This is a genomic window from Mesorhizobium sophorae (genome assembly GCF_002270415.1).
Classification (GTDB): Bacteria; Pseudomonadota; Alphaproteobacteria; order Rhizobiales; family Rhizobiaceae; genus Mesorhizobium; species Mesorhizobium sophorae.
Window position 1 is genome coordinate 113,920 of sequence record NZ_NNRI01000012.1, and the last position, 55,961, is coordinate 169,880.

Consider the following 55,961-nt stretch of genomic DNA (forward strand, 5'->3'; position numbering starts at 1 on the left):
GTGCGAGGTGGCCAGCACCAAGCCGCCGAGGCCGGCACCGGCGCTGGCGCCGGCCGAATTGGTCACGCCCTTGACGGCAAGGGCCGCCGCTTCCGCCGCAAGTGCCGCTTCCTTCATTTGATCGGCCGACACCTCGGTGGCGTCGAACAGGTCGAGATCGCGCGTCTGTTTCACCAGCAATGCCGGGTCGGCCAACCCTTGATAGGGGTCCTGTGGCGACACTTTCGCCATCGCCACGGCACGCTCGGCCAGGGTTGCAGGATCGGATGCCGCGGTTGCCGAGACGCTGGCCACACGCCCATCGACGAAGACGCGTAGCGAGACATCCTCGCTCTCGGCCGATTCGGTGCCCTCGACCTTGCCGAGCCGCACCGACACACCGGTCGAGCGGCTGCGCACGGCCACCGCATCGGCGGCGTCGGCGCCAGCCTTCCTGGCAGCTTCGACCAAAGCCGCGACACGGTCGGTCAATTTTGCTGCATCTGTGATATCGGTCATGCGCGTGATCCTGCTGGCGCGGCGAGCTTTGGCCGCAGCCACCATCTATTGTTCCGGTCCGGCTTGTGCAATGGCATAGGCTTCAATCAAAATGCATCGGTTCACGGTTCAGATCTCGAACCGAGGCATGGCAACCCGGTCCGCAGCCCCCTCGGAGCATTTTCGATGACGCCTTTCCATCTCGCCTTCCCGGTCCGTGATCTCGATGAAACTCGCTTTTTCTATGGCGAGGTGCTGGGTTGTGCGATCGGCCGCTCATCGGCGACCTGGGTCGATTTCGATCTTTACGGCCACCAGATGTCGGCGCATCTGCGGCCACAGTCCACGCCAGCCGCCAGCGACGGCAAGGTCGACGGCATCGTCGTGCCGATCCCGCATTTCGGCGCCGTGCTGTTGATGGATGACTGGCAGCGGCTGGCGACGCGGCTGGAGGCGCGCGGCGACATTGACTGGCTGGAACGGCCAATGGTCCGCTTCAAGGGCGAGCCCGGCGAACAGGCAACGCTGTTCATCCGCGATCCCTCGGGCAATGCGCTGGAATTCAAGGGCTTTCGCTCACTGGAGCAGGTTTTCGCGCACTAACGGGAACGAGCGGCCGGATTCTGATCCAGTCGATCAGCGACCGAAACGATCCACCGCAAAGGGTGCGAGACGTGCCGGGTCACTGCGTCCGCCGATCAACTCAGCGACCAGCCGCGCCGTGATCGGGGCGAGCGTCAGGCCGAGATGGCCATGGCCGAAAGCATGGATCACGCGTGGGCTGCTGCGCGAAGGGCCGATTACCGGCCGGGAATCGGGCAGAGACGGGCGGAAGCCGAGCCATTCCGATGAAGGTGAGCCAAGCTTGGGAAAGAATTGCCTGACGCCGCGATCGAGCAGAGCCAGCCGGCGCGGATTTGGTGGCGCGACAAGTCCGCCGAGTTCGACGGTTCCGGCGATCCGCAGCCGGCCGGCCATCGGCGTCATGTAGAAACCGAGATCGACGGGACAGACAGGCCGGGTCAGCAACTGTGCGTCGGTCCGGAATTCCAAGTGATAGCCACGCTCGGTCTCGAGCGGGACATCGTTGCCCGCCAGGGCGGCCAGGGCGCGCGACCGTGCTCCGGCGGCGATCACCACGGTACCCGCCTTGACGCTGAAGCCGGCACCGTTGAGCCGGACAGCACCGGTTTCGACGTGCAAACCAGTAATTGTCGCTTGTGTTACCGATGCACCGCGGGCGATTGCTGCACCGAGCAGCCGCTGCATCACCGCCTTCGGATCGGTGACGTTCGTGGAATCCGGGAAGAACAAGCCTCGCGTCCCGCTCGCCGGCAGGCCGGGCTCAAGTGCCGCCACCTCATCTGGCGTCAGAATCTCCTGGTGGACACCAAATCCGGCGCGCATTGCCCGGCCGCCAGCCCCAGCGGCAAAATCGCTTTCGCGGCGATAGAGGTAAAGGCAGCCATTGCGGCGCAAGAGGTCCTGCAGACCGGCCTCCGTCACCATTTCCTCCCAAGCCGGCAAGGCGTCGGCCAACAATCCGGCGAGCGCCTGCGCATTGGCACGGGTGGCCGCCGGCAGCGATTGTCTGACAAAGCTGACCAGCCATGGTGCCAGTTGCAACAGCGCCGGCCAGCGCAGCGAAAACGGGCTGTCGGGGTCGAGCAGCAGTTTCGGCAGCGCGCGCAGCACGGCCGGATTGCCAACCGGCATGCAGGCGTATTCGGCGATCGTGCCGGCATTGCCGAACGAGGCGCCGGAACCGGGCTCGTTGGGATCAATGAGCAGGACTTCGCGCCCCTCGGCGGCAAGACGGAGCGCCGTCGCCAGCCCGACCACACCAGCGCCGACGATGGCGATTTCGACCGTCTCGGAAGAAGCTGACAATCTAGGGTTCCTAAACAAAGCCTGGCAGTTGCAAATGGCCGGCCGCGAGCAGATCGGCCATCGTGGTCAGCGCGGTGCGCAGATCGTCCAGCGAACGGGCGGCGCCGACATTGATGCGCACCCCGTGCTGCACCGGTTCGCGGCCGACCGCGAAGGCATCGCCCGGAAGGACGGCCACGCCGCGCTCCAGACAGGTGCGGGCGAAACCGGCACCGCGCCAGGGCTCGGGAAGGCGCAGCCAGGTATGGGTCGAGGTGGCGTGGCTCTGGACATCGTAGTGGCTGAGGATTTCGCTCAGCACCGCCTGGCGCTGGCGCAGTTCCTGCTTCTGGGCCTCGATGATGCGGGCGGCCGTGCCCTCTTCGATCAGCCGCGTGCCGATCAGCGCCGTCAACGGACTGATGCTCCAGCAATTGATGCGCAAGGCCGCCGCGACCTGGCCGGCTATGGTGCGCGGCGCTATTACGAAGCCTAGGCGCAGACCTGGCGCCAGGCATTTCGACAAGGCGCCGATATGGACGGTCAGTTCGGGCTCGATGCTGGCCAGCGATGGGGGCGGATTGTCCGCCAGCGGGCGATAGACGTCATCCTCGATGATGAGGACGTTGTGACGCCGGGCGACCGCCACCAGTTCGTGCCGGCGCTGTTCGCTGAGGGTGATCGTGGTCGGATTGTGCAGCGTCGGCACCAGGAACACGGCGCGCGGGCGCAGTTGCGCGCAGGCCGCCTCGAATGCGTCGGGCCGCATGCCGCCGCGATCCATGCCGACGCCCCTGAGATCCAGTCCATGCACGCGGCACAGCGCGTTGATACCCTGATAAGTGACCTCGTCGGCGAGCACGACCTCACCCTGCCTGGTCACCGCGCCGAGCACGCAGTCCAGCCCATGCTGGGCGCCCGCCGCCAGCACCACGCGGCCGGGATCGCCGTCACCGGCCACCGGACGCATCCATTCGGCAATCGCCGCCCTCGCCCACAACGGTCCCTCGGGCGGATGGTAGTCCTGCAGCGTCGCGTAATGGCGATCCTTCGACAGGCGCGGCAGAAGCAGCGCCAACGCGTCGAGATAGGCGGAGGTTGCCGGCCGGTTGACGGAAAGGTCGATGACGCCAGTGTCGTCGCTCGGCGCCGAGACGAAGCCCGGCCTCTCGCCGGCGTCGCGGGCGGCGACCGTGGTGCCGCGTCCGGGCCGCGCTTCGAGCAGGCCGCGCTGCTGCAGCGTCGACAGCGCGCGCGTCACCGTGGTGACGTTGATGCCCAGCGCCCGTGCGATCTCGCGCTGCGGCGGCAGCCGGTCGCCGACCGCGAGCGTGCCGGCAGCAATGCGTTCGGCAATCGCATCGGCAAGGCGGCGATAGACCGGACCTTCATCCGAGGCGAGCTGGAGGTCTTGGAGCATGCGGCTTTCGGTGGGTTGATACGATCTGGCTACCGGCGCATCTAGCATAAGACAATGCTCCGGACAATAGCACTTGTCTGGCCTCAGTTTCAAAACATGACTGCTTAAAACTCACACAATCACGTAAAATGCCGCTTGACGGGCAAACTTGTCTGCATCTATGGTCAGTCAGACATAGATTGTGTGAGCATACAAGTTCGGATGGCCGCCTTTGCGCGGCCAGCGCGATGCGAGACCCGACATGCACGACAAGCAACAGCTCCTTTCGACTCACAGCCCCTGTAGCCGTATAGGGGAAACCTGCCGGTGATGACCAAGGCGGCACCCTTGTCGGCCGAAAGCGCGGGGCCTGGCGCCGATACAGGCCGCCAGGGTTTCGTTGAGTTCGTCGACGTCGAGAAATCCTATGACGGCCGCGCCTTCGCGGTGACGCGGCTGAACCTCAGTGTCGCCCGCGGCGAGTTCCTCACCCTGCTCGGCCCCTCCGGCTCCGGCAAGACGACGACGCTCAACATGCTTGCCGGTTTCGAGCGGCCGACCAACGGCGTCATCACGCTGGAGGGCCGCTCGGTTGACCGGCTGCCGCCCTATGAGCGCAACATCGGCATGGTGTTCCAGAACTACGCGCTGTTCCCGCACATGAGCGTGGAAGAGAACGTCGCCTTCCCGCTCTCGGTGCGCAAGATCGACAAGCCGGACATCGCCTCCCGCGTCAGCCGCGCGCTGGACATGGTGCGGCTCAAGCAGTTCGGCGACCGGCGGCCGGCGCAGCTTTCCGGTGGCCAGCAGCAGCGCGTGGCGCTGGCGCGCGCGCTGGTGTTCGAGCCGAGCCTGGTGCTGATGGACGAGCCGCTCGGCGCGCTCGACAAGAAGCTGCGCGAACACATGCAGCTCGAGATCAAGCAGCTGCACACGATGCTCGGCGTCACCATCGTCTATGTCACGCACGACCAGAGCGAGGCGCTGACCATGTCGGACCGCGTCGCCGTCTTCAACAATGGCGGCATCGCCCAGCTCGGCTCGCCTGATGATCTCTACAACACGCCGCAGAGTTCGTTCGTGGCGAGCTTCATCGGCGAGAACAACACGCTGGCTGGCAAGGTCGAGAGGGTGATCGGCAAGGAATGCCGCATCGCACTGGACGGCGGCGGCGCAATCACTGCGCAAGCCATCGGCGTCGCGGATGGCGCTGCCTGCCATGTCGCCATCCGCCCCGAGCGGCTCAGCCTCGCAGCCGGCGGACACGCGGAAAACAGGCTGGCGGCGACGGTCGATGGCCGCATCTATCTCGGCGACCACCAAAGGCTGCTGGCCAGGCTCGAAAATGGACAAGTGCTGACCGTCAAGGTCGGCCCGGAAGCGACCATGGCGAATGGAGAGCCCGTGATGGTTTCCTGCGCGCTCGGTGATTGCCGCGCCTTTCCGGCCGATGCCGGAACGGGCGGATCGAAGTCAAAAACAACAGGGGAGTAAGACCAGATGAAAACCACGAAGACCCGGCTACTCGCGCTCGCGGCGGCCACCGCCTGGATGGCGATAGGGCATGCCGCTGTCGCCGACGAGCTGTCGATCATGGCCAGCGGCGGCGCGTGGCAGGACGCGCAACGCAAGGCATGGTTCGAACCGTTCAGCAAGGAAACCGGCACCAAGATCGTCGAGCAGGAATATCTGGGCGATCTCGGCAAGGTCAAAGCCATGGTCGAGACCGGCAACGTGCCGATCGACCTCGTGACGGTGGAGACGGCGACCGTGCTCCAGGGCTGTGATGCAGGCATTCTCGAGCGTCTCGACTATTCCAAGATCGCGCCGCGCGAAAAATTCATCGAAGGGTCGGCGCTCGACTGCGGTGTAGGCCTCGACGCCTATGGCGACATCCTGGCGTACGACCCGACCGTGCTGAAGGAGGCGCCGACCTCGGTGCTCGACCTGTTCGACACGAAGAAGTTTCCGGGCAAGCGCGCCATGCGCAAATTCCCGGCGCAGAATCTCGAATGGGCGCTGATGGCCGATGGCGTCGCACCGGCCGATGTCTACAAGGTGCTGGGCACGCCCGAAGGCGTCGACCGCGCCTTCAAGAAGCTCGACACGATCAAGAAGGACATCGTCTGGTGGGATGCCGGCGCGCAGCCGGCACAGCTTCTCGCCTCGCAGGAAGTGGTGATGACGACGGCCTGGAACGGCCGCATCCAGAACGCCATCGACACAGACAAGAAGCCGTTCAAGATCGTCTGGAACAACCAGATCCTCGAATACGACATGATCGCCATTCCCAAGGGCGCCAAGAGCCCGGATCTGGCCTACAAATATCTGGCCTACATCAGCCAGCCGGAAAACAACGCCAAGCTTGCCAGCTACATCACCTACGGGCCGGTGCGGACCGATGCGGCGTCCTTCGTCGCGGCCGATGCCTTGCCGAAATTGCCGAACGCGCCCGACCATCTGGCCGGCGCCTACCTCGTCGCCGACACCGAGTTCTGGGGCGATTATGGCGAGGACCTGGTCAAGCGCTTCAACGCTTGGCTCGCGCAGTAACGATGTCGGCGCTCCAGCCCAGCGAACTCGACCGGCCTCCGCTGGCCCGTGGCCGGTCAGCTGCCGACGCCGACTTCAAGTCGGCGTCGGCGGTGCTTCGCCGGGCAGATTTCGGCGACCGGCTTCGCTCGCTGGCGCTGGCCGCTCCGCTGCTGGTGCTTCTGGCGCTGAGCTTCGGCATTCCGATCGTCCTGCTTTTGTCGCGTGCCGTCTACGACCCGACGATTGCCAATGCCTTGCCGCAGACGACCCAGGCGCTCAGCGGCTGGAACGGCCAGGGCCTGCCCGACGACGCGGCCTTCGCAGCGCTGGCGGCGGACCTCAGGGGCAGTCAGGCCAAGGGCACGGCCTATGAACTTGCCAAGAGCCTGAACGCCCGCCTGCCCGGCGCGCGCAGCCAGGTGCTGAAGACCGTGCGCCAATTGGAAGCCGCCGGTGACAAGCCGCCGCTCGACGTGATGAAATCCGTGCCGTTCTGGTCGCAGCCCGGCACCTGGCCGGCGATTGCCAACGGCACCCACAGCATCACCTCGTTCTATCTCATGAGCGCGCTTGACCTGCGCTGGAACAATGATGGCGGCATCGAGCGCGTGCCGCCCGAACAGGCGATCTTCCTGCAGGTGTTCATGCGGACATTCTTCGTCGCCGCCGCGGTGACGCTGGCGACGCTGATCCTGGGCTTTCCGCTGGCCTATCTCATCGCCAGCGTGCCGAAGGGCCTCGCCGCCATCCTCATCGTCGCGGTGCTGCTGCCCTTCTGGACGTCGATCCTCGTGCGCACCGCCGCCTGGACGGTGCTCTTGCAGAAGTTCGGCCTGGTCAACGACCTTCTGTTATGGCTCGGTGTCGCCGAGGTCCGGCTTGACCTGATGTACAGCCGCATCGGCCTGATCATCGCCATGACCCACATCCAGCTGCCGTTCACGCTGCTGCCGATCTACAGTGTCATGCGCACCATCCAGCCGTCGCAGATGAAGGCGGCCTATTCGCTCGGCGCAAAACCCGTCACCGCGTTCCGCCGCGTCTACCTGCCGCAGGTCTTTCCCGGCGTCATGGCCGGCTGTCTGCTCACCTTCATCCTTTGCCTCGGCTATTACATCACGCCGGCGCTGATCGGCGGCGCCAGCGACCAGCTGATCAGCAACTTCATCGCCAACTACGTCAATGTCGAGCTGAACTGGGAGATGGCGGCGGCGCTCAGCTTCATCCTGCTCGTCTTAACGCTGGCGTTGTTCGGCATCTTCGCCCGTATCCTCGGCCTCGACCGCCTCAAGCTGGTGTAGCCATGCTCCTGTCTCCCTACCCAACGCTTGGAGAACGCATCCGCATCGCGCTGCTGTGGCTGTGGTGCGGCCTGGTCATCCTGTTCCTGATCGTGCCGATCCTGATCCCCGTGCCGCTGTCGTTCAACAGCGGCACCTTCTTCATCTTTCCGCTGGAGGGGGTTTCGACGCGCTGGTACGAGGTCGTGCTCGGCACCCAGCGCTGGCAGGCGGCAATCGGCAACAGTCTGATCGTCGCCTTCGGCACGACGCTGATCGCAACGGCGCTGGGCACGCTCACCGCAATCGCGCTGTCCGATGACAAATTCCCTGGGCGCCGCATCGTCATGCCGCTCTTGTTGTCGCCGCTGATCGTGCCGGTGGTGATCACCGCCGTCGGCTCCTATCTGTTCTACGCCCGCGTCGGCCTCGCCAGCACATATGCCGGCATCATCCTGGCGCATACCGCCCTTGCCAGCCCCTTCGTCGTCGTCACAGTGGGCGCGAGCCTGACCGGCTTCGACCGGAATCTGATGCGCGCCGCCGCCATCTCCGGGGCGAAACCGGTGACTTCGTTCTTCCGGGTGATGCTGCCGCTGATCCTGCCCGGCGTGCTTTCGGGTGCTGCGTTTGCCTTCGTCACCTCGTTCGACGAAGTGGTGGTGGTGCAGTTCCTGGCCAGCGCCAACCAGCGCACCATGCCGCTCGAAATGTTCATAGGACTGCGCGAAAAACTGTCCCCGGCGATCACCGCCGCGGCGACCTTGATGATGGGGCTTTCCATCGTGCTTTTGGTCGTCGCCAATCTTCTGGCCCGGCGCAGCCAGCGCCGGCCGAATGCTGGCGCTTAGTCCTGAACCGAGACGGGCGTCCAGATGACATCATCGACTTTCTGCGCGCCCGTCGCCAGCATCACCAGGCGGTCGAAGCCGAGCGCGATGCCGCTGGCCTGCGGCATGATGGCAAGGGCGGCGAGAAAATCCTCATCCAATGGATAGCGCTCGCCATAGATGCGCTCTTTCTCATCCATCTCGATGATGAAGCGCCGGCGTTGCTCGTCGGCATCGGTCAGCTCGCCAAAGCCGTTGGCGAGCTCGACGCCGCAGCAATAGAGTTCGAAGCGCTCGGCAACGCGCGCATCCCTGGGGCTTGGCCGTGCCAATGCCGCCTCGGCCAGCGGATATTCGCACAGGATGGTCGCCCGCCCCTGGCCGAGCAACGGCTCGATCTTTTCCACCATCACCCGGCTGAACAAATCGGACCAGCTGTCGTCAGGTGCGGTGCGCAGGCCGGCCTGGGTCAAGGCGGCATAAAGCGCGTCCCGGTCGGTGGCGCCGTCGGCGGCGACCGTGGCCAAGAGATCGATGCCGGCATAGCGGGTGAAGGCATCCGCGACCGTCAGCCGTTCCGGCTCGGCAATCGGATCGCAGTCGCGGCCCCGGAAGGAAAATCGCGTCGCCCCTGCCCTTGTCGCGGCCAACGCCAACATGGCCGCGCAATCCTGCATCAGGCTCTCATAGGCCTCGCCCACCCGGTACCATTCGAGCATGGTGAATTCGGGATGGTGCAAGGGGCCGCGCTCGCGGTTGCGGTAGACCGGACCGAGGCTGAAAATGCGCTGTTCGCCGGCGGCAAGCAGTTTCTTGCAGGCGAATTCCGGCGAGGTGTGCAGATAAAGCGGCGACCGCGTGCCGTCCGGTCCGATCGCTTGCGTGGTGAAAGCCGCCAGGTGTGCCTCGTTGCCGGGCGAGACCTGCAGGGCCGCCGCTTCCACCTCGACGAAATCTTCGGCGGCGAACCAGTCGCGCAGGCTGGCGGCGATGGCGTTGCGTAGCATCAGCCGCGGGCGGCGGTCGGCGTGGACATGCGGCGTCCACCAGGGCGAGGCATCGGGCGACGTATCGTTCATGGGGTTCAGATCATATGGAATGGGGCTGGCGGTTGCGGCCAAGATGCGCTAGTTCGCAGCGGACGGCTGCTGAGGCCGATTTGTACCAATCAACCATTTCAGGATTGTAAGCCGTGGTGAAAGTCATCGCCAGTTCGCTCCGTAAAGGCAATGTCGTCGACAAGGACGGCAAGCTTTATGTGATCCTCTTTGCCGAAAACATCCACCCAGGCAAGGGCACGCCGGTGACCCAGCTCGACATGCGCCGCATCGGCGACGGGGTGAAGGTTTCGGAGCGCTACCGCACCACCGAGCAGGTGGAGCGCGCCTATGTGGAAGAGCGCGAGCACACCTTCCTCTACGCCGACGGCGAAGGCTATCATTTCATGAATCCGGAAAGCTACGACCAGGTAGCGGTGTCGGAAGCCGTGGTCGGCGACATGGCGCCTTACCTGTTGGAAGGCATGGCCGTGCAGCTGTCACAGTTCAATGGCATTGCCATTTCACTGGTGCTGCCGCAGCGCGCCACCTTCGAAGTCGTCGAAACCGAGCCAACGACCAAAGGACAGACGGCCTCGTCGTCCTACAAGCCGGCCGTGCTCTCCAACGGCGTGCGCACGCTGGTGCCGCCGCACATCGCCCCCGGCACCCGTGTGGTGGTAATGACCGCGGACGGGGCTTATGTGGAGCGCGCGAAGGACTGAGGGCGGCGCCTTCGCTCATAAGCCCTCTCGGCTATATCACTGCTTAAAGCAGTTCTCGCGGTGCCATTGCAGGAAATGGGGATGCGGGCGTTCGAGCTGTCGACGAGGCGGAAGCGCGCGGCGCGACTTGTTTATGAATCCATGCACGCTGTCGGGGTCGTTGACCTGTCGTGAGATCAGGATTTCCAGATCATCGGACAGGCTGATTAATCCGCGATCGAACATCCAATGCGCAGTACCGGACAGTGCGATCCCATTGTTGACGACATCAGGTCCGTTCGCCTCGACCGGTCGAATGTGTGCGGCAGAAACCTCCGCCCGGCCGCCGCCATTTATCAGCTTAAGACCCGTGATCGCGCAGCGCTCATCATAGGCGCGTAAGACGATACGACGGAAAATGCGGTCGCGCACGATTCGCGACCCGATGTAACTCACACGATCGCGGTTCTGCTCGAACCGAAACGGAGCCTGCTCATCCTGAAAGCCGCCGACAGATGCGCCAATCTCATCGACGCGCGGGAGCAACGAGCCGCTCGTGCCTAGACCCAAATCGACAATGCGGTTGAAGTCGCTTCGGCTGAGTGGACGGACTGCGGATTGGGCGCGACCGGAAATCCGCCCTTGGTCGTTGAGTAGACCGCGCTCAACGAGACCGTCCACCCCACCAAACGGAACATGATTGGCGAAATCGAGATAGGATCCGGGCTCAATCAACGCGAGGTACATGCCAGGCGCCACAGGGTCTGAAATAACCTGCCGGACTTTGGCTATGGCAAAATAGCCGCGGGTGTCATCTACCTTGCTAGGTTCGTAGTAGATGATCCAATCGCCAACACATGCTTCCACACGACGCAGATATTGGCTCGGAAACTGATATTGCTCGGCGGGGCTGTCATCATAGATCGAATCCGAGCGGTGGATGAAGACCCCAAATCCCATGATCTTCCTGCAATGCGTTCTTGGGAATAACTGCTTGCGATGTACCACCAAAATCCGATCTTGGGGGTTTAGTCCAGGCCGATCGAACTTCTCCCGTGGAATCGGTCTTTCGTAAGCTCGCGCTGAAAGCTGCCCTTCGACTAAGCACCGCGATATTTTTCACGCAGCGTGTCGCAGAAGGCCCGCATGGTTCGTCCTCTGATGGAAGAAGGAGAGCGCCATGCGAAAACTTATCGTCACCGAATTCATCAGCGTCGATGGCATTGCCGAGGTCGAGAAGCTGCCCAGCGTGACCTGGAACGACGAGATGAACAGGTTCAAGGAGGATGAGCTTGCCGACAGCGGCGCCATGCTTTTGGGGCGCACGACCTATGAGATCTTTGCCGGTTCGTGGCCCAAGGAAACCGGAGATTTCGCCGACCGGTTCAACGCGTTGCCGAAATATGTCGCGTCGACCAGCCTGAAGGCGCTCGACTGGAAGCCGGCCGAATTACTGAAGGGGCCTCTGTCGGAAGCGGTCAGGGCGCTGAAGCAGGGCGGCGGCGGCAACATCTATGTGCATGGCAGCCTCAGCGTCGCGCAGGAATTGCTGCGCCACGGCCTGGTCGACCGCGTCAGGCTGCTCAGCTACCCCGGCGCCGTCGGTCAGGGCAAGCCGCTGTTCCCCGTCGGCGAGCCAGTGGCGCTCAAGCTGATTTCGGCGACGCCGTTCAGCAACGGTGTGGTGGCGCTGGAATATGTGCCGGTGGCGAAGTCGTAGTTGGCTTCGTGGATGACAACAGCGCCCGACTTTAAGTCCTTGTTTTCATGCATGTCGTTGTCCCAAAACCGGACCACTTTTGGGCGACATGGATTAGACGATCAATTGCCGACGTCGCGCGCCTTCACCCAGCCTTCTTCCTCCGCCTCCCCTTGACGGCAGCGCCATTCCTAGCCTCCACCACCCGCTCGACCTCTCGCTTCAGCTGATCCTTGATATCAGCCGTCTCGTTCATCAGAGCGTCGATCTTTAGGAAATCAAGCACGCGGTACTTTGATACTGCCGGGCGGACCAGGATGTCGGGGCTGCACTGCTTCAGCTTGTTGGCGATGATCGACTGCATCATCAATTGCGTGGCGCCGAACATCAGGTCGACGGAGGTCGGGTGCTTGCGGTCGGCTTCTTCCGGCGCGCCGACCACGTCGACGCCGATGATAATGTCGGCATCGTTCTCGATCAGGTCGAACGGCACGGGGTTGTAGATGCCGCCGTCGATCAGCAGCCTTCCGTCGCGCGTCACCGGGCGGAACACGGCGGGTATGGCCGCCGAGGCGGCCAGTGCCGAGTGCAGGTCGCCATCGTCGAACACGGCGAGCTTGTGGCCGAAATAGTCGGTCGCGGTCACCTTGAGCGGGATCTTGAGCTCGGCGAAGGTCTCGGGGATAGCCTCGGGCAAAAAGGCCTTCAGGATGCGCTCGACGTTGAACTGGCTGACGCGGATGCCATTCTGCATGGCTTCGGCGATGGTGCCCGGCCGCGCCCGCCACATGCGGCTCGCCACTTCGGCGCGGCGGCCGAGGATCGAGCGGGCGTAGTCGTGGATGTCCTTGCCGGTCATGCCGGCGGCCATGCCGGCTCCCATGATAGCGCCGATCGACGAGCCGGCAATGGCCACCGGCCTGATGCCCAGTTCGTCCAGCGCCTCGATGACGTGGATATGCGCCAGCCCGCGCGCGCCGCCGCCGCCAAAGGCGATGCCGAAGGTCGGGCTCGTCATTGGGCTCATCCCTTGTCGGCCCCGGCCAGTTTCGGTCCGATGACCATGATGGTCGGCTCAGTCGACAGCAGCTTTTTCGCCGCCGCCTTGACCTGATCAAGCGTCACCGCGTTGATATAGCCAGCGCGGCGCTGCATGTAGTCGATCCCGAGATCGTCGAGCTGCAGTTCGACCAGCGTCGAGGCAATGGAACTCGAAGAGTCCAGATTGTTGATGGCGTAAGCGCCGATCATGTATTTCTTGGTCGCCGCCAGCTCAGCCTCGGTCGGGCCTTCCTCGGCCAGTTGCTTGACCACGTCGCGGACGATGCCCAGCGTCTCGGCCGCCCGGTCCGACCGGGTCCCGGTGCTGACGACCAGTGCGTCGGCGTGATCCTGGTTGATCAGCGAGGAGTTGACGCTGTAGGCCAGCCCGCGCTTTTCGCGCACCTCCTGGAACAGGCGCGAGGTGAAGGTGCCACCGCCGAGGATCTCGTTCATCAGCACGGCGGCAAAGAAATCCGGCGCCTTGCGCTTCACGCCGGGATAGGCGAGCTGCAGCGAGGTCTGTGGCAGGTCGTAGTCGACCTCGACATGCTGCGCCAGCTTCGGGTCGATATCGGCCACCAGCCTCAGCGCCTGGTTCTGCGGCAGGTCGCCGAACACCATGTCGAGCTTCTTCTTCAGCGTCTCGGGGTCGATGGCGCCGACCACGGCGACATGCAGGCCGCCGCGCGCGAACACCGCCTTGTGCAAGGCCTTCAAATCATCCGGCGTGATGGTGGCGATGCTCTGCCTGGTGCCTTGGTCGGAGCGGGAATAGGGATGATCGCCATAGAGTGCGCGCGCCCATTTGTCCTGCGCGACCGTATCGGGATCGTTCTCGCCGGCGATGATGCCGGACAGGATCTGGGCGCGGATACGGTCGATCGGCAGCTGGTCGAAGCGCGGCTGGTTGACCGCCAGCCGCAACAGGTCGAACGCCTCGTCGCGCTGCTCGGCCAGCATGCGCATCGAGCCGTAGATGCCGTCGCGGCTTTCGTCGAAGCTCATCTCGGCGCCGGCGTCGTCGAGCTTGATCTGGAAGGCTTCTGAGTCGAGCGTGCCGGCGCCTTCGTCGAACAGGCCGGTCATCAGATTGGCCAGGCCCTCTTTGCCAACCGGATCCTGCGTCGAGCCGCCGCCGAAGACGAAGCGGATGGCGACGACCGGCACCGAATAATCCTCGACCAGCCAGGCGGTGATGCCCTTTGGCGAGGTGACGGACTGGATGTCCATGGCGCGAGCGGTGAGTGCCGGCAGGATCAGGAAGAGGATGGAGAGGAAAAGGGTTGCAAGCGCTGCGGCAGCGCGCCGGGCTTTTCCTTCTCCCCTTGCGGGAGACGGTGGATCGGCGCGTAGCGCCGAGACGGTTGAGGGGTGTTGGACGGAGTACGGACGGTGCCAAGCGGGAGCACCCCTCATCCGACCGAGCTGCGCTCGCACACCGCCCTGGGGCGAGCCACGGGTCTCGCCCCGTCCTTCGGACCCCACAAGGGGAGAAGGGAAAGCGTGGCGGTGCTGGTTCGTCATCAAATCAGTTCTCCGCCTTGACTTGCGGCAGCAAATAGCCGGTCGTCGACCGGTCGAGCACCAGATAGCGCGCGGCGACGGCCTTGATCTCGTCTGCTGTCACCTTGCGGATGCGCTCCGGCCATTGCTGGACGTCTTGCACGTTGCCGCCGGTGGCCAGCGTCGAGCCATATATGTTGGCCATGGACTCCTGCTTGTCGCGGGCAAAGATCATCGAGCGCACATAACGGTCCTTGGCCTTTTCCAGCTCCGACGGCGTGACGCCGTCCCTGGCGATGCGCGCCACCTCGGCATCAACAGCCGCTTCGACATCGGCGAGCTTGGCATCGCCGCGCGGGGCGCCATAGACGGTGAAATTGGTGTCGTCCAGCATGGTGCCCTGGAAATAGGCGCCGGCGTTGGACGCGATGCCTTGCTGGACGACGAGTGCCTGGTAGAGCCGGCTGCGGGTGCCGCCACCGAGGATCTCGGCCAGCAGGTCGAGAGCTTCGGCCTCGCCCGGCTTGCCCGAGTGATAGGACGGCACCACCCACTGCGCAGAGAAACTCGGCACGCTGACGCGGGCGTCGGAGAGCGTGACCGTGCGCTTGGTGTTCTGCTCGGGTTCAACCGGGCGGATGCGCGGGGGCAGATCGGGGCCGCGCGCCACCTTGCCATAGGTTTTCTCGGCCAGCGCCCTCACCGTGTCCGGTTCGACATCGCCGGCCACGATCAGCACGGCGTTGTTGGGCCGGTAATATTTGTCATAGAAGGCGGTGGCATCGGTGCGGTTCAGCTGCTCCATCTCCTGCATCCAGCCGATGACCGGGATGCGGTAAGGCTGGTTCTGCCACAGCGTGGCGTCGACTTCCTCGTCCAGCACCGCCTCGGGATTGTTGTCGATGCGCGAGCGGCGCTCCTCCAGGATGACGTCGCGTTCGGTCTTGATGACGTCGTCGGTGAGGATGAGGTTGCGCATGCGGTCGGCCTCGAAACTCATCATCAGCTCAAGCGCCGACGGCGCCACCGTCTCGTGGAAGGCAGTGTAGTCGTAGGAGGTGAAGGCGTTGTTGGAGCCGCCGATGTCGGAGATGGCGTGGTCGAACTCGCCGGCCACATGGTGGGTCGTCGCCTTGAACATCAGGTGCTCGAAGAAATGGGCGATGCCGGATTTTCCGGGCGGCTCGTCGGCGCTGCCGATCTTGTACCACACCATGTGGGTGACGATCGGCGCACGGTGGTCGGGGATGACGACCACCTCCATGCCGTTGTCGAGCAGGAAATCCGTCACCTTGAACGCGTCCGGTGTCGCGTTGGCCAACACGGTGCTGTCGGCCAGGACTGGGCCGGTCATGGTGATAGCCAGCGATGTCGCCAGCAGTGTTGCGCGCAGCCATTCAATCCTAGATGTCATCAATGGCTCCGATTTCCAGGCAGGACGATAGGCAAGGCGCTGGCGACAGCAAAGTGAATTGTTGGTCATGTTGCCGGCAAAGGCGGCGGCAAAGAGGCCGGCATCGATGCAAGGCGCATCACGCAACCTCGATAAACCGGATCACCGTCTCGCCGTAGTTGCGCTCATCCAGCACGGAAAAGCCGGGACCCGGCTCGAAGGGCGCCACAGCCGCCTCCTCGACCACGCATAGCGCGCCGGGACGAAGCCAGCCGCCGGCCCTGGCCGACTGCAAGGCGCGCTCGCCGAGGCCCTTGCCGTAGGGCGGATCGGCGAAGACGAGGCCGAATGGAGCGAGCGTGCCGGCTTCGCCAAGGCCGGTGGCATCACGGCGAAAGATCTTGGTGCGGCCCGTCAGGCCGAAGGCCTCGACATTGTCGCGGATCAGGCCACGGCCTTCCGCCGATTCCTCGATGAAGACGCCGTAGGAGGCACCGCGCGACAGCGCTTCGAGGCCGAGCGCGCCGGTGCCGGCGAACAGGTCGAGCACGCGCGCCCCGTCCAATTGCTCCGCAAAACGATGCGCCAACACGTTGAAGACGGCCTCGCGGGTGCGATCGGTCGTCGGGCGGATAGCGCTGCTGCGGGGCGTCGCCAGGGGACGCCCGCGAAACTCACCGCCGACGATTCTCATCTTGCGCTGGGCCTCATTCCAATCCGGGCCTCATTTCGTCCTGGGACCCTTGGGGCCGCTGCGCGGCCGTTCGCCGCCACCGGCGCCGCCCGGACGCTCGCCACGCGGCTTGCCGAACGGCTTGGCGCCGCCCGGTTTGCCATAGGACGGCTTGAACGATGCCTTGCGCGCCTTTGCGTCGGCCGCCTTGGCGGCGTCGGCCTCAGCCCTGCCCTTGCCGATCGGCCGCGCGCCCGGTGCCATCCAGACATTGGCCTTGCGCTGGCCGGGCGGCTCGATAGGCCGCTGCTCGCGCTCGGATTTCTTGCCACCGCCCGGCTTGCCACCAAAACCACCGCGCGGCTTGTCACCAAAGCCGCCACGGGGCTTGTCGCCAAAGCTGCGTTCGGGTCGCGGACCGCGCTCGCCATAGCTCTTTTCCGGCCCGGCGCCTCGGTCGGGACTTGTCGACAGCTTGCCCAGTGCCTCGTCGCGGCTGCCTTCGCGGCGCTTGCGGTTCTTGATCAGCCCGCCCTCGCCGATCGGCCGGCGCTCGCCGTCTCTGGTGAACTTCGGCCGCTCCGGCTCCGGCTCGCGGATCTCGGTGCGCCGCACCGGCTTGTTGGAAAACGGCTTTGAAATCTCGGCATCGAAATTGGCGCCGGATTCCTCGACCAGACGCTCGCCAAGCTGGTCGCGCAGCACCCGGCCCTTGATCTCCAGCACATGGCCCTCGGCGAGGTCATCGAGCTGGAACGGTCCGTAGGAAATGCGGATCAGCCGCGTCACATCCAGGCCAAGCGAACCGAGGATGTTCCTGACTTCGCGGTTCTTGCCCTCGCGCAGGCCGATCGTCAGCCAGGCATTGGTGCCTTGCTCGCGGTCGAGCGTCGCTTCGATGGCGCCGTAAAAGACTCCGTCGACGGCAATCCCTTCACGCAGGCCGGCGAGCGCGCTTTCCTCGACCTTGCCGTGGACGCGCACGCGGTAGCGGCGCAGCCAGCCGGTGGCCGGCAGTTCGAGCACGCGCGACAGGCCGCCATCATTGGTGAGCAGCAGCAGGCCTTCGGTGTTGATGTCGAGGCGGCCGATGGTCATCAGCCGCGGCAATTCGGCCGGCAGCACGTCGAAGACGGTCTTGCGGCCCTCGGGATCGCGGTTGGTGGTGACGACACCGGCAGGCTTGTGGAACAGAAACAAGCGCGTGCGCTCGATCGGCGGGATTTCCATGCCGTCGAGGTGGATGATGTCGTCGGGCATGACGTTGAAGGCCGGCGAGGTCAGCGCCCGGCCATTGACCTTGACGCGGCCGGCGGCGATCAGTTCCTCGGCATCGCGGCGCGAAGCAAGGCCGGCGCGCGCCAGCCGCTTGGCGATGCGCTCGCCTGCCTCTTCCGTCACTTCCGCCGAACGCGGACGCGGTTTGAAGCCAGCACCCGATGCCCCTTGCGGCCGATCACTGAAGTCGCGCTTGGGACGGTCGCCACCGAAGTCACGCTTGGGGCGGTCAGCGAAATCACGCTTCGGACGATCGCCGGCGTCGCGCGACACGCGATGGCTGAAATCCCGCTTGGGACGGTCGAAGCGCCTTTCGCCGCCCTCCGCCGCCGCAGCAGGACGATCGCCGCGTGGTGCATAAGGCTTGCTAGGTCCTTCGCGCTTTTCATACGGCCTGCGCTCGCCTTCGGCCGCCATCGGACGGTCGCCACGTGGCGCATAAAGCTTGCGCGGTCCTTCGCGCTTTTCATACGGCTTGCGCTCGCCTTCGGCCGCCATCGGGCGGTCGCCACGCGGTGCGTAAGGCTTGCGTGGTCCCTCGCGCTTTTCATACGGCTTGCGCTCGCCCTCGGCCGTCATCGGGCGGTCGCCACGCGGTGCGTAGGGCTTGCGTGGTCCCTCGCGCTTCTCAAAAGGCTTGCCTTCGGGACGCGGCCCCTTGCTGAATGGCTTGTCGCCGCCCTTGAAGTCGCGCTTCGGCCGCTCGCCTTCGGCCGCCATCGGCCGATCGCCGCGCGGGGCGTAAGGTTTCTTGGTGCCAAAGGACGGCTTGCCACCTTTGCCGGCGGCGCCATCGCGGCTGCGCGGTCCCGCAGCTTTCGAGCCGCTCCTGACCGGACCCTTTTTGGGCCGGAATTTCTTGTCGTTGTCGTCCATGTGGCCTTTGTCCGTTTGCGCTGCTACAGCGTGGCGCATCCTTTTGGGCGCGCAACGAACGCTGTAGCACTTTTGATTTGGCGCATGATCATTTCCGAAAACCGAGTCCGATTTTCGGGGTTATGCGCTCAATAACAGGATCACCAGAGTTTGTCAGGGAAAAGTGGAGACCGGCTTTTTCCGAAAAGACAAACGAAAATCAAAAGCCTGGAGCAAGTGCGGTTCATTCGGAAGCGGACTTGCTCCAGCGAGTGGCGAGGAGATAATCGGAATGGAGATCGCGTGAAGCGGCCGGATTTCATGGCGCTGGCGCTGAAAGAGGCTGAGGCCGCCGCCTTGCGCGGCGAAGTGCCGGTCGGCGCCGTGATCGCCAGCGGCGGCACAGTGATTGCCAGCGCCGGCAACCGCACCCGCGAGCTTGCCGACCCGACGGCGCACGCCGAGATGCTGGTCATCCGTGAGGCGTGCCGCAAACTCTCAAGCGAGCGGCTCACCGGCCATGATCTCTATGTGACGCTGGAGCCTTGTGCCATGTGCGCCGGCGCCATTTCCTTCGCCCGGCTGCGCCGGCTCTATTTCGGCGCCGCCGACGACAAGGGCGGCGCGGTGATCAATGGCGCGCGCTTCTTCGCCTCGACGACCTGCCACCACGCGCCCGACATCTATCCGGGCATGGGCGAGACCGAAGCGGCCCTGCTGCTCAAAGGATTTTTTCGGGAGCGGCGCGACTGACCCGGGCACAGCGCCCGGCAACGCAACGGCAGCGAAGCGTGGCCCGTCTTTACAGCGACGGCAGCCAGTCGAACCAGCCGCTGCCCTTCTTGCCTTCCGCCTCTTTCTTCAGGCGGCGTTCCTTCTTGTACTCGTCTTCGCCGAGTTCGTTCTGCGGCGCGGCGTCGGAGGCGACGCGATATTGCACCGGCGGCTCGCTCAAATATTTACGGGTGTTCGGATCGCCCTGCTTGCTTTCGGCAAGGCGGCGCTGGATCTCGGCGGCACGACCCTTGTCCGAATCCGCAGGGCTCCACGCCGGCGGGTGGCTCGAGCCTGAATCCGCCATTGCCTTCTTGATCGATGCTGGATCGGTCTGCACATCGTCGACGATCTCCGACTGATAAGCGGGATCGTTCTGATGGGCGGTCGCGTCGGCGCGCAGGCGGGCGCGGCGCTGCTCCGGCGATTCGGGCCATTCGGCGCTCGCCGTCTCGATGCTGTCCTGCGGCGCCGGCAGCGCTTCCTTCTGGCCTGGCGTCGGCTTGACCAGAGTCGGACGCGGCTTGTAGTCGATCCGTTCCTTTTGCTTCGGTGCGAACGAAAAGGCGCCGGAAATATCGCCGGCCAGCTGTTCGCCGGCGGTCTTGTCGGTGCCATAGGTCGGAGAGCTCATGCAGCCGGACAGAGCGAGGCCCGATGCGACAAGCGGCGCGAGCAGCGCCAGGCGCGCGTTATATCTCTCGGTCATGCCAAAAAGTCCCACTCTAGACAGCCTCTCGATTGCCACCGGCCCTGTGTCCGGTCCCCATCGTCCAAGCACTTGCGACGGAAATCCGGCGACAATTTGTCTTCCGGAGTTTCGCGTGTTTACCTCAACCAGTCGTTAAGGGCAACGCGCGGGCGGTTTTCGCCCGCCCGGCGTGGCATTTGTGCACCGATCGGGCGTTCTGATCGGCCGGCCTCTCAAAGCCGGCCGAGCGCCTTCAACTCGTGCAACACCGCCGCATCCCTGGCCGAAACGTCGGGAAACGCGGCGTCCTGCCCGACATCGGCGGTATAGCGCCACGAACGCGCGCATTTCACCAGGTCGCGGTCCTCGGCCTTCTCCACCACGACGGCGACACCCCTGACGTCGTCGAGCGTGAAGGCGCCAGCCGGCACGTCGCCATGCGCGATGACCAGATCGCTGGTGATCGCCATCTCGGCCATGTCGACATCGGATATCGCCGCTTCGAGCGCTGCATCGTCGATGGTGACGACCGGCACCGCTTCCAGCGACGAACCGATCACCTTCTGTGCGCGCGCGATCTCCAGCGCGCCGGTGACGACGCGTCGCACCTGCCGCACCTTGCGCCACTTTTCCGCCAGCGCCTCGTTCTTCCAGTCCGCCGGGATTTGAGGAAACTGGTCGAGATGCACCGAGACGGCGTCCGCATGACGGTCGAGCCAAGCTTCTTCCATGGTGAAAGGCAGCATCGGCGCCAGCCATTTGACCAGACAATCGAAGAGATGACGCACCACTTGCACCGAGGCCTTGCGCTTAACGCTCGACGGCGCGTCGCAGTACAGCGCGTCCTTGCGGATGTCGAAATAGAAGGCCGACAGTTCCACCACCATGAAATCAAGCAGCATGCGCGTGATGCGCTTGAATTCGAAGGCGTCGTAGCCCGATCGCACCACCTCATCCAGCTCGGCCAGCCGATGCAGCATCAGCCGTTCCAGCTCCGGCATCTTGTCGAGCGGCACCTCCTCGCCATCGTCATGAGCAAGCGTGCCCAGCATCCAGCGGATGGTGTTGCGCAGCTTGCGATAGGCGTCGATGTTGGTCTGCAGCACATTCTTGCCGAGACGCTGGTCTTCCCAATAGTCGGTCGTCACCACCCACAGGCGAAGGATGTCGGCGCCCGACTGCTTGATGACGTCCTGCGGCACGACGGTGTTGCCGAGCGACTTCGACATCTTGCGGCCGTCTTCATCCATGGTGAAGCCGTGGGTGACGACGGTGTCGTAAGGCGCCCTGCCCCTGGTGCCGCAGCTTTCCAGCAGCGACGAGTGGAACCAGCCGCGATGCTGGTCGGAGCCTTCGAGATAGACATCGGCCGGCCATTTCAAATCCGGGCGATCCTCCAGCGTGAAAGCATGCGTCGAGCCTGAATCGAACCAGACGTCGAGGATGTCCATCACCTGCTTCCACTTGGATGCATCGTGGTTGCCAAGGAAACGCTCCTTGGCACCGGCGGCGAACCAGGCGTCGGCGCCTTCCAGCTCGAAGGCGTCCATGATGCGCTGGTTGACAGCCTCGTCCTTCAGCACATTGCCGTCGGCATCGGCGAAGACGGCGATCGGCACGCCCCAGGCGCGCTGGCGCGACAGCACCCAGTCAGGGCGCTCCTCGATCATGGCGCGGATGCGGTTCTGGCCGGCGGCGGGCACGAAACGGGTGTCGTCGATCGCCTTCAGCGCGCGGCTGCGCAACGTCGAGCCATCGCCGAGGTCCTTGTCCATATAGACAAACCATTGCGGCGTGTTGCGGAAGATGATCGGTTTCTTGGACCGCCAGGAATGCGGATAGGAGTGCTTCAGCCGGCCGCGTGCGAACAGTGCGTTGCGCTTGATCAGCTCATCGATGACTGCCTGGTTGGCGTTGCCCTTCTTACCATTGTCGTCGATGACGCGCGCGGCTCCGCCCTCGCGGTCCGGGCCAAATCCCGGCGCGTCCTTGGTGAAGAAGCCGCCATCGTCGACGGTGAACGGAATGGCGCTGTCGATGCCGCGCGCGCGCAAATCCGCCGCGGCATCCATCCAGGCGTCAAAGTCCTCGCGGCCATGGCCGGGCGCGGTGTGGACGAAGCCGGTGCCGGCATCGTCGGTGACATGGTCGCCGGCGAGCATCGGCACCGGAAACTCATAGCCGCCGCCAAAACCCTTGAACGGATGGGAAAGCGTAAGCCTTCCAAACTCTTGCGGCGAAACACCGCGAAGCCGATTCAAGGTGACCTTGGCCTTGGCAGCGGACTCGTCGGCCAGCGCGTCGGCGAAGATCAGCTTTTCGCCCGGCTGGGGGCCGAACGCATTCTCGGCCGCTGTTACCTCGTAGAGGCCATAGCTGATGCGAGGCGAGTAGTTAACGGCGCGGTTGCCCGGGATCGTCCATGGCGTCGTCGTCCAGATGACGACGTGGGCCTGCAACAGATCCAGCGCCCCTTCCGTCAGTTTGGTCACGCCGTCATCGACCGGCTGAACCAGGCTGACGACTGGGAACTTCACCCAGATCGTGTCGGACTCGTAATCCTGGTACTCGACCTCGGCCTCGGCAAGTGCCGTGCGTTCGACCACACTCCACATCACCGGCTTGGAGCCGCGATAGAGTTGGCCCGACATGGCGAACTTCAGCAGCTCGCCGGCGATGCGTGACTCGGCATGGAAGGCCATCGTCGTATAGGGGTTCTTGAAGTCGCCGATAACGCCGAGCCGCTGGAACTCGCCGCCCTGCACCGTGATCCAGTGCGCCGCGAACTCGCGGCACTCCTGGCGGAACTCGTTGACCGGAACCTCGTCCTTGTTCTTGCCCTTGGCGCGATACTGCTCCTCGATCTTCCATTCGATCGGCAGGCCATGGCAGTCCCAGCCCGGCACGAAGTTCGAGTCATAGCCACGCATCTGGAACGAGCGGGTGATGACGTCCTTGAGGATCTTGTTCAGCGCGTGACCGATATGGATGTTGCCGTTGGCGTAGGGCGGACCGTCATGCAGCACGTATTTGGTCCGGCCGGCCGCGCTCTCACGCAGCTTGCGGTAGAGGTCCATGTCCTGCCAGCGCTGGACCAGCAGCGGCTCCTTTTCGGGCAAGCCGGCGCGCATCGGGAAATCCGTCTGCGGCAAATAGAGCGTCTTGGAATAGTCGATTGTTGAATTATTGGACGTTTTGTCGGTCATTGGTCTGCCATCTACATTACCCGGCCGCGAAGGGCTCGGGCGTGAGGTCGTTGCTTTGACGCATATCGTTTTCCCAAAACCGAAGCCACTTTTGGGCGATATGCGTTGATGATCTGGAAAAAGCGCGAGAGGCCGCGCGCAAAATTCCCGGCGGCTCCGGCGACCCCTCAGGCCGCCCGGAACACCGGGCCGGTAATTCGTATGGTCAGCGCGTGAAGGCGCGAAAAGCTCGTCATCGGTGGGCTTTTAGCGGAGATAGGCGCAGGAATAAAGTGTCTCTCGCTCGATTCCGTTACATCGTAAAATCGAAGCGGTAGCTGGTCGACACGCCGATCATGAACTGATTGCGGTCGCCGCGTTCCCTGACCAGGCTGGAATCGGCCGCCGGTCCCATCAGGCGCGAATATTCGCCGAACAGGCTGGCGGTCATCGGCTCCGTCACCTTCCAGGTTATCGCGCCACCGAGGCCGGTCGACTTCAGGCCACCGCCGGGATGATATTCGCTGAGCCCGGAGGCCACGGCCTCCTGTGCGTCGACGCCATAATAGGCATCGAAATATTTTTCTGAGGCAAAGGACACACGCGGTCCCCCAGAAATCCGGACAGTTGGGGTGACATCATAAAAAGCGTCGGCGGCGATATCGGCGACAAAGCCATTATGGGCGCGGATGCCGTGGCGCAGCTCGGCGCGTGCGCGCAGCCAGTCGGTCGGATAGAATTCGAAGAAGCCGCCGACCTCGCCGCCCCAGCGCACCGGATCGAGGCCCTTCAGTTCATCGGCATTGTCGTCATCACGGGAAAACAGGAACTTGCCGGTCAGGCCGGCGCGAACGCCGCCATCGTCGATCAAGGCCAGCGAGATGTTGTCGTTGCGCGACGTGAAGCGGGCCGCCGGTCCGGCCTTGCCCAGCGAGATGATCGGCGAGGCGCTGAGCAGGTATTTCTTGCCGCCCTCGAAGTTCGGCGCGATCATGCCGGTCGCGCCAACGGTCAGATACCAGTCGCCGGACAGCCAGCTGCCCTCGCCTGCATTGGCGGCGCCCGCGCCACCCAGCAGCGCAGCGGCCAACACCACAGAGATTCTTCCGAACGGACTCATGGCCACTCCACTAACACAACGCGCACTGTTTACCGATGACAGCTTTTGAAGGCCGTTTGGTAAAATTTGATTTAAATGCGAGACGTCCGATCACTGATTGCGGCGCTGCAGCTTTCGGCCATCGACTGGACGTTGGCAAGCGCCGGGATTAACCTCCGCCTGGCAGTATCCCGCAGCCCCAGATGGAGACCGCGACAATGACCCTGCATGGCGACGCCTTGAGAACCGCGATGGAACAGACACGGACAAAATGGGGGTGGTTCGTCGCGCTTGGCGTGCTGCTGCTCATCTTCGGCGGCATTGCCTTCGGCAATCTGTTCATCGCCACCGTGGCTTCGGTCTATGTCGTGGGTTGGCTGATGCTGATGGCCGGCGTGATCGAGATCGTGCATGCCTTCGGCGTCAAGACCTGGAGCCGGTTCTTCTACTGGCTGCTCAGCGGACTGCTCTATGCCATCGCCGGATTTTTCGCCTTCGACAATCCGCTGCTCGCTTCAGCGGTATTGACGTTCCTGCTGGCGATCGCGCTGATCGCTTCCGGGGTGCTCCGGGCCTGGGTCGGCTACAGCCACAGGCCGGAATCCGGCTGGGGCTGGATCGTCGCGGCCGGCATCATCAGCGCGCTTGCCGGCCTGATCATCGCCATGGGCTGGCCCGTCAACAGCCTGTGGGTGCTCGGGCTGTTTCTGGCGATCGACCTGATCTTCCAGGGCTGGACCTTCATCGCCGTCGGCCTGGCACTGAAAAAGTAAATTTGCCTGGGCATGATCTTGCCCGAAAACCGGTTCCCACTTTTCGGGACCATGCCTAGAAGGCCATGGCCGCGTCGAGCACGGAGAGCGGCCTGACGCCGGCAAGCAGCGCGCGCGCCTCGGCTTCATCGCGCTTCATCTGCGCGACCAGCGCGTCGAGCCCTTCGAACTTCAACTCCGGGCGAAGGAAACCGAAGAAGGAAACCTGGCAGACCTCGCCGTAGAGGTCGCCTGAGAAATCAAAGACGAAGGTTTCCAGCAGCGGCGCGCCGTTGTCGTCGACGGTCGGGCGGCGGCCGAAGCTGGCGACACCGTCGTGAAGCGTGCCATCGGCGCGACGAAAGCGGACGGCGTAGATGCCCTCTTTGAGCGCGGCTTCCGTGGAAAGCCTCATATTCGCGGTTGGAAAGCCAAGCGTGCGGCCGAGCTGCTGGCCGCCCACAACCTCGCTTTCGACGGTGAAGCGATAGCCGAGCAGTCCGGCCGCCTCGGCCACCGCGCCCTCGCTCAGCAAGCCGCGGATGCGGCTCGACGACACCACCTCGTGGCCCTCGTCACGAAAGGCGTCGACGAGCGTGACGCCGAAGCCATGACGCTCGCCGGCCGCCATCAGGTAGGCCGGGCCGCCTTGACGGTCCTTGCCGAAATGGAAATCGAACCCGGTCACGACGTGGGTAATGCCAAGGTTCCTTTCCAGCACGTCGGTCACGAATGCTTCCGCCGACAGCGAGGCGAAGTCGCGCGTGAACGGCTGCTCGACAAGCGCGGCAAAACCCAGCAACGACAGGAGCCTCGCCTTCATCGGCGGCGGCGTCAGTACGAACAACGGCATGTCAGGCTTGAAGACCTTGCGCGGATGCGGCTCGAAAGTCAGCACCAGGGCCGGCACCTGGCGCCGCCCGGCCTCGGCCAGGGCTCGCTCGAGCACCGTCTGATGGCCGCGGTGGACACCGTCGAAATTGCCGATCGCCACCACGCCGCCACGCAAATCGGCGGGCAGCGGCGCGGTTGACAAAATGTGCTGGAAGGCCGCCATCGTCACCTACCGCAGTCTGGGAATGACAGCCACCGGACGATACCCATGCTTTTCCAGGAAGGTCGCCAGCCTTGCTGGATCGGGTTGCAATGCATCGCCATAGTCGCGCGCATGGATGCCGCCGGACACATAGAGAACGTCGAAACCATTGTCGACCGCGCCCTTCACGTCGGTCATCATGCCGTCGCCGATGGCCAGCACCTGCGAACGCTCGATCGGCCGGCCAAGAATCTCGGCAACCTCCTTCATCGCGACGTTATAGATCGGCGCGTAAGGTTTTCCGGCGATCAAGGTGCGGCCGCCGAGCTGGGCATAGTCGCGTGCCAGCGCACCGGCACACCAGATGATGCGTTCGCCGCGCTCGACCACGATATCGGGATTTGCACAGATGAAGGGCAGGTTCCTGGCGCGCAGCCGCCGCAGAAGCTCCGTATAGTCCTCGGGCTTCTCGACCTCGTCATCGAACAGGCCGGTGCAGACGACGCCGGACGCCTCGAATTCCTCGACAAGCTCAACGTCGAGACCGTCATAGAGGGTGAAATCGCGGTCGGCGCCAATATGAAAGATCTTTCGGGGGCCTTCGGCGATCAGGTCGCGGGTGACGTCGCCTGACGTGACGACACGGTCGTAGGCTGACGGCGGGACGCCGATCGCGTTCATCTGCGCCACGACATCGGCACTTCTGCGCGGCGAATTCGTGATCAGGACGATGGGGATTTCTGCCTCGCGAGCCCTCGCCAGCGCCGAAGCTGCGACAGGAAAGTGCGTCTCGCCATTGTGCACCACGCCCCAGACATCGCACAGGATTGCCGAATAGGGCTTCGACACGTCTTCGAGCGAGCCGATGATTTCAGGCGAATCCGCCATGCCGTTTCCTTCAGTCATGATCATTGCGAGCGCCGCGGCCGACGGTTCGCCGCAGCCGGTTCCGATTAACCGAACCGCCCCGGCCTGTCACCAGCTTTCGCCCGGATGCCGGATTGGTTAGCGGTTGGTGAAGCGCGGACCAAGCAATCGAGCGGTTTCCCAAACCCGTCCTTCAGCGTTTTGTGGAAAGTTGGCGCCTGATCAAGAATCCGCCGGCGGGGGCCGCAGCAAGACATGCATGAACTCTGGCGTCGGTTCTGCCGCGACAAACGCGGCAACTATGCTCTTATGACGGTCGTTGCGCTGGTCCCGCTGATGGGCGGCCTGGCGATGGCGGTCGACTACACCGAGATGAACCGTGAAAAGCAGACGGTGTTGAATGCGCTCGATGCCGCCAACTTCGCCACGGCGCGACGGCTGACGGAAGGTGCGACCGACGACCAGTTGAGAGCCTATGCGCTCGACTTCTTCAACGCCAACCTCAACAGCGTCGATCCCGCCAACGCGACGCTCAACGTCACCTTGCCGAGCAACACCAGCGGCGGCGGCTTGCTCAAGATGAGCGCGCGTCTTGACTACCAGCCCTATTTCTTTCCTGCCTTCGGCCAGCTCATCGGCAAATCCCAAACCGACGCGAACCAGAAAATCAGCTTCAACGTCTCCTCGGAAGTGCGTCTGAAGAACACGCTGGAAGTTGCCCTGGTGCTCGACAATTCCGGATCGATGACCACGACCGGAACCGGCTCGGGGCAAAGGCGCATCGATCTTCTCAAAACTGCTGCCAAGCAGCTGGTCGACACGCTGGCCCTGCAAGCGGCAATGATCAAGCAGGTGGACAGGCCGGTGCAATTCGGCCTCGTGCCCTTTGCTGCCTCGGTCAATGTCGGTGCCAGCAACGGCAACGCATCGTGGATGGACACCGAAGGCCTGTCGCCGGTATCGAACGAGAACTTCGACTGGTCGACGCTGAACACGGCCAACAAATACGCCCAGCAGACCAGCGGCATATGGTACAAGCGCGGCTCCGGATGGGGTGCCGATGAAGGCCAGATGCTGACCCGGTTTTCGCTCTACCGCGACATGAAGGTCGTCACCAACCACGAGCGCGTCACCAACAGCAAACGCGTGGTGTGCGACGAGTACAACTCGAACAACACCTGCAAACGAAGCCACGACGAGTATGACTACATCGATTCCTATGGCCCGTTCGCCAGTTGGCAAGGCTGCGTCGAAGCCCGGCCCTACCCCTACAATGTCAACGACGCGCCGCCGTCCGGCGGCTCGTCGAACACCGGCATAGGGGTCGGCGATCCGGCGACGATGTTCGTGCCGATGTTCGCCCCGGACGAACCAGGCAATCATTGGAAGCTCACCCAGGATCCCGATGAGGCCATGCCGACGACCTATGGGGCCGTGAACAGCTGGTGGAATGACGACCCGACGAGCAGCACCGGCCAATCCCGGCTGCGCAACATGGCCAAATATTTCCAGCCGCGGCCGATCGATGCGCCGGCGCTGCCGGCCGGAAACGGCCCGAACTACAGCTGCACCACCAACCCGATCACACCGCTGACCGATGTCAGCGTCACCGACGGACTCACCTCGATCAAGGCCGCGATCGACCTGATGCAGCCGAATGGCGGCACCAGCGTTCCTGAGGGCATGGCCTGGGGCTGGCGGGTGGTCTCGAGCGGCGAGCCGTTCACGCAAGGACGCCCGGCAACAGAAAGAGGCAACGACAAGGTCGTGATCGTGCTGACCGACGGCGCCAACACCTACTACACGCCTGCGTCGCTCGGCTATTCCGATCCCGCCGATTCGAAGTCGACCTACGCGTCCTACGGCTATCTCAACCCCGGCTACAACGGTACCTCGGTCGGCCGCATGTTTCTGGGGACATCGAGCGCCATTGGCCAGTTCGACTATTCGAACGGCAATTACACGAGCGCGCTCAACGAGCAGATGGCGACGCTTTGCAACAACGCCAAGGCAGCCAACATCATGGTGATGACGGTGGCGCTCGACTTGTCCACGACCAAAACCAGCGACCAGGCGGCGATCGCGGCGCTGAAATCCTGCTCGTCGAACTCGCGCTTCCGCAAGGACCCGACGGATCCGAGCAAGCCGGCCAAGCTGTTCTGGAACGCCACCGGCGCCACCTTGTCGAACGATTTCAAGGAAATCGGCAACGAATTGTCGAACCTGCGCGTCGTCAGCTGATCCGGGCACTGGCAGCCATCTGGCGCAACGGCTGGCGGCGCCATGCCCTTGCGGACACTTGCCGCTGCGGGCAGATATTGTCCGCTCGCTGCCGCACCGGCGTGCGCAGTGGAACCAACAGATGCCTGAAACCGCCAACCATCTCGCCTTTGCGCTGGTCTGCCTCGGCATGGTGCTGACGCCGGGCCCCAACATGATCTACCTGATCTCGCGTTCCCTGTCGCAAGGGCCAAAGGCGGGGCTGATCTCACTTGGCGGCGTCGCGCTCGGCTTTGTCTTCTATGTGCTGGCGGCGGCATTCGGCATCACCGCGCTATTGCTTGCCGTGCCCTATGCCTATGACGCGCTGCGCTTTGCCGGCGTGCTCTATCTCCTGTGGCTGGCCTGGCAAGCGGTGAAGCCGGGCGGACGCTCGCCGTTCCAGGTGCGCGAGCTGCCGCGGGACCGGCCGCGCAAGCTGTTCGCCATGGGCCTGATGACCAATCTGCTCAATCCGAAGGTGGCCGTGCTCTATCTGTCGCTGCTGCCGCAGTTCATCAGCCTGGACAAAGGCCATGTCCTGTCGCAGCTGCTGGTGCTCGGTGCGACGCAGATATCGATCAGCCTCAGCGTCAATGCCATCATCGCGGTGACAGCGGGCTCGATAGCCACCTTCCTCGCCGGCCGGCCGCTATGGCTGGTCATCCAGCGCTGGATGATGGGCACCGTGCTGATGGCACTCGCGCTGAAGATGGCGACAGACGCACAGCGCTGAGAGTGGAAGTACAAGCGGCGATCGCCGCCGTCAGCAACCGAAGACTTCCTTCAGAAAAGCCCGAGAAACGCGCTTTCGAGTTGCACCGGGCTGGTCGGCGTTTGCCAGCGCAATATTGATATTGCCAGCAATGCCAAAGCAGATCAGCCAGACGATCTTCTTGAGCACTCGCGACAGTTTCCACGCCATGGGTCAGTCTCGTCACCTGGCCACAGCGGGCGCCGACAAGCCAAACATATCAGGCTTTGTCAGGCGCTCTTTGTTTGGCGTTCCGGCGTCGTCACATCGGCCGTCGGATTTGCTGCGCCCGTTCCGGCTCGACCACCTTGCGGTAGAGATGCCAGGTGGCGTGGCCGAGCACCGGCATGACCACGGCGAGCCCGGCAAACAGCGGGATCGAGCCGATCACCAGCAGCACGGCGACCATCAACCCCCACAGCGCCATTTGCAGCGGGTTTGCCATCACCGCTCGCGCCGAGGTCTCGATGGCCGAAACAGCGCCGACATCTCGGTCGAGCAACAGCGGGAAGGCAACCACAGTGGTGGCGAGCACGACAACGGCGAAGACAAAACCGGCTGCGTTGCCGGCGAGAATCAGAGTCCAGCCCTTGCCGGTCGTCAGCACCTCGCGGACAAAGTCACCGATCGATGCCGGCGGCTGGTCGCCGAACAGGCCGGTGTAGATCGACTGCGCGGTGTAGAGCCACAACAGGAACAGCGCCACCAGCATGATACCGATCGCCGCGATCGACGGTATTGCTGGCGAGCGACGCACATCGAGGGCATGCCGCCAGGAGGTGTTCATGCCGAGTTCGCGGCGACGGCTGATCTCGTAAAGACCGATGGCGGCAAACGGGCCGACCAGCGCGAAGCCCGACATCAGGGGATAGATGAGCTGGATGGCATTGGCGCCGGACGTCCATCGCGTCAGAATCAGGCCGACAACGGGGTAGATCAGGCACAGGAACACGTAGTGCGATGGTTTTGCCCAGAAGTCCTCGGCGCCGAGGCGCAGCGCATCCCTGAGATCCGCCGTGGTGATGCTGCGCACCGTGGGCTGTACGTGCGCCCCGTGTGCGTCCGCCATGACATGAAAGCCGGCCATAACCTTCCTCCCGTGTGTCGGGGACGGTCACCGCCCGGATGGCCGCCCGCAGCTGCCACTAGTAGATGTAGCACCATAGCCGATTTGCCAGGGGTTGTCGCCGCGTCAATAGCTTGAAGCTGCTCCTCGTGCTCATCTCTCGCTGTCACCTCTCATATGGCCGTGCGTTGGCAGGCTTTCGTTTTGGTCGGCCATCTTGCTGCATTTAAGCATTACAAATTTTAGTAATTACTGAAATAGCGCGTAGAGACCCCCTGGCGTATCACTTGGGCTTTACAGGTTTTGGCGAGGGGCGATGTTCGTATTGAAGAGCTTCTGGTCTTCGGAGCGCGGCAACTTTGCCATGGCGACCGCCATAGCAATGTTGCCGATAATGCTTGTCGTGGCCGGTACTATCGATCTGACTGGCACCAGCGACGACGCCGCGCAATTACAGAATTCGCTGGACGCGGCTGGGCTTGCCGTCGGGACAAAGTACCTACCCAGCATGACCGCGAGTGATGTGCAGGAGCTTGGGCTGGCATTCTTTACGGCCAATATGAGCGTCGCCGACCAGCAGGAGTATACGGGCAGCGTCTCCGCCTTTTCGGCAAGCGCCAGCGGCGACCCGAGTGCCTATTACATCTCGGTTTCGTCCAGCATCAGCCGTCCGAGCTTCATCAATGGCGCGGCCCCCTGGCCAGCCCACCGCTCGGCCACGGTCAAGATGCACCCCGGCGCGCAGGCCTGTGTGCTGGCGCTCGATTCACATGCGTCGGCCGCCGTGAGCCTGCAGGGCTCGACCGATGTCTCTATGAGCAGTTGCGTGATCGCGGCAAACTCGGATGCGTCCGATGCTGTCAGCAGAGGCGGTTCGGCGCAGGTGTCGGCAGGCTGCGTCTCGACCGCCGGCGGCACTTCCGGGCTTTCGCCTCCCAACGCCAATCTTACCTGCGGTGCGCCGCTCGAACATCAATATGCGTCTTTCGACCCACTGGCGGACATCGTCCCACCTCCCTACACATTGTGCCTGCCCGTGCCGAACGGCAAGACTTACACGCTGTCGCCAGGCACGTATTGCGACAAGACCTTGTCGGGAAACATCACGCTCAATCCGGGCGTCTACATCCTGCGCGGCACCACCATAAAGCCGGGCGGCAACGGCAGCCTGAACGGCCAAGGCGTGACCATATTCCTCATGGAGGACGCACAGATCTACATAAATGCAAATGAAATGGTGAACCTGTCCCCTCCCACCAGCGGTCCCTACGCTGGCATTACCATTTTCGAGAGCCACGGCAACACTTCGGCCTTGACGCTGAACGGCGGTGCAAATTCCGTGATCAGCGGGTTCGTCTATGCGCCTGACGCGCCCATTTCCTTTGCTGGCAACTCAGATATGAGCGGTCAAGGCGACTGCCTGAGGCTTGTTGGCCTGACCGTACTGATGACCGGCAACTCATCCATCAAGACCGACTGCACAGCCGTGTTTGGAAATCGCGAGATGTATGCAAGCCGCCTCATCACCCTGGTGAAATGAGCGGGCAACTTCCGTTTCGATTCCAGATTTCCACCGCCCTGCCCGGCAAAAGCCATGATCGCGACTATCTCAGGCAGGCATGACCACTTCGGGAATCGAACACGACCAGATCGCGAACTTGAACAGACGCAAATGGCTCAAGGCAGTGGGCCTTGCAGCCGTGGCCGGGCTTGCCGCCTGCAGCACCGTTTCGCTGCCCACCGGCGAAGGCGCCGGCGTCTCCTCGTCCGCCACCGGCACACTGGCCAGCATCCGCGCCTCGGCGGGCCTTCCGCCGCTGGTTACCGACCCACAGCTCGAGCAGGCCGCCCTGCAGCAGGCCGGCTACATGGCGCGGCGTGGCCGCATGAGCCACACCACCGGCTGGGGCAAGGATTTCGCCTCGCGCGTCAAGGACAATCGCATTGCCGGCGCCGCCGCAGAGAATATTGCCGAGGGCCGTTTCGACCTGCAGAAGCTGTTCGACATATGGGCGCATTCGCCCGGCCACCGGCGCAACATGCTCGACCCACGCTTCACCCGCTTTGGCCTCGCCTATGTGCGCGACGGCCGCGACGGCGCCCTGCGCTACTGGAGCCTTGTGCTCGGAAGGTAAGGCGGCACTCCCCGATAGGTCGTCGCCTTGAATTTCGAGGGCGACGATCTAGTCCATGTGTGCGGCTGGTGCGCCACCGGCCGGCGCCTGCTTTGGCTTGCGCAGCAGGAAAACAAACGGAATGGAAATCAGCGTCATCACCATGAGTATTTTGAAGTCATTGACGTAGGAGATCATCATCGCCTGCAGATTGACCATACGATCAATCTCCGAAAGCGCCATTGGATCGCCGCTCGCGGCCGCCGGCGATACCGCCCACAAATTGGGGTTGAACGGATTGATGAAGGCCGAAAGCTCGGTGTGATTGACCTGCGTGTTGCGCACCATCAGAACCGTCACGACCGACACGCCGATGGACGAGCCAAGATTGCGCACCAGGCTGAACAAGGCCGTGGCATCAGTGCGGAAGCGCACGTCAAGCGTGGCGAACGCCACGGTCGACAGCGGCACGAACACCATTCCCATTCCCAAGCCCTGGATGACGCCGGAGCTGATGATCAGCCAGTTGTCCATCTGCGGCGTGAAGCTGGACATGGTGTAGAGTGACTGCGCGGTCAGCAGAAAGCCGATGACGACGAGGATCCTGGCGTCGACCTTGCTCATGATCCGCCCGACGACGAGCATCGAAATCATGGTGCCGATACCACGTGGCCCAAGGACAACGCCGATGGTGATGGTCGGATAGCCGAAGATGGTCGACAGCATTGGCGGCAGCAACGACATGCTCGCCAGGATGAGCACACCCATGACGAAGATGAACGCCAGGCCGGTCACGAAATTGCGGTCGAGGAATATCTTGGGATCGATGAAGGGATGTTCCGCCGTCACCGTGTGGATGATGAACACCCAGAAGCCGGTCAGCGAAAGACCAAGCTCGATCCAGATCTCATTCGAGGAAAACCAGTCGACCTCGCCGCCACGATCGAGCAGCAGCTGAAGCGCGCCGACGCCGAGCGAAATCATGGCGAAGCCGAAGAAATCGAAACCGCGCACCCGCCGGGCAACAGCCGGCAAATAGGCGGCCATACCGAGGAAGGCGACAATGCCGACCGGCAGGTTGATGAAGAACACCCAGCGCCAGTTGAAATTCTCGGTCAGCCAGCCACCGAGCGTCGGGCCCAGAATTGGCCCCAGCATGATGCCGGCGCCCCAGATCGCCATCGCCTGGCCATGGCGTTCCCTGGGGTTGATGTCGAGCAGGAAGGTCTGCGACAACGGCACGATCGCGGCGCCGAACACGCCTTGCATCAGCCGGAAGAACACTATGCTCTCCAGGCTCCAGGCGATGCCGCACAGCATCGAGAACACGGTGAAGCCGACCACCGCCGTCAGGAACAGTTCCTTGCGGCCGAAGCGGTCGGCCAGCCAGCCGGTGACCGGCGTCATGATGGCGGCGGCAACGATGTAGGACGTCAGCACCCAGTTGATGTTGTCCGGCGAGGCGCCGAGATCGCCGGTCATGGTCGGCAGCGCAACGTTGGCGATCGTCGTGTCGAGCGCCTGCATGATCGTCGCCAGCATGAGCGCGACCGTGATCAGGCCACGATGCGGCACTTCTTTGAAGGGTTCGGGCGTGCTCATGATGCGGAACTTCCGGCAGGTAATAAAATCGTGTAGAAAAGGTTTCCGGGCGGCAAGGCCTTCCGTTGAGAGACCCTCATTCGCGGTGGGACGCGATGGTCGATGTGGGGGTTACGTCGACCGAAAGTCTCTGATGAGCGGATGCCTGCCGCCCGGAAACATGAGGACCGAGGGGTCCGTGTCGAAGATTTCAGATTCCGGTCGAGCCGCGACGCGGCTCCAACCAAACGCTGATTCTTCCCACTCCTCCCATCAGACCAATCCTGTTGCCGGCTTGCACCCGCTTGGTTCCCCACGGGCTTGCGCCGATTTTTACTCCGCCGCCTAGCCCGCCGTAGCGTGGCCGAATATGGCGGGAAACCCGCGGGCAACGCCGGTGTCGACTGTAACGGTCGCGCTCATGCCGGTGCGCAACGCCATCTTGGCGTCGGCATCGGTCAGTTCCAGGCGCACCGGAATGCGCTGCGTGACCTTGACCCAGTTGCCAGTGGCATTCTGGGCCGGCAGCAGGGAAAATTCGGCTCCCGTGCCGGCGCCGATCGCCTTGACCGTCGCCTCGAAAGTTCTGCCCGGATAGGTGTCGACCATGATCTCGGCCTTCTGGCCGGGCTTCATGTGGGTCAGCTGGGTTTCCTTGAAATTGGCGTCGATCCAGGTGTCGCCGGTCTCGACCAGCGAAAACAGCGGTGTGCCGGAGCCGACATACTGACCGACCTTGAACGACGAGGCCTGGCTGACGACGCCGTCGGCCGGCGCCTTGACGGTGGTCTGCGCCAGATCGTAGGCCGCCTTGTCGCGCGCGGCGAGCGCGGCCATCACGGTCGGGTGCTTGTCGGTCTCGATGTCTGGATTGCCGCCAAGGGCTGCCTTGGCGCTGATGATGCCTTGCCCGGCAACGGCCAGCTGCTGCTTTGCCTTGTCGAGATCGTTCTTGGCCTGGTCGAGCGACGACTTGGCGTTGATGCCCTTCTGGGCAAGGTCGGCGGCACGGTCGAACTGGGACTGGGCGAAGTCGACCTCACTGGCATCGGACCTTTGCTGTGCCATCGACTGGCCATAGGCCGCGCGCAGCTGCTCGACATTGAGACGCGCGCCCGCCACCGCCGCGTCGGCCTGGGCCAGCGCGATCCGGTAGGGCTCCGGGTCAATCGCAAACAGCACATCGCCCTGCTTGACCAGCTGGTTATCGGCGATGTCGACCTGAACGATGCGGCCTGCCGTGTCGGAAGCAATCGACACCTTGGCCTGCTGCAGATTGGCGTTCTCCGTCTCCTGGTAGCGGCCGCCGGTGACCCAGACGTAACCGCCGCCGATAGCCAGCGCCGCAGGCAGCGCAACCATCAGCAGGGAGCGGCCCAGCCGGCGCTTGTTCTTCACCGGCGCCGGGGCCGGCTGCATCGGAGGAGCAACCGCCACCGGGGCCGCGGCCGGCTGCGCCGGCGCGTCCACTTCCAGCTCGGTCACCTTCTCGTCTATCTTGGCTACCGCGTTCATGCTGCTGCGCCTTCTGTACTCTTCACTTTTTCAACGGACGGCGTCTCGTCGTCAGTCAGGTTGCGGACCATCGCCTCAAGTCCCTCGATCAGGACGCGACGGGCTTCCGGCTTCACGCCGACCAGCGATTCTTCGTAGACTTCTCCCGCGATGCTCTTGATCACCGCGTAGGCGTCGCTCGCCTTGGGCGTCAGGAAGATCATGCGGACGCGGCGATCGGCTGCGTCGGGACGACGCTCGATCCAGCCACCCTCCTCCATGCGGTCGACCAGGCGCGAAACGCTGATCGGCTCGATTTCAAGAAGTTCGGCCAGCCGCGCCTGCGCAACACCATCTTCCTTGGCAACGCGGACCAGAAGCCGCCATTGCGCCGAAGAAAGCCCCAAGCCACTGGCCCTCGCCTCGAAGCGCTTGCGCATCAGGCGCTGCACGTCGTGGATCAAGAAGCCCAATCTGTCTATGCCATCAGAAACCATGAGCGGCATATATAATAAGCGTGCTTATTATTCAAGATGCCGGGTTGCACCAGAAACCGGCAAATGTGCATGACGGCCGTGCTTCGCAATCATGGTTAGCGGGTGGTGAACGTCTGGTCGGTGGCCATGGCAGTCGGCATGACCGCATCCACCACATCAGGATGTGCGCGCTAGAGAGGCGCCGCTTCGTGCCGCTGGTCGAGTGTGACAGATTGATGTACAGCCGCTGTCAGGATCGGGGGATCAACGAAATGCCGACGCTTTACGCTCTCAAGCCTGCTTTCCAGGGAAGGCTGCGGCCACTGGTCAATCGGCTAGCGGCGATCGGGGTCACAGCAAACAGCATAACCATCCTTGCCGCCCTGATGTCGATCGCGGCCGGGACGTCCATCGCGATCTGGCATGAATGGCGCTCGCTGCTGCTGCTCGTTCCCGTCGTGATGTTCGTGCGAATGGCGCTGAACGCCGTCGATGGCATGCTGGCGCGGGAACACGGGCAGGCTTCGACGCTCGGCATGTATCTGAACGAGCTTTGCGACGTCGTTTCGGACCTTGCGCTGATCCTGCCGTTCGCCGTCTTTCCACAGTTCAGCCCATGGGGCGTCGTCGCCTTCGCCCTCACCGCTGTGCTGACCGAATTCGCCGGCGTGCTCGGCATCGCTGCCGGGATCGGGCGTAATTATGCCGGGCCGTTCGGCAAGAGCGACAGGGCGCTGGCGCTGGGCGTGGTCGCAGTGTTGTGCGCCGCCGGGCTCTGGCCGGCTTCCATCGCGCCGCTTGTGTTTCCGGCCATGGCAACGCTTTCACTGTTGACCGCCATAAACCGGATACGCGCTGGCCTTATTGGCAGCGCCAGCTAAGCATCGAGGCTTCGCCATGCCGCCCGAGGGAGAGACCATGATGCACGAACCGATCGCCGCGGAAAGCCTTGAGCGGCAAGCGCAAGAGCGTGTCTTCCGCAGCCATGACGGGACGGAGATCTTCTACCGCTTCTGGCCGGCAGCTTCCGCCAATGCCAAGGGCGCGGTCGTGCTCTTCCACCGCGGCCACGAGCACGGCGGTCGCATGGCCCATCTCGTCGACGAATTGCAGATGCCTGACCACGCCTTCTATGCCTGGGATGCCCGCGGCAATGGCCGCTCGTCCGGCGAGCGCGGCTATGCCCCTTCCTTCTCGGCCCTGGTGCGCGACATCGACTGTTTCATGCGCGAGATCGCCGCCCGGGATGGCTTCGCCACGCAGGATATTGCACTGATCGCGCAATCCTTCGGCGCCGTGCTCGCCGCCGCCTGGGTGCACGACTATGCACCGAAGCTGCGTGCCATGGTGCTGGCTTCACCAGCCTTTTCGGTCAAGCTCTACGTGCCCTTCGCCAAGGAAGGCATCGCGTTCTGGCAGAACATCAAAGGCCGCTTCTTCGTCAATTCCTACGTCAAGGCGAAGTTCCTGACCCACGATCCCGTGCGCATTGCGTCCTTCGAGAGCGATCCGCTGATCACGCGGCCGATCGCCTCCAACATCCTGGTCGAACTCTACCAGCACGCAGCACGCATCGTTGCGGACGCCCGCGCCATCACCGTGCCGACGCAGCTTCTGCTTTCCGGTAGCGACTGGGTGGTGCGCCACGGCCCGCAGCACGCGTTTTTCGTCAATCTCGGCAGCCGCACAAAGGAACGCCACGTGTTGCCGGGTTTCTTCCACGACACGCTGGGCGAACGCGACCGGGCGCAGGCCCTCGACCTGATCCGGCCGTTCCTGGAAAAGCAGTTCGCGTCGCCGGATGCGCCTGTCGACCTGAAGCAGGCTGATATCGCCGGGTACACGCGCGATGAGGCCGACAGGCTTGCGTCGCCGCTCGACCTCTTATCGCCGAAGGGCCTCTATTGGGCATTCAGCCGTGCCTCCATCCGCATGGGCGCCTGGGTCTCGTCGGGCATGAAGGCGGGCGTCACCACCGGCTTCGATTCCGGCTCGACGCTGGATTACGTTTACGAAAACGACGCGCGCGGTCTTACGCCGCTTGGCCGCTTCGTCGACCGCATCTTCCTGGAAGCCATCGGCTGGCGCGGCATCCGCCAGCGCAAGCTGCATCTCGAAGAGCTGATCGGCTCTTGCCTGGCGACGCTCAAGGCCACTGGACGGCCAGCGCACATTCTCGACATCGCCGCCGGCCATGGCCGCTATGTTCTCGACGCCATCGTGAAGAGCCCCGACCAGCCGGCGAGCGTGCGCCTGCAGGATTACTCCGACCTCAATGTCCAGCTTGGCCGCAAGTTGATTGCCGAGCGGCAATTGCCGGCGAGCGTCTCGTTCCAGCGCGCGGACGCTTTCGATGCCGACATGCTCGCCTCGATCGATCCGGCGCCCGACCTCGCCATCGTTTCCGGCCTCTACGAACTGTTCTCGGACAACGCGATGATCGCCCGCTCGCTCGGTGGATTGGCCAGCGCCATGCAGCCGGGGAGCCTGTTGCTCTACACCAACCAGCCCTGGCATCCGCAGATCGAGATGATCGCCCGCAGCCTGACCTCGCATCGCGGCGGCCAGGCCTGGGTGATGCGCCGGCGCACGCAAGGCGAGATGGACCAGCTCGTCGAAGCCGCCGGTTTCGACAAGCTCGAGCAGCGCATCGACCAATGGGGAATCTTCACCGTCTCGGTCGCACGGCGCCGCTGAACAGGATGGCGTCATCGCTTGCATCCACGGTGCGCGCAGAACCTTATGGCCGGGTGGTCGTCAGGGCAGCCCTTTGGCTGGCCTTCCTAGCGCCGTTCTTCTACCTCAGCTACGGCTTCGCCAACTGGCTGTCGTCGCGGCGCGACGACGTCGGCAGCATCGTGTTCGCCTGGGAGCACAGCATCCCCTTCCTCGCCTGGACCATCGTGCCCTACTGGTCGATCAACCTGTTCTACGGCCTGTCGCTGCTGCTCAACGACAGCAGGCAAGGGGTCGACCGCCTGGCCGGGCGCTATCTCACCGCGCAGATCGTCGCCGTTGCCTGTTTCATCCTGTTCCCGCTAACGCTGACGTTCGTGCGGCCTGCAACGAGCGGCCTGCCGGGCTTCCTGTTTGCCGTGCTTGGCGGTTTCGACAAACCGTTCAACCAGGCGCCCTCGCTGCACATCGCCCTGCTGGTGATCATCTGGGATCACTGGCGCCACCGGCTCGGCGGCCTTCTCCTGCCGCTCTGGCATGGCTGGTGCTTCCTGATCGGCGCCTCGGTGCTGACGACCTGGCAACATCATTTCATCGACATCCCGACGGGCGCGCTGCTGGGGTTCTTCGCCCTGTGGCTGTTTCCGCGCGCCGGCGAGTTGCCGTTTTCAGGCGCCCGGCTGACCAGCGATACCAAGGCGCGTCGGTTGGCGCTGTTCTATGCGCTGGGCGCCGTCCTTGCGCTGGGCGGAGCCGCGCTTGGCGCCTTCTTTTTCGCCACGGCACTCATCCTGCTTTGGCCGGCATTGGCGCTGGCCATCGTCGCCTTCGGCTATGCCGGGGCCGGCGCAAAGGTGTTCCAAAAAACTGCGGAAGGTCATGTGTCCCTGGCAAGCCGCGTCCTGCTTTGGCCCTACCGGCTGGGCGCTGGGGTGAATGCCGCGATTTGGACGCGTAAGCTCCCGCCGTTCGTGGCCGTCAGTGACGGTGTCTTTCTCGGCCGCTTTCCGACGGCAAGCGAGGCCAGCGGCTTCGGCACAGTGATCGACCTCGCCGCCGAACTTGAAAAGCCGGCGGCCGCAGATTGCCGCTGGATCAGCTTTCCGATGATCGACCTGTTGCCGCCGCCCGTGACGATGCTTGAGCAGGCAGCCAGTGCGCTGGAGAGCGCGCGCCGCGGCGGTACGGTGCTGGTCTGCTGCGCGCTCGGTTTCCAGCGCAGCGCCGGCGTTGTCGCCGAGTGGCTGGTGGCAACCGGTAGGGCCGGGACGCCGAAGCTTGCCCGCGAGATGCTGATGGCGACCGGCCGGCCAGTTCATCTTGCCGAGGCCGCGGAGCAGGCGGCGTCATGACGGGCAATGCCGACCAGGAACGGGCCGATCGCTTTGCCCGCATGCTGATGAAGCAAGCCGCATGGCCGGCTGCGACTGTGGTGGCCGCAAATATTCTTGCGCCTTTGGCTGCTTCGACGCGCGGCGCCTTCGAGACCTTGCCTGCGGCCATTGCGCTGTCGGCCACAGCCGCGAGCGCGGTTGCCGTGCTGGCGCTGTCGGCGCTTCTGGTGTTCGACGCGCTGTTGTTCCGGCTGATGACCAGCCACGACGAGGCTTCCGGTGGCGCCGCGGTGGATGACATACTGGCGCGCATGCGCCTGAAAACTTCGCCCTCCACGACACGCCCGCTCGACGACCGCATGGCCGGCACCCGTCGCTTGCTGTTCAAGCAGCGCGCCGCGCTGGCCCTGTTTGCCGCAACGCTTCTGGCGGCGGGGTTTTGGGCGCCGCGATGAGCAAGCTTTCGCTCACGACCTTCACCTTGCTGCAGACGGTAACCTCCGTCGGCCTGTCGGCGCTGGCCTGGGTTGTGACCGGGGTGCGTCCGATCTGGAATGGCAGCCTGCCGTCCGACCGGCAGCGCATCTATTTCGCCAATCACACCAGCCACGGAGACTTCATCCTGCTGTCGGCCTGCCTGAGCGAGAAAGAGCGCGCGGTCACCCACGCGGTTGCCGCCGGAGAGTACTGGGGAAAGTCGCGGCTGCGACGCTTCATCGCCGAGGACATGCTGTCGTCGGTGCTCATCAACCGGCAATGGACGAGACCTGAAGAAAACCCGATCGAAATCATGTTGTCCGTTCTCGACCAGGGCCATTCGCTGATCCTGTTTCCCGAGGGCACCCGCAACATGACCGAGGAGCCGTTGCTGGCCTTCCGCTCGGGGCTCTACAATCTTTCGATGGCACAGCCTGAGGTCGAGCTGATCCCCTGCTGGATCGAGAACATGTCGCGCGTGCTGCCCAAGGGCCAGTTCCTGCCGGTGCCGCTGCTGTGCCGCGTCGTCTTCGGCGCACCGGTGGCGGTGGCTCCGGGCGAAGAACGCCGCGCCTTTCTCGAGCGCGCCCACGCCACGCTTCTGGCGCTCAACCCGCGCCCCGAGCGAGACGATTGATGCGCCACGAAATCTCCATTCTGATCATCGGCCTGCTGGCGGTGCTGACCACCGCCAGCATCGTCGCCGCCATACTTTCGGCGCGGGCGCCGAAGCCGCTCAGTTCAACGCTGGTCAACCTCACCCAGCGCATCAACGCCTGGTGGGTGATGGTGGTGTTGATAACGGTCGCCTTCTTCTTCGGCCGCGACGGCATGACCATCCTGTTCGCGCTGATTTCGTTTGCGGCGCTGCGCGAATTCGTGACGTTGACGCATACAAGCCGCAGCGACCATTGGGTGCTGCTCGGCATGTTCGGCATCATCATACCGTTTCAATACTGGCTGGTGTGGACCGCCTGGTACGGGCTCTTCGTCATCTTCATTCCGGTCTACTGCTTCCTGCTGATGCCGGCCATCACCGCGCTGCATGGCGACACCGAACGGTTTCTCGAGCGGATCGCCGCCCAGCAATGGGCGGTGATGATCTCGGTCTATTGCGTCAGCCACGTTCCGGCGCTGCTAACCCTCAATGTGCCAGGCTTCGAAGGCCGCAACCTGTTGCTGATCGCCTTCCTGATCATCGTCGTGCAAGGCAGCGACGTGCTGCAATACATCTTCGGCAAGCTGTTCGGGAAACACCGCTTCTCACCGAACGTCTCGCCTTCGAAAACCTGGGAGGGCCTGATTGGCGGCCTGGTGTCGGCGAGCCTGCTCGGCGCGCTGTTGTCGTTCGTGACGCCGTTCTCGCAGCTGCAGGCGGCAGCCGTGGCTTTCGTCGCCTGCTCGATGGGTTTTCTGGGTGGACTGGTCGCCTCGGCCATCAAGCGCGACCAGGGCGTCAAGGACTGGGGCCATCTGATCGAAGGTCATGGCGGCATGATGGACCGCACCGACAGCCTGGTCTTCGCTGCCCCGGTCTTCTTTCACATCGTGCGCTATTTCTGGACGGTGTGAGCGCCTGTTTGGAAACTCTACGCTGGGTCGACTGAGCGCCAGATGCTTGACGGCGTAGATGCGGCAGTCTCTTGTCCCGACAGGCTCGGCCGGCAAAAGAGGTGCCACATGGAAAAGATCATACTGGACTGCGACCCTGGGCATGATGACGCAATCGCCATCCTGCTGGCGGCAGGCAATCCACGGATCGATCTCCTCGGCATCACCACGGTGTCGGGCAACCACAATGTCGAAAACACCACGCGCAATGCCCTTTCGGTATGCACCGCCTACGGCATCAAGGTGCCGGTGGCCAAAGGCTCTCCCGGCCCGCTCCTCATCGATCAGGTGCTGGCCATCGAGATCCACGGCGAAACCGGGCTTGATGGCCCTGTGCTGCCGCCCGCCTCGTTCGAGCTCGACAAGCGCCATGCCGTCGACTTCATCATCGACACGGTCATGGCGCATGAGCCGAAGACGATCACGCTGGTGCCGGTCGGTCCGTACACCAACATTGCACTTGCCGTGCGCAAGGACCCCCGCATCGTCGAGCGGGTGAAGCGCGTCGTCGCGATGGGGGGAAGCTATACCAGAGGCAACATAACGCCCGCGGCTGAGTTCAACGTCTATGCCGACCCGGAAGCCGCCGATGTGGTGTTCCGGGCCAACTGGGACGTCACCATGGTGGGGCTCGATCTCACGCACCAGGCGCTGGCCACCAAAGGACTTCAGGACAGGGTGCGCGCCGTCGGCGGCCCGATGGCCAAGTTCATCCTCGATATCTGGGAGTTCATTGCGACCACGCATGGGGGCCTCCTGCAGATCGAGTATCCTGCCATCCATGACGCGTGCTGCGTCGCGGCGATGATCGACCCGACCGTCTTCACCACCGAGAAGGCCGACATCCGCGTCGAGCTTGCCGGCCGGTGGACCAAGGGCATGACGGTCTGCAATTTCGAGAAGATGGGTGGCATGCGCCATTTCGGCGGCACGGCGAGCGAGCAGGTCGGCTTCCGCCACACCGTTGCGATGAAGCTCGACCATCAAAAATTCTGCGACTTGATTGTGGATGCGCTGGAGCGGCTGAACAGGCAGAAGGGGTGACACACCCCTCCTCCGGATAGTCGTCGTAGCGATATCGCTATCTTCGCCCGTGACGGCACGCGCCCGTGTGATCCAGCGAACTCTTACCCACCGCGATTAGAGCCGGTCGACTTGCCGGTGAGGGTTGCGAACGCGCGCAGGGCGGGGTCTGGACCCCGCCCTGGACAGTCTACAAGAGCTTACTTGCCGGCGAGCTGCTTGGCGTTCTCCGCCGTGATCGCAGTCGTTTCCACCGTCACCGTCGAATCCACCGACGTGGCACAATCGAGCAGGATCTTCTTCGACATCTCGATCGCTTCCTTGGCACCGGTCGGATAGGTGAAGGTCGCGGCCCAGTCGCCTTTCGCCACCGCCTCGATGCCGCCGGCAGGTCCCGGCAAGCCGTCGGTGCCAATGATCTTGACGTCCTTGCCGGCACCCTTGGCAGCGAGCAGCGCGCCGGCCGCCATCATGTCGTTCGAGGCATAAAGCACCTTGATGTCGGGGTGCGCCTGCAGCATGGCCGAGAAGGCGGTCTGAGCTTTGTCCGGCACCCAGTCTGCCGCCTGCTCGGCGACGACCTGGATCTTGGCATTCTCCTTGACGCCATCCTTGAAGCCGTTCAGCCGTTCGACCGCGGGCGTGGAGCTTGGCAGTCCTTCGAGCACGGCTGCTTCGCCACCATCGGGCAGCAAGGTCTTGGCGGTATACTTACCCGCCTCGAGCGCGATCTTGTAATTGTCGCCGCCGATGAAAGCGGTGTAGTCCTTGCCGGGATCGCCGACCGTCTTGCGATCGAGTTCGATGACCGGGATGCCGGCATCCATGGCGCGTTTGACCGCCGGCGTCAGCGGTGCCGCCTCGAAGGGCGAGATCAGCAGCAAATCGACCTTCTGGGTGATGAAATTGTCGACCTGCGAGGTCTGCGTGTTGACGTTGCCGGCGCCGTCGGCGATCTGCAGCGTGAAGCCCGGCACTTCCTTGGCCGCCGCGGTCAGCTCGTCATTGACGTGCTGACGATAGGGTTCGGCATTGTTGGCTTGCGAAAAGCCGATGATGAACTGGCCGTCCTTGGCGCAGGCCTTGACCATCGGGTCGGCAGCATGGGCGGCTCCCGCGATGCACAGGCCAGCGCCTGCCAGAAGCACGGTCTTGAGGGCACGCCTTTGTCTTGTGGTTTTCATACTCACTCTCCTCCTCGTCGGGCCGGGGCCAGACCTTGGTTGACTTCGACTTCCTGCCGCCAACCTCCTAACGACCCAAACCCTCGCGGCGACGAACGAGGGATTGAAGCACTGCCGCCAGCACGATGATCGCGGCGGTCGCGAGCAGCTGCATGGCGGGGGTGATGTTGTTGAGCTGAAGGATGTTGGCGAGCGCGCCGAGCATAATGGTGCCGGCGACGGTGCCGACCATCGAGCCGGCGCCGCCGAACAGGCTGGTGCCGCCGATGACCACGGCGGCAATCGCGGTAAGCTCGTAGCCCATGCCGTCATTGGCACTGCCAAAATTGAACTGGCCAGCATGCACAATGCCGGCAAGTGCGGCGGCAAAGCCGGTGATGGCGTAGACCGATATCTTGACCATCGACACCGGCACGCCGGAAATACGCGCCGCGCGCTCGTTGCCGCCGACGGCAAAGACATAGCGGCCGAAACGTGTGGTGTTGAGCACGATCGTGGCGATCGCGGCAAAGACGATGAACACGATCGTCGCCACAGGCACGGTGTTGTCGAACAGCCGCTCACCCAGCACCGCGAACACCGGTGGCGCCAGCCCCGGCCCGTCGCCATAGGAAATGTTGATGTACTGATTGCCCGACACGACCAGCGCCAGTCCGCGCGCCGCCTGCAGGCCGGCGAGCGTCACGATGAACGGCTCGAGCCGGAAGCGGCTGGAGATGGTGCCCTGGATGACGCCGAAGACGATGCCCATGACGAGCACCGCGAGGATGGTGGGGATGAGCCCGAAGCCGCCCGAGATCATCATCGATGCCGTGACGACGCTGGAGAGCCCGAGCACAGCGCCGACAGAAAGGTCGATGCCGGCGGTGATGATGACGAAGGTCATGCCAATGGCGATGATGCCGGTCTCGGACACGGCGCGAACGATGTTGGCGATGTTGTCGGGATTGAGGAACAGGATTTCGCCATGCCGCCGCGGCGAGAAGATGATGCCGCCGATGGCCACGACGACGAGGCCGATCAGGCTCTGGAAGCGCACCACCAAGGCTAGCGGATCGCGATGCACCGGTGCTGCGGCCACCGGGCCGCTTGCCGCCGAAATCTTCTGCTCAGACATCAGGCCTCCCTGCCATTTGCCGCGTCAAGCACCGTGTGCTCGTCGACGCCGCCGATGAATTCCGCCACGTTGCGCCCTTGGCGCAGCACCACGATGCGGTCGCACAGGCCGATCAGCTCCGGCATCTCGCTGGAAGCGACCAGGATGCCGAGGCCCTGTGCAGCCAGTTGCCGCAGCCGTGTGTAGATCTCACCCTTGGCGCCGACATCGACGCCGCGCGTCGGTTCGTCGAGCAGCAGCAGCCGGGGATTGCCGAGGATCTCCTTGGCGAGCACCACCTTCTGCTGATTGCCGCCCGAAAGCGCGCCGACGGCGATGTCGGGATTCTTCGGCCTGATATCGAACTGGCCGAAGGACTGCTTCACCGCGTCCGCCTGCCGGCGCGCCGACATCAGCCCGAAGGGTGAGATGCGCCGGATCACCGACATGACCAGGTTGAGGCCCACCGCCATCCTCAGCATCAGACCGCTGCCGCGCCGATCGTCGGTGACGAAGGCGATGCCGGCGTCGCGTGCGGCCTTGATGGAATCGAGCTTTACCGGGCGGCCGTCGACCGCGACATCACCTTCCCAGCGGCCTGTAAGGCCGGTGCCGTAGAGCGCGCTCAAGAGCTCGGTACGCCCTGCCCCCATGATGCCGGCCAACCCGACGATCTCACCCGCCTTGACGTCGAGTGAGATGCCTGTCGGCGGCTGCCATCCAGCGCTTTCATGGGCGAGCCTGAAGCTCGCATTGCGCAGGCTGAGCAGCGTCTTGCCAGCCTCCCTGGCGCGCTCGGGATAAAGCTCATCCAGCGGTCGCCCGACCAGAAGGCGCACCAGCTCGGCCTGCGGCGCATGCGGCTCGGTGACGCCGGCGACGCGACCGTCGCGCATCACCGTAACCCGGTCGGCGATCTGCGGCACCTCTTCCAGGCGATGCGAGATATAGACGATGCCGACGCCGCTGGCGGCGAGCTTGCGCATGATGTCGAACAGCCTTTCGACCTCGCCCACCGTCAGTGCTGCCGTCGGCTCGTCCATGATCAGCACGCGCGAGGCGTAGGAAAGCGCCTTGACGATCGCCACCACCTGGCGCTGGCCGATCGAAAGGTTCGCAACCATACTGGCGGGATCGATGGCAAGCTCTATGGCTTCGAGCCGCTTGCGGGCCTCGCTGCGCATCGCCGGCACGTCGAGGAAGCCGCCCGGCCGCATCAGTTCGCGGCCGAGGAAGAGGTTGGCCGCCACGTCGAGCGTTGGCACCAGGTCGAGCTCCTGAAAAATGGTGGCGATGCCGGCCGCCTGCGCTTCACGCGGGTTGTTGAAGCGCACTGGCTTGCCGTCGATCTGGATGGTGCCCTCGTCCGGCGCATAGACACCCGACAACAGGTTCATGAGGGTCGACTTGCCGGCGCCGTTTTCGCCGAGCAGCGCGTGGATCTCGCCGGGTTTGAGGTCGAAGTCGACGCCACGCAGCGCCTGGACGCCGCCAAAGCGCTTGACCGCGCCGGTGACCGACAGCAGTGGCGCACTCATGCCGGCCTCGCGCAGGATTGACGGACCTGCAGAGTGGCCTGCAGCCGCACCGCTTGCGGCTCCAAACCGGTGGATGCGATGCGGGCGCAGAGCAAGGCAGCCGCCTGCCGTCCGATCTCGGTACAGGGCTGGGCGACAAGCGTCAGGCGCGGCTCGAAGCAGTCCGCCCATTCGAAATCGTCGAAGCCGGCAAGCGAAAGGTCCGCCGGGATCGAAAGGCCTCGTTCGCGGATCGCCCGCACCGCTCCGATCGTCGTCATGTTGTTGCCGGTGACCAATGCCGTAGGCGGCGAAGGCAATGACAGGATTGCGTGGGTCGATGCCGTTGCGCTCGCCGTGTCGACGTTCTCCGGCGAGACATAGTGCGGCAGGCACTCGAGTCCATTGGCGGCCAGCGACCCGCGAAAAGCGTCGATGCGTTCGCGCGTCGTCGCCAGATCCGGCTGGCCGGCGATGTAGCCGATGCGCTTGTGGCCGAAGGAGGCGACGTGATCGATCAGCGCGCGCATCGACGACTGGTTCTCGACGCCGATCTGGTCGAATCGGTCGTCGGCGAAGCGGTCGATGAGCACGCAGGGCAGTTTCTTCTCCGCCAGATAGTCGATGGCCCGTTGCGGCGCGCCCGACGGCGCCAGGATGACGCCGTCGACCCGCCGCTGGTGGAAGGCGCGCACCACCGAAAGCTCGCGGTCGGGATCCTCCTGCGTGTCAGAGAGGAAGACCATGAGGCCAAGGCGTGCGCATTCGGCCTCCACCGCGCAGATGATGTCGGTGAAATAGGGGTTGGAAATCGCCGAGATCGCCAGGCCCACGCTGTTGGTCGAGGCTACTTTCAACGATCGCGCCAGCTCGTTGGGCTGATAACCCATGGCGGCGATCGCATCATTGATGAGCTGCGCCTTCTGCGGCGAGACAAAGCGGGTGCGGTTGATAACATGCGAAACGGTCGAAACCGACACGCCGGCGCGGCGCGCGACCTCAGCCATTGTCGGCATGGTGACTCAAACGGAGTGCTGGCAAGCGCTCCTCCCTGATGATGCGTTCCAGTCCGCTCTCATTGGTCTTGGCGGATTTTCGGAAACCATAGGACCATCGAAACGTTTGCGCAATCGCTTCGATAGCCTTTTCCGGCCCAATTCTCGTCGCCCCCAAAAGATGGGCGTCTTGCAGGATCGGCCGATCACCTTCGTTTCGATTTTGCTCGATGCGCATTCGATGAAACTGACCGGGGTATCCCTTGGCGCTGTCAAGCGACGCTCTTCCGAGGCTTGTCCGCTCAAGGCAACAGCGCCGTTCCGCCGTGTCGCGATCCTTGCCGCGCCGATAGCTCCAGGCGGTGGCAGTGCCCGCGCAAGCAGACGACCAACTCAACCAAACATCGGAAAATTTTCAGAAACGAATCGGGATTTTTCGGCCCCGAAATCGCAAGACCATGCGGCTGGCGAAAAAGTCCGCACTGTTCAAGGAGAAGAAGAATGAGCATGTCGAAGACCAAGGTCCTCATTGCCGGCGCCGGGCCGACCGGGCTGACGCTCGCGCTCTGGTTGACGCGGCTCGGCGTGCCGATCCGCATCTTCGACAAGGCGTCCGGCCCCGGCGAAACCTCGCGTGCGCTGGCCGTCCAGGCACGTACGCTGGAGTTCCATCGCCAGATCGGCATCGTCGAGGACGTGCTCGCCGCCGGCGTGCGGATCGAACAGCTCACCGTGCACACGCCTGCCGGCATAGCAGCCAGGCTGCCGCTGGCCGACTTCGGCCGCGGCATCAGCCCCTACCCGTTCGCTTTCGCGTTGCCGCAGGACATCCACGAGCGCGTGCTGATCACGCACCTGGAACGTGCCGGCATCAAGGTCGAGCGCGACACGGAGCTGGTCGCCTTCGAGGACAAGGGCGATGCTGTCGTCGTTACCTTGAATAGGGACGGCCGCACTGAAACGGTCAGTGCCGCCTACCTGGTCGGTTGCGATGGCGCTCGCAGCGCCGTGCGCCACGGGCTGAACATCGGCTTTCCCGGCGGCACCTACGAACAGTCTTTCTACGTCGCCGACGTCGACGGTCGTGGCGACGTCACACGCAATGGCATGGACACTGTCATCAGCGCCTATGGCTTCGCCATCGTCATGCCGGTCCGGCAATCGGGCTCCCTGCGCCTGATCGGCATCGTGCCGAAAGCGCATGAGGCCGACGAGTCGATCACCTTCGAGACGATCCGCGCCGATGTCGAGCGTGACACCGGCGTCAAGGTTCATCAGGTCAACTGGTTCTCGACCTACCGCGTGCATCATCGAGTCGCCGAGAATTTCCGCATCGGCCGGGTATTCCTCGCCGGCGATGCCGGCCACATCCACAGCCCGGCCGGCGGCCAGGGCATGAATACCGGCATGGGCGATGCGGTTAACCTCGCCTGGAAACTGGCCGCCGTGGTTCAGGGGCGCGCCGACCAGCGCCTGCTCGACAGCTACGAGCCGGAGCGCATCGCCTTCGCCCGCAAGCTGATCGACAGCACCGACCAGGCGTTTCGGGTCGCCACCAGCCGCTCGCGGCTGGTCGGGCTGTTCCGCCGCTACCTGATGCCGAAGATCCTGCGCATAGCGCTCGGGACGACGGCGGGATCGCGCGCGTTTTTCGGGCTGATTTCGCAGACCCGCATCCGCTACCGCGAAAGTCCGATCAGCAGCGGCAAGGCCGGTAAGATCGAGGGTGGCGACCGCCTGCCCTATATCGCCGGCACCAGGGACGACGATTTCGAGCCGCTGCGTTCGCTGGATTGGCAGGTGCATGTCTATGGAGAACTCAATGCCGAGTTCCGGGCGATGCTTGCGCCCGCCGGTATCCCAATCCATGCCTTCGCCTGGTCGGACACGGCCAAGGCCGCTGGCCTGCAGCGCGACGGCGCCTATCTGGTGAGGCCGGACGGCCATGTCGCGCTGGCCTCGCCGGTCCAGGAGGCAGCGTCCTTCCAGCGGTACATTGCAGGCCTCGCCATTAGGCCGAGGATCGCCGAGCGCGCGCCCTATCGCATCTCGGGCACCATGCACAGCCTGGCTTGAATGCGCCAACCCAACGGCGGCGCATTCGCACGTACTGAAAGACGTTTCATCATGACCAAAATCAGGAGAGAGAAAATGCCTATAGAATCCGTGAATAAAATCAGCTTGATCGCCACGGCGGCCGCAATTGGCCTCGCCGTAGAGATCATCGGCAGCACCCTGCCGGCGCTGTCATTCGTCAGCCAGGCCGAAGCGCGTATCGGTCAGCCCTGGACGCCCCGCAGTGCCGCAGGCGTTGCGCGGCGGACCACAGCATGGCGCGTGCTGAGACACACCACGGCTTGGGTCGCCACACTGCCGACAGGCTGCGTGCGCACCAAGGTCAACGGCTTCGATGTCTGGCGTTGCGGCGGCACATACTACCGTGCCTATCAGGGCCGCTATATCGTGGTGGTCGTCGATTGACCGGTCTCGGACGTGGTCTCGCCGAGGGCGAGGCTGACGCCTTCCGCGAGATGCTCGGCGTCGACCTTGTTCTCGAATGGTACGCCGCGCAGAGCATAGTCGATCGGCGAAAACGGATCGCCCTCCTCGATGAGGGCGATCTGCCGCCGCGCCCGTTCCATGTCGCCTATCTGGGCATAGCAGGCCGCCAGCCTGGTGCGTATCCAGGGTGCCGGACGCGTGGCTAGCTCCAGCGCCTCCGCCGCCTGCCGGTATTCCCCCATCATGTAGAGCGCCAGAGCCCGGTCAAACTGGTACCAGTGCGGGTGCAAGGGATCGATGCGGATGCCGCGCGCGAGCCACGTCAGTGCATCGAGCGGCCGGCCGCGCATGGTGAGCAGCATGCCCATCTGCTCGATGCAGTCGGCATCGTAGGGATTGAGCTGCAGCGCGATACGCATGTGATGCTCGGCCGCTTCATGGTCGCGCATATACAGCCTGATCAATGACTGCACACGATGGCCGGTCGGCTGGTCCGGCGACAATGCCAGGCCCTTGTCGGCGAGATCGCGCGCATTTTCGAGCACTGCGTCGCTGGCGCGTCCGAATTCCCCATCCAATGCCTTGGTCAGAGCAAGGTAGGTGTAGGCCAGTCCATAGTTCGGATCCTTGGCGATTGCCGCCTCGAACATTGCCTCCGCACCTTTCTGGTCGGTCTGAGCGGGATCGCGCAACAGCGCAAAGCCACGCAACGCCAGTTCATAAGCCGCCAGGCTGGTGACCGGCTTGCGCGATGCCTGTTGCAGCCCTGCATTGGTGACCCGCGTGACCAGCCTGCCGACGATCTGCTCGACGACCTCCTGCTCGATGGCGAACAGGCCTGTGCCCTGCGACTGGTAGCGGTCGCCCCAGAGTTGGCTCGCAGTCGCGATGTCGATCAGGTTCACTGCGGTTATGACTTGTTCGCCTTGGCGTCGCAGCGATCCTTCGACAAGATAGTCGGCGCCGATGCGGGCGCGGATTTGAGACCACTCGTCGCGTCCGAAGGAGGCGAACGAAAAACTCGAATTGCGGGCGAGCACCGTGACCGTCCCAAAGCGCGCCAGGCCGTTGATGATATCCTCGGCAAAGCCGTCGACCACCGCCTCGTCGGTCGGATCACCGCTGTCGTTGCGAAAGCGTATCACGGCCACGACCGGCTGCGCCCCGATCTCCGGCGCAGTCTCGGCTTCGGCGGCGAGCATATAGCCGCGCTTGGATACAGTACGCACCATGTCATCGCCGAGCACCTTGCGGATTTCGCGGATCGACTGGGTCAGCGAATCCTCGGTGACGTAGACACCCGGCCATACGACATCCATCAGTTCCGATTTCGGAACGACGCGGCCCATGTTGCGGGCAAGGTGCGAAAGCAGCGCGTAGGCCTTCGGGCGCAGGAACAGCGACTCGTTGACGCCACGCAACGTTCCCCTGTCCAGGTCGAGAGTGTATCCGCCGAACCGGAAAAGCTGACCGGCAGTCGCCGTCGTCATTGGGACCCCTCCCCGGACACTGCACATCATGCCGCGTCGAACCCACATCAATACGGCACGGGATTTGGTGCATTATTGCCCAGTGCGCAATTTCAATCAAACTGGCCGCTTGGAGAGACAGCAAGATGATCTGGCCAACGCGGGAAGGAAGTCGATGAATCCGACGGAAAAAGCGCTGTGGTTCGTCGAGAGCCATCTGCCCGAAGCGGTCTCGCTCGACGATATCGCCCAAAGCAGTGGCGTGTCGCGCTTTCATGTGACGCGGGCTTTCGGGGCCGCCACCGGCCGCTCGGTGATGGGCTACATGCGCGCACGCCGGCTGACCGAAGCGGCGCGCAAGCTGGCTGGCGGGGCGCCCGACATCCTCTCGCTCGCGCTCGATGCCGGCTACAACTCGCATGAGGCGTTCACCCGCGCCTTCCGCGACCAGTTCGGCACCACGCCGGAACTGGTGCGCGCGCAAGGCACGCTCGACAACCTCAACCTCGTGGAGCCGATCCTGATGGACCAGTCCTTCCTTCCCAACCTCGAACCGCCACGCTTCGAAACCAGCCGGCCGTTCCTGATCGCCGGCCTCGGCGAACGCTACAGCTGCGAATCGAGCGCCGCCATTCCCATGCTGTGGCAACGCTTCGGCCCCTATATCGGCAACATTCCGGGCGAGACCGGCGACGTCGCCTACGGCGTCTGCGTCAACGGCGACGATGCCGGCAATTTCGACTACGTCGCCGGCGTCGAAGTGTCGGATTTTTCCGACCTGCCGAAGGAGCTCAGCCGGGTACGCGTACCGGCGCAGAAATATGCCGTCTTTGCCCATCGCGAGCACATCTCGACCATCCGCCGGACCGTCAACACGATCTGGAACAAATGGCTGCCGGCCTCCGGCCACGAGATCGCGGATGCTCCCGAATTCGAGCGCTACGGCCCCGAATTCGATCCGCGCAGCGGCAATGGCGGGCTGGAGATCTGGATACCGGTCAAGGCGTAGTCGTTCATCCCATCGGCAGAGCGGGCCATCGCTCGGCGATCCTGCCGCCGGAAAACACCGCGATCGATCCGAACTGCTGCAGCACGGCCTCGCTCTGCGTCGGGCGCAGGAACGCGTAGTCGCCGGGCCTTGCGGTCGCGTCGGCCGGCTGGCCCATGAATTGCTGGTTCGAGGACAGGCCGAGCAGGCCGTTCGTCTTTATTCCTGAGGGAAAGACCGGCTCGGCCATCCACTTGCCGCCATAGAGATAGCAGCCCTTGCGCGGAAACCGGCCGAGCGCCTGCAGCAGGCGGGTGACGGCCGGCGGGCCGGGCAGCTTCGGCTCGACCACTTTCAGGATCGGCGTCGCGATAAAGGCCGCCGGCTGGAAGCCTTCGAGGCCGGGCGTATCGAAATCGCTCGGCAGCACGAAGGCCGAGCCCATCGACACCTCGTTGGCGGCGCTGCGATGGTGTAGCAGCGCGGTCTTGCTGCCGCCGATGTTGAGGATACGGCGCTGGTCGGCGCCGAGGCATGCGACGAAGGCGGTGGCCCGTTCCGAAGCTTTCGCCAACGCCTTGGCCGGCCCGCCGAACAGGCCGGGGATGAGCGGCGCATGCGCCTCGTAAGCCATGACGCCTTCGCAATGCAGCCGTTGATGAGCCGGCAGCGCGCCTAATGCTTTCGACAAGGCCTGCGGGCTGGCAAAGCCGCCGCGATGCAGCCCGACATCGATCTCGAAGGCGATGCGCAGCTCGACGCCGAGTTCGTCCGCGAGTGCGCCATACTCGGCCAGCCTCTCCTGGGTATCGATCAGCCAGCAGACACGCGACCAGTCGGCGTCCCCTTTCACCAGTGCCGCCCTTGCCGCTTCGACCGGCATCGGCTTGCCGTACAGTATGTCGGCGGCGGGATATGCTTTCAGCACGGCTTGCGTGATTGGTGGATGGAAGGTCATGAAGCGATTGGTGCCTAGGGCCTTGCCGATGTGCGACAGCAGCGGCAGGCAGGCGAGCGACTTGTCGACCAGCCGCACGGCAAGGCCGGCGTCAAGCCTCTCTTTCACCAGGGCAATGTTGCGGTCCAGCCGATCGCGATCGAGCAGCAGGCAGGGCTGGAAGATACCGGCTTGCTTCAACGCGTCCGAAAGAGCGACGAAATAGGCGCTCATTGGTCGATGCCGAACAGGCCGGCCATGTAGGGCGAGATGAGTCGGTTTTGCGGGTCGATGTCGCGGCGGACCGCCATGGCGTCGTCCCAGCGCGGATAGAGCTTTTTCAAGTCCGCCGCCTTCAGGCTGTGCATCTTGCCCCAATGCGGCCTGCCGCCATATTTGCGGAAGATCGGCTCGGCCGCCCGCATGAACGGCAGCGGATCGCTTGCCGCGTCATGGTGGATGGCGATCGAGCAGGTCAGCCTGTTGTGGAATGGCGAAAGCCAGAACTGATCCGGTGCGACGGAGCGAACCTCCATCGGAAAATAGACCTCGGGAAAACGCTTCTCCGTCAGCTCGATGATCTCGGCCAGCGCCTTCGGCCCCTCCTCGAACGGCAGATGATATTCCATCTCGTTGAACTTGGTCTGCCGGTCGCTGGCATAGACGTTGAGCCAGTCCTGCACATAATCCTCGGCGGGCACTTTCGCGACGGCGCCGCGGATCAGCCGGCGGCGGAGCGACGGCAGCCAGGCGAGCCCGGTGCGCAGCCGGCGCAGCGTCCTTAACCCGCCCTCGTCATCCTCGGTCGGGCGCGCGGTGGTCTCCGCTGTGCTGAAATCGCTGGCGATGAACTGCGCGTAGCCGGAAAACGGAATGTAGTAGAATTCGGCCGAACGATGCGCGGCCATCATCGTTTCGAAATCGTGCAGCATGTCGGCGATCGGCAGCACCCATTTGCGGCGCCGCAGCCGGTAGGTCGCAATGTTGTTCAGCGTCACCTCGGTCATCACGCCGAAGGCGCCAAGTGCGACGCCGACGGCATGGATCATCTGCTGATCCCCTGCCCGCTTGAAGTCGCGGAGTTTGCCAAGCCCGTCGACGATCTGCACCGTTTCAAGCTGCGTGTGGTAGGCACCGAGCGTCGGTCCAGAGCCATGCGTGGCGGTGCCGAGCGCGCCACCGATCGCCTGGCGGTCGATGTCGCCCATATTTGGCAGGCCCTGGCCGATGCCTTGCAGGATGTGCATGAGCGGGCCGAGCCGGGTCCCTGCCCGCACGCTTGCCTGATGTTTTTCGACGTTGTGCGAGACCAGCCCTTCCAGTCTCTCCAAGGACAGGATCGTGCCCTCGGATTTCACCAGCGGCGTAAAGGAATGGCCGGCTCCGACGACGCGGACCGGACCGGGTGCGGTGCGAACGAGATCACCG

The 55,961-nt window shown here is 63.9% G+C and carries 51 protein-coding genes (2 of these 51 only partly in view); 24 read left to right on the forward strand and 27 right to left on the reverse strand.

Features of this window, described 5'->3' with window-relative positions; translation table 11 throughout:
* On the reverse strand, window positions 1-498 hold the 5' portion of the coding sequence (locus CGZ66_RS17805; RefSeq protein ID WP_095086684.1) for a TldD/PmbA family protein. 846 nt of this gene lie to the left of the window's left edge; the window shows 498 of its 1,344 coding nt (coding positions 1-498); the start codon lies at window positions 496-498; its stop codon lies beyond the left edge, outside the window.
* A 165-nt stretch (window positions 499-663) separates the two neighbouring features.
* Between CGZ66_RS17805 and CGZ66_RS17810 the strand changes: the two genes are divergently transcribed.
* Window positions 664-1,080, forward strand: a complete 417-nt coding sequence (locus tag CGZ66_RS17810; protein WP_095086687.1) for a VOC family protein — start codon at window positions 664-666, stop codon at window positions 1,078-1,080.
* A 33-nt stretch (window positions 1,081-1,113) separates the two neighbouring features.
* Here CGZ66_RS17810 and CGZ66_RS17815 read toward each other — a convergent pair whose 3' ends face one another.
* Together CGZ66_RS17815 and CGZ66_RS17820 are read right to left on the reverse strand one after the other, a co-directional pair.
* Window positions 1,114-2,367, reverse strand: coding sequence for an NAD(P)/FAD-dependent oxidoreductase (locus CGZ66_RS17815; RefSeq protein WP_095085957.1), 1,254 nt, complete (start codon window positions 2,365-2,367; stop codon window positions 1,114-1,116).
* A gap of 10 nt (window positions 2,368-2,377) precedes the next feature.
* Window positions 2,378-3,766: an aminotransferase-like domain-containing protein gene (locus CGZ66_RS17820; protein WP_095085962.1), complete on the reverse strand. Its 1,389-nt coding sequence runs from the start codon at window positions 3,764-3,766 to the stop codon at window positions 2,378-2,380.
* Between the two features lie 309 nt (window positions 3,767-4,075).
* Between CGZ66_RS17820 and CGZ66_RS17825 the strand changes: the two genes are divergently transcribed.
* From CGZ66_RS17825 to CGZ66_RS17840, 4 genes are read left to right on the forward strand one after another with little or no spacing between them, the layout of a single operon-like run.
* Window positions 4,076-5,239 (forward strand): ABC transporter ATP-binding protein, encoded by a 1,164-nt coding sequence (locus CGZ66_RS17825; protein ID WP_245331135.1) that lies wholly within the window; start codon window positions 4,076-4,078, stop codon window positions 5,237-5,239.
* Between the two features lie 6 nt (window positions 5,240-5,245).
* Window positions 5,246-6,298, forward strand: a complete 1,053-nt coding sequence (locus tag CGZ66_RS17830; RefSeq protein ID WP_095085965.1) for an ABC transporter substrate-binding protein — start codon at window positions 5,246-5,248, stop codon at window positions 6,296-6,298.
* A gap of 2 nt (window positions 6,299-6,300) precedes the next feature.
* Window positions 6,301-7,581 carry an ABC transporter permease gene (locus CGZ66_RS17835; RefSeq protein ID WP_095085967.1) on the forward strand — a complete coding sequence of 427 codons (1,281 nt, stop codon included), beginning with the start codon at window positions 6,301-6,303 and terminating at the stop codon, window positions 7,579-7,581.
* A gap of 2 nt (window positions 7,582-7,583) precedes the next feature.
* On the forward strand, window positions 7,584-8,411 hold the full coding sequence (locus CGZ66_RS17840) for an ABC transporter permease (protein WP_095085968.1): 828 nt from the start codon (window positions 7,584-7,586) through the stop codon (window positions 8,409-8,411).
* Here the strand turns inward: CGZ66_RS17840 and epmA are convergent.
* Window positions 8,408-9,469 (reverse strand): EF-P lysine aminoacylase EpmA, encoded by a 1,062-nt coding sequence (gene epmA, locus CGZ66_RS17845; protein ID WP_095085970.1) that lies wholly within the window; start codon window positions 9,467-9,469, stop codon window positions 8,408-8,410. The two genes, CGZ66_RS17840 and epmA, sit on opposite strands and share 4 nt — an antisense overlap.
* 113 nt (window positions 9,470-9,582) lie before the next feature.
* Between epmA and efp the strand changes: the two genes are divergently transcribed.
* Entirely contained in the window at window positions 9,583-10,152 is a 570-nt protein-coding gene (efp, locus tag CGZ66_RS17850; RefSeq protein ID WP_095085972.1) for an elongation factor P, read from the forward strand.
* Between the two features lie 36 nt (window positions 10,153-10,188).
* Here the strand turns inward: efp and CGZ66_RS17855 are convergent, their stop codons facing one another.
* Window positions 10,189-11,091: an HNH endonuclease gene (locus CGZ66_RS17855; protein ID WP_095085975.1), complete on the reverse strand. Its 903-nt coding sequence runs from the start codon at window positions 11,089-11,091 to the stop codon at window positions 10,189-10,191.
* Between the two features lie 220 nt (window positions 11,092-11,311).
* On the opposite strand from CGZ66_RS17855, the gene CGZ66_RS17860 reads away from it, so the two are divergent.
* Window positions 11,312-11,851 (forward strand): dihydrofolate reductase family protein, encoded by a 540-nt coding sequence (locus CGZ66_RS17860; protein ID WP_095085978.1) that lies wholly within the window; start codon window positions 11,312-11,314, stop codon window positions 11,849-11,851.
* A gap of 124 nt (window positions 11,852-11,975) precedes the next feature.
* Here CGZ66_RS17860 and CGZ66_RS17865 read toward each other — a convergent pair whose 3' ends face one another.
* From CGZ66_RS17865 to CGZ66_RS17885, 5 genes are all read right to left on the reverse strand, one after another.
* Window positions 11,976-12,848 (reverse strand): patatin-like phospholipase family protein, encoded by an 873-nt coding sequence (locus CGZ66_RS17865; RefSeq protein ID WP_095085981.1) that lies wholly within the window; start codon window positions 12,846-12,848, stop codon window positions 11,976-11,978.
* Between the two features lie 5 nt (window positions 12,849-12,853).
* Window positions 12,854-14,104 (reverse strand): M16 family metallopeptidase, encoded by a 1,251-nt coding sequence (locus CGZ66_RS17870; RefSeq protein ID WP_245331136.1) that lies wholly within the window; start codon window positions 14,102-14,104, stop codon window positions 12,854-12,856.
* 298 nt (window positions 14,105-14,402) lie between these two features.
* Window positions 14,403-15,791, reverse strand: a complete 1,389-nt coding sequence (locus tag CGZ66_RS17875) for a M16 family metallopeptidase (protein ID WP_095086693.1) — start codon at window positions 15,789-15,791, stop codon at window positions 14,403-14,405.
* A 118-nt stretch (window positions 15,792-15,909) separates the two neighbouring features.
* Window positions 15,910-16,464, reverse strand: coding sequence for a 16S rRNA (guanine(966)-N(2))-methyltransferase RsmD (gene rsmD, locus CGZ66_RS17880; RefSeq protein ID WP_095085986.1), 555 nt, complete (start codon window positions 16,462-16,464; stop codon window positions 15,910-15,912).
* Between the two features lie 30 nt (window positions 16,465-16,494).
* On the reverse strand, window positions 16,495-18,597 hold the full coding sequence (locus tag CGZ66_RS17885) for a pseudouridine synthase (protein ID WP_095085989.1): 2,103 nt from the start codon (window positions 18,595-18,597) through the stop codon (window positions 16,495-16,497).
* Window positions 18,598-18,879: 282 nt separating this feature from the next.
* On the opposite strand from CGZ66_RS17885, the gene CGZ66_RS17890 reads away from it, so the two are divergent.
* On the forward strand, window positions 18,880-19,329 hold the full coding sequence (locus CGZ66_RS17890; protein ID WP_095085992.1) for a nucleoside deaminase: 450 nt from the start codon (window positions 18,880-18,882) through the stop codon (window positions 19,327-19,329).
* 49 nt (window positions 19,330-19,378) lie between these two features.
* Here CGZ66_RS17890 and CGZ66_RS17895 read toward each other — a convergent pair whose 3' ends face one another.
* From CGZ66_RS17895 to CGZ66_RS17905, 3 genes are all read right to left on the reverse strand, one after another.
* Entirely contained in the window at window positions 19,379-20,059 is a 681-nt protein-coding gene (locus CGZ66_RS17895) for a hypothetical protein (protein ID WP_095085996.1), read from the reverse strand.
* Window positions 20,060-20,274: 215 nt separating this feature from the next.
* Window positions 20,275-23,247 (reverse strand): isoleucine--tRNA ligase, encoded by a 2,973-nt coding sequence (ileS, locus tag CGZ66_RS17900; RefSeq protein ID WP_095085998.1) that lies wholly within the window; start codon window positions 23,245-23,247, stop codon window positions 20,275-20,277.
* 292 nt (window positions 23,248-23,539) lie between these two features.
* Window positions 23,540-24,346, reverse strand: a complete 807-nt coding sequence (locus tag CGZ66_RS17905; RefSeq protein ID WP_095086011.1) for a MipA/OmpV family protein — start codon at window positions 24,344-24,346, stop codon at window positions 23,540-23,542.
* A 197-nt stretch (window positions 24,347-24,543) separates the two neighbouring features.
* Here CGZ66_RS17905 and CGZ66_RS17910 point away from each other — a divergent pair, with 197 nt between their 5' ends.
* A complete protein-coding gene (locus CGZ66_RS17910) occupies window positions 24,544-25,098 on the forward strand; it encodes an HdeD family acid-resistance protein (protein WP_095086696.1) in 555 nt (184 codons plus the stop codon).
* A gap of 55 nt (window positions 25,099-25,153) precedes the next feature.
* Here the strand turns inward: CGZ66_RS17910 and CGZ66_RS17915 are convergent, their stop codons facing one another.
* A complete protein-coding gene (locus CGZ66_RS17915; protein ID WP_095086014.1) occupies window positions 25,154-26,134 on the reverse strand; it encodes a bifunctional riboflavin kinase/FAD synthetase in 981 nt (326 codons plus the stop codon).
* A 6-nt stretch (window positions 26,135-26,140) separates the two neighbouring features.
* Entirely contained in the window at window positions 26,141-27,001 is an 861-nt protein-coding gene (locus CGZ66_RS17920) for a TIGR01459 family HAD-type hydrolase (protein ID WP_167392152.1), read from the reverse strand.
* 234 nt (window positions 27,002-27,235) lie between these two features.
* Here CGZ66_RS17920 and CGZ66_RS17925 point away from each other — a divergent pair, with 234 nt between their 5' ends.
* Together CGZ66_RS17925 and CGZ66_RS17930 are read left to right on the forward strand one after the other, a co-directional pair.
* The gene (locus CGZ66_RS17925) at window positions 27,236-29,221 is read left to right on the forward strand and encodes a TadE/TadG family type IV pilus assembly protein (protein WP_167392153.1); all 1,986 of its coding nucleotides are present in this window, start codon (window positions 27,236-27,238) and stop codon (window positions 29,219-29,221) included.
* 121 nt (window positions 29,222-29,342) lie between these two features.
* Window positions 29,343-29,975, forward strand: coding sequence for a LysE family translocator (locus tag CGZ66_RS17930; RefSeq protein ID WP_095086701.1), 633 nt, complete (start codon window positions 29,343-29,345; stop codon window positions 29,973-29,975).
* Between the two features lie 30 nt (window positions 29,976-30,005).
* Here CGZ66_RS17930 and CGZ66_RS39920 read toward each other — a convergent pair whose 3' ends face one another.
* Together CGZ66_RS39920 and CGZ66_RS17935 are read right to left on the reverse strand one after the other, a co-directional pair.
* Complete coding sequence (locus tag CGZ66_RS39920; protein WP_167392154.1) at window positions 30,006-30,164, reverse strand: hypothetical protein; 159 nt, start codon at window positions 30,162-30,164, stop codon at window positions 30,006-30,008.
* Between the two features lie 91 nt (window positions 30,165-30,255).
* On the reverse strand, window positions 30,256-31,080 hold the full coding sequence (locus CGZ66_RS17935; RefSeq protein ID WP_095086020.1) for a DUF2189 domain-containing protein: 825 nt from the start codon (window positions 31,078-31,080) through the stop codon (window positions 30,256-30,258).
* Between the two features lie 295 nt (window positions 31,081-31,375).
* On the opposite strand from CGZ66_RS17935, the gene CGZ66_RS17940 reads away from it, so the two are divergent.
* Together CGZ66_RS17940 and CGZ66_RS17945 are read left to right on the forward strand one after the other, a co-directional pair.
* Entirely contained in the window at window positions 31,376-32,599 is a 1,224-nt protein-coding gene (locus CGZ66_RS17940) for a TadE/TadG family type IV pilus assembly protein (protein ID WP_095086022.1), read from the forward strand.
* Window positions 32,600-32,678: 79 nt separating this feature from the next.
* A complete protein-coding gene (locus CGZ66_RS17945; protein WP_095086025.1) occupies window positions 32,679-33,194 on the forward strand; it encodes a CAP domain-containing protein in 516 nt (171 codons plus the stop codon).
* Between the two features lie 48 nt (window positions 33,195-33,242).
* On the opposite strand, the gene CGZ66_RS17950 is transcribed toward CGZ66_RS17945, so the two are convergent.
* From CGZ66_RS17950 to CGZ66_RS17960, 3 genes are all read right to left on the reverse strand, one after another.
* On the reverse strand, window positions 33,243-34,775 hold the full coding sequence (locus CGZ66_RS17950; RefSeq protein WP_095086028.1) for a DHA2 family efflux MFS transporter permease subunit: 1,533 nt from the start codon (window positions 34,773-34,775) through the stop codon (window positions 33,243-33,245).
* Between the two features lie 324 nt (window positions 34,776-35,099).
* Window positions 35,100-36,269, reverse strand: coding sequence for an HlyD family secretion protein (locus CGZ66_RS17955; RefSeq protein WP_095086031.1), 1,170 nt, complete (start codon window positions 36,267-36,269; stop codon window positions 35,100-35,102).
* Entirely contained in the window at window positions 36,266-36,745 is a 480-nt protein-coding gene (locus CGZ66_RS17960) for a MarR family winged helix-turn-helix transcriptional regulator (protein ID WP_095086704.1), read from the reverse strand. The genes CGZ66_RS17955 and CGZ66_RS17960 overlap by 4 nt, the downstream gene beginning before the upstream one ends.
* Before the next feature lie 251 nt (window positions 36,746-36,996).
* Between CGZ66_RS17960 and CGZ66_RS17965 the strand changes: the two genes are divergently transcribed.
* The 7 genes from CGZ66_RS17965 to CGZ66_RS17995 all read left to right on the forward strand — a co-directional run bounded on the left by CGZ66_RS17965 (window position 36,997) and on the right by CGZ66_RS17995 (window position 43,866).
* Window positions 36,997-37,605, forward strand: coding sequence for a CDP-alcohol phosphatidyltransferase family protein (locus CGZ66_RS17965; RefSeq protein ID WP_095086707.1), 609 nt, complete (start codon window positions 36,997-36,999; stop codon window positions 37,603-37,605).
* A 37-nt stretch (window positions 37,606-37,642) separates the two neighbouring features.
* Window positions 37,643-39,421: a bifunctional alpha/beta hydrolase/class I SAM-dependent methyltransferase gene (locus CGZ66_RS17970; protein ID WP_167392155.1), complete on the forward strand. Its 1,779-nt coding sequence runs from the start codon at window positions 37,643-37,645 to the stop codon at window positions 39,419-39,421.
* Between the two features lie 5 nt (window positions 39,422-39,426).
* Window positions 39,427-40,752 (forward strand): phosphatase PAP2/dual specificity phosphatase family protein, encoded by a 1,326-nt coding sequence (locus tag CGZ66_RS17975; protein WP_095086710.1) that lies wholly within the window; start codon window positions 39,427-39,429, stop codon window positions 40,750-40,752.
* On the forward strand, window positions 40,749-41,189 hold the full coding sequence (locus CGZ66_RS17980) for a hypothetical protein (RefSeq protein ID WP_095086036.1): 441 nt from the start codon (window positions 40,749-40,751) through the stop codon (window positions 41,187-41,189). The genes CGZ66_RS17975 and CGZ66_RS17980 overlap by 4 nt, the downstream gene beginning before the upstream one ends.
* Window positions 41,186-41,848, forward strand: a complete 663-nt coding sequence (locus tag CGZ66_RS17985) for a lysophospholipid acyltransferase family protein (protein WP_095086713.1) — start codon at window positions 41,186-41,188, stop codon at window positions 41,846-41,848. Before CGZ66_RS17980 ends, CGZ66_RS17985 begins: the two co-directional genes overlap by 4 nt.
* Window positions 41,848-42,783, forward strand: a complete 936-nt coding sequence (locus CGZ66_RS17990) for a phosphatidate cytidylyltransferase (protein WP_095086039.1) — start codon at window positions 41,848-41,850, stop codon at window positions 42,781-42,783. The genes CGZ66_RS17985 and CGZ66_RS17990 overlap by 1 nt, the downstream gene beginning before the upstream one ends.
* A gap of 108 nt (window positions 42,784-42,891) precedes the next feature.
* A complete protein-coding gene (locus tag CGZ66_RS17995) occupies window positions 42,892-43,866 on the forward strand; it encodes a nucleoside hydrolase (RefSeq protein WP_095086042.1) in 975 nt (324 codons plus the stop codon).
* 179 nt (window positions 43,867-44,045) lie between these two features.
* On the opposite strand, the gene CGZ66_RS18000 is transcribed toward CGZ66_RS17995, so the two are convergent.
* The 4 genes from CGZ66_RS18000 to CGZ66_RS18015 all read right to left on the reverse strand — a co-directional run bounded on the left by CGZ66_RS18000 (window position 44,046) and on the right by CGZ66_RS18015 (window position 48,658).
* On the reverse strand, window positions 44,046-45,029 hold the full coding sequence (locus CGZ66_RS18000) for a substrate-binding domain-containing protein (protein ID WP_095086045.1): 984 nt from the start codon (window positions 45,027-45,029) through the stop codon (window positions 44,046-44,048).
* A 67-nt stretch (window positions 45,030-45,096) separates the two neighbouring features.
* Window positions 45,097-46,146 (reverse strand): ABC transporter permease, encoded by a 1,050-nt coding sequence (locus CGZ66_RS18005; RefSeq protein ID WP_095086048.1) that lies wholly within the window; start codon window positions 46,144-46,146, stop codon window positions 45,097-45,099.
* Window positions 46,146-47,663, reverse strand: a complete 1,518-nt coding sequence (locus tag CGZ66_RS18010; protein WP_095086051.1) for a sugar ABC transporter ATP-binding protein — start codon at window positions 47,661-47,663, stop codon at window positions 46,146-46,148. The genes CGZ66_RS18005 and CGZ66_RS18010 overlap by 1 nt, the downstream gene beginning before the upstream one ends.
* A complete protein-coding gene (locus tag CGZ66_RS18015; protein ID WP_095086054.1) occupies window positions 47,660-48,658 on the reverse strand; it encodes a LacI family DNA-binding transcriptional regulator in 999 nt (332 codons plus the stop codon). The genes CGZ66_RS18010 and CGZ66_RS18015 overlap by 4 nt, the downstream gene beginning before the upstream one ends.
* Between CGZ66_RS18015 and CGZ66_RS39195 the strand changes: the two genes are divergently transcribed.
* From CGZ66_RS39195 to CGZ66_RS18030, 3 genes are all read left to right on the forward strand, one after another.
* Window positions 48,657-49,142: a hypothetical protein gene (locus tag CGZ66_RS39195; protein ID WP_143748783.1), complete on the forward strand. Its 486-nt coding sequence runs from the start codon at window positions 48,657-48,659 to the stop codon at window positions 49,140-49,142. The two genes, CGZ66_RS18015 and CGZ66_RS39195, sit on opposite strands and share 2 nt — an antisense overlap.
* Window positions 49,139-50,713, forward strand: a complete 1,575-nt coding sequence (locus CGZ66_RS18025) for an FAD-dependent monooxygenase (protein WP_206073725.1) — start codon at window positions 49,139-49,141, stop codon at window positions 50,711-50,713. Before CGZ66_RS39195 ends, CGZ66_RS18025 begins: the two co-directional genes overlap by 4 nt.
* A gap of 75 nt (window positions 50,714-50,788) precedes the next feature.
* Entirely contained in the window at window positions 50,789-51,118 is a 330-nt protein-coding gene (locus CGZ66_RS18030) for a hypothetical protein (protein WP_095086719.1), read from the forward strand.
* Here CGZ66_RS18030 and CGZ66_RS18035 read toward each other — a convergent pair.
* Window positions 51,094-52,629, reverse strand: a complete 1,536-nt coding sequence (locus CGZ66_RS18035) for a winged helix-turn-helix domain-containing tetratricopeptide repeat protein (RefSeq protein WP_095086061.1) — start codon at window positions 52,627-52,629, stop codon at window positions 51,094-51,096. The two genes, CGZ66_RS18030 and CGZ66_RS18035, sit on opposite strands and share 25 nt — an antisense overlap.
* A gap of 154 nt (window positions 52,630-52,783) precedes the next feature.
* Between CGZ66_RS18035 and CGZ66_RS18040 the strand changes: the two genes are divergently transcribed.
* Complete coding sequence (locus CGZ66_RS18040; protein ID WP_095086723.1) at window positions 52,784-53,617, forward strand: AraC family transcriptional regulator; 834 nt, start codon at window positions 52,784-52,786, stop codon at window positions 53,615-53,617.
* Between the two features lie 4 nt (window positions 53,618-53,621).
* Here CGZ66_RS18040 and CGZ66_RS18045 read toward each other — a convergent pair whose 3' ends face one another.
* The gene (locus CGZ66_RS18045) at window positions 53,622-54,767 is read right to left on the reverse strand and encodes an alanine racemase (RefSeq protein ID WP_095086064.1); all 1,146 of its coding nucleotides are present in this window, start codon (window positions 54,765-54,767) and stop codon (window positions 53,622-53,624) included.
* Window positions 54,764-55,961: the 3' portion of a D-arabinono-1,4-lactone oxidase gene (locus CGZ66_RS18050; protein WP_095086067.1), read on the reverse strand. 83 nt of this gene lie beyond the right edge of the window; only the last 1,198 of its 1,281 coding nucleotides appear in the window; its start codon lies beyond the right edge, outside the window; it ends in the stop codon at window positions 54,764-54,766. Before CGZ66_RS18050 ends, CGZ66_RS18045 begins: the two co-directional genes overlap by 4 nt.

Coding starts and splice junctions, on each gene's coding strand:
- CGZ66_RS17875 (WP_095086693.1), bottom strand. CDS start 15,791: ATGACATCTAGGATTGAATGGCTGCGCGCAACACTGCTGGCGACATCG.
- CGZ66_RS17825 (WP_245331135.1), top strand. CDS start 4,076: ATGACCAAGGCGGCACCCTTGTCGGCCGAAAGCGCGGGGCCTGGCGCC.
- CGZ66_RS17865 (WP_095085981.1), bottom strand. CDS start 12,848: ATGACGAGCCCGACCTTCGGCATCGCCTTTGGCGGCGGCGGCGCGCGC.
- CGZ66_RS17920 (WP_167392152.1), bottom strand. CDS start 27,001: ATGGCGGATTCGCCTGAAATCATCGGCTCGCTCGAAGACGTGTCGAAG.
- CGZ66_RS17840 (WP_095085968.1), top strand. CDS start 7,584: ATGCTCCTGTCTCCCTACCCAACGCTTGGAGAACGCATCCGCATCGCG.
- CGZ66_RS17985 (WP_095086713.1), top strand. CDS start 41,186: ATGAGCAAGCTTTCGCTCACGACCTTCACCTTGCTGCAGACGGTAACC.
- CGZ66_RS39920 (WP_167392154.1), bottom strand. CDS start 30,164: ATGGCGTGGAAACTGTCGCGAGTGCTCAAGAAGATCGTCTGGCTGATC.
- rsmD (WP_095085986.1), bottom strand. CDS start 16,464: ATGAGAATCGTCGGCGGTGAGTTTCGCGGGCGTCCCCTGGCGACGCCC.
- CGZ66_RS17830 (WP_095085965.1), top strand. CDS start 5,246: ATGAAAACCACGAAGACCCGGCTACTCGCGCTCGCGGCGGCCACCGCC.
- CGZ66_RS17975 (WP_095086710.1), top strand. CDS start 39,427: ATGGCGTCATCGCTTGCATCCACGGTGCGCGCAGAACCTTATGGCCGG.
- CGZ66_RS17980 (WP_095086036.1), top strand. CDS start 40,749: ATGACGGGCAATGCCGACCAGGAACGGGCCGATCGCTTTGCCCGCATG.
- CGZ66_RS17915 (WP_095086014.1), bottom strand. CDS start 26,134: ATGGCGGCCTTCCAGCACATTTTGTCAACCGCGCCGCTGCCCGCCGAT.
- CGZ66_RS17960 (WP_095086704.1), bottom strand. CDS start 36,745: ATGGTTTCTGATGGCATAGACAGATTGGGCTTCTTGATCCACGACGTG.
- CGZ66_RS17940 (WP_095086022.1), top strand. CDS start 31,376: ATGTTCGTATTGAAGAGCTTCTGGTCTTCGGAGCGCGGCAACTTTGCC.
- CGZ66_RS17935 (WP_095086020.1), bottom strand. CDS start 31,080: ATGGCCGGCTTTCATGTCATGGCGGACGCACACGGGGCGCACGTACAG.
- CGZ66_RS17835 (WP_095085967.1), top strand. CDS start 6,301: ATGTCGGCGCTCCAGCCCAGCGAACTCGACCGGCCTCCGCTGGCCCGT.
- CGZ66_RS17820 (WP_095085962.1), bottom strand. CDS start 3,766: ATGCTCCAAGACCTCCAGCTCGCCTCGGATGAAGGTCCGGTCTATCGC.
- CGZ66_RS17885 (WP_095085989.1), bottom strand. CDS start 18,597: ATGGACGACAACGACAAGAAATTCCGGCCCAAAAAGGGTCCGGTCAGG.
- CGZ66_RS17910 (WP_095086696.1), top strand. CDS start 24,544: ATGACCCTGCATGGCGACGCCTTGAGAACCGCGATGGAACAGACACGG.
- CGZ66_RS17870 (WP_245331136.1), bottom strand. CDS start 14,104: ATGGACATCCAGTCCGTCACCTCGCCAAAGGGCATCACCGCCTGGCTG.
- CGZ66_RS17955 (WP_095086031.1), bottom strand. CDS start 36,269: ATGAACGCGGTAGCCAAGATAGACGAGAAGGTGACCGAGCTGGAAGTG.
- ileS (WP_095085998.1), bottom strand. CDS start 23,247: ATGACCGACAAAACGTCCAATAATTCAACAATCGACTATTCCAAGACG.
- CGZ66_RS18005 (WP_095086048.1), bottom strand. CDS start 46,146: ATGTCTGAGCAGAAGATTTCGGCGGCAAGCGGCCCGGTGGCCGCAGCA.
- epmA (WP_095085970.1), bottom strand. CDS start 9,469: ATGAACGATACGTCGCCCGATGCCTCGCCCTGGTGGACGCCGCATGTC.
- CGZ66_RS17810 (WP_095086687.1), top strand. CDS start 664: ATGACGCCTTTCCATCTCGCCTTCCCGGTCCGTGATCTCGATGAAACT.
- CGZ66_RS18030 (WP_095086719.1), top strand. CDS start 50,789: ATGCCTATAGAATCCGTGAATAAAATCAGCTTGATCGCCACGGCGGCC.
- CGZ66_RS18040 (WP_095086723.1), top strand. CDS start 52,784: ATGAATCCGACGGAAAAAGCGCTGTGGTTCGTCGAGAGCCATCTGCCC.
- CGZ66_RS17860 (WP_095085978.1), top strand. CDS start 11,312: ATGCGAAAACTTATCGTCACCGAATTCATCAGCGTCGATGGCATTGCC.
- CGZ66_RS17970 (WP_167392155.1), top strand. CDS start 37,643: ATGATGCACGAACCGATCGCCGCGGAAAGCCTTGAGCGGCAAGCGCAA.
- CGZ66_RS17945 (WP_095086025.1), top strand. CDS start 32,679: ATGACCACTTCGGGAATCGAACACGACCAGATCGCGAACTTGAACAGA.
- CGZ66_RS17930 (WP_095086701.1), top strand. CDS start 29,343: ATGCCTGAAACCGCCAACCATCTCGCCTTTGCGCTGGTCTGCCTCGGC.
- CGZ66_RS17990 (WP_095086039.1), top strand. CDS start 41,848: ATGCGCCACGAAATCTCCATTCTGATCATCGGCCTGCTGGCGGTGCTG.
- CGZ66_RS39195 (WP_143748783.1), top strand. CDS start 48,657: ATGGTGACTCAAACGGAGTGCTGGCAAGCGCTCCTCCCTGATGATGCG.
- CGZ66_RS18015 (WP_095086054.1), bottom strand. CDS start 48,658: ATGCCGACAATGGCTGAGGTCGCGCGCCGCGCCGGCGTGTCGGTTTCG.
- CGZ66_RS17950 (WP_095086028.1), bottom strand. CDS start 34,775: ATGAGCACGCCCGAACCCTTCAAAGAAGTGCCGCATCGTGGCCTGATC.
- CGZ66_RS17965 (WP_095086707.1), top strand. CDS start 36,997: ATGCCGACGCTTTACGCTCTCAAGCCTGCTTTCCAGGGAAGGCTGCGG.
- CGZ66_RS17905 (WP_095086011.1), bottom strand. CDS start 24,346: ATGAGTCCGTTCGGAAGAATCTCTGTGGTGTTGGCCGCTGCGCTGCTG.
- CGZ66_RS17995 (WP_095086042.1), top strand. CDS start 42,892: ATGGAAAAGATCATACTGGACTGCGACCCTGGGCATGATGACGCAATC.
- CGZ66_RS18025 (WP_206073725.1), top strand. CDS start 49,139: ATGAGCATGTCGAAGACCAAGGTCCTCATTGCCGGCGCCGGGCCGACC.
- CGZ66_RS18010 (WP_095086051.1), bottom strand. CDS start 47,663: ATGAGTGCGCCACTGCTGTCGGTCACCGGCGCGGTCAAGCGCTTTGGC.
- CGZ66_RS18045 (WP_095086064.1), bottom strand. CDS start 54,767: ATGAGCGCCTATTTCGTCGCTCTTTCGGACGCGTTGAAGCAAGCCGGT.
- CGZ66_RS17925 (WP_167392153.1), top strand. CDS start 27,236: ATGCATGAACTCTGGCGTCGGTTCTGCCGCGACAAACGCGGCAACTAT.
- CGZ66_RS17855 (WP_095085975.1), bottom strand. CDS start 11,091: ATGGGATTTGGGGTCTTCATCCACCGCTCGGATTCGATCTATGATGAC.
- CGZ66_RS18000 (WP_095086045.1), bottom strand. CDS start 45,029: ATGAAAACCACAAGACAAAGGCGTGCCCTCAAGACCGTGCTTCTGGCA.
- CGZ66_RS17895 (WP_095085996.1), bottom strand. CDS start 20,059: ATGACCGAGAGATATAACGCGCGCCTGGCGCTGCTCGCGCCGCTTGTC.
- CGZ66_RS18035 (WP_095086061.1), bottom strand. CDS start 52,629: ATGACGACGGCGACTGCCGGTCAGCTTTTCCGGTTCGGCGGATACACT.